General features: G+C 38.1%; 40 protein-coding genes and 3 pseudogenes. 24 read left to right on the top strand and 19 right to left on the bottom strand.

The genetic code is table 11. The features are described from left to right. The first annotated feature begins 37 nt into the window (after nucleotides 1–37). Together ACT4_RS00955 and nfsB are read left to right on the top strand one after the other, a co-directional pair. Entirely contained in the window at nucleotides 38–754 is a 717-nt protein-coding gene (locus ACT4_RS00955) for a UDP-2,3-diacylglucosamine diphosphatase (protein ID WP_007478853.1), read from the top strand. A gap of 157 nt (nucleotides 755–911) precedes the next feature. After that, nucleotides 912–1,565 carry an oxygen-insensitive NAD(P)H nitroreductase gene (gene nfsB, locus ACT4_RS00950; RefSeq protein ID WP_007478852.1) on the top strand — a complete coding sequence of 218 codons (654 nt, stop codon included), beginning with the start codon at nucleotides 912–914 and terminating at the stop codon, nucleotides 1,563–1,565. Between the two features lie 44 nt (nucleotides 1,566–1,609). Here nfsB and ACT4_RS00945 read toward each other — a convergent pair whose 3' ends face one another. The 5 genes from ACT4_RS00945 to tsaE all read right to left on the bottom strand — a co-directional run bounded on the left by ACT4_RS00945 (nucleotide 1,610) and on the right by tsaE (nucleotide 6,546). Continuing rightward, entirely contained in the window at nucleotides 1,610–2,467 is an 858-nt protein-coding gene (locus ACT4_RS00945; RefSeq protein WP_034604392.1) for a DMT family transporter, read from the bottom strand. 78 nt (nucleotides 2,468–2,545) lie between these two features. After that, nucleotides 2,546–3,058, bottom strand: coding sequence for an RNA chaperone Hfq (gene hfq, locus ACT4_RS00940; RefSeq protein WP_007478850.1), 513 nt, complete (start codon nucleotides 3,056–3,058; stop codon nucleotides 2,546–2,548). A 91-nt stretch (nucleotides 3,059–3,149) separates the two neighbouring features. After that, nucleotides 3,150–4,094: a tRNA (adenosine(37)-N6)-dimethylallyltransferase MiaA gene (gene miaA / locus ACT4_RS00935; RefSeq protein WP_007478849.1), complete on the bottom strand. Its 945-nt coding sequence runs from the start codon at nucleotides 4,092–4,094 to the stop codon at nucleotides 3,150–3,152. A 6-nt stretch (nucleotides 4,095–4,100) separates the two neighbouring features. Beyond that, nucleotides 4,101–6,080: a DNA mismatch repair endonuclease MutL gene (mutL, locus tag ACT4_RS00930; protein WP_007478848.1), complete on the bottom strand. Its 1,980-nt coding sequence runs from the start codon at nucleotides 6,078–6,080 to the stop codon at nucleotides 4,101–4,103. Continuing rightward, the gene (gene tsaE, locus ACT4_RS00925; protein ID WP_007478847.1) at nucleotides 6,070–6,546 is read right to left on the bottom strand and encodes a tRNA (adenosine(37)-N6)-threonylcarbamoyltransferase complex ATPase subunit type 1 TsaE; all 477 of its coding nucleotides are present in this window, start codon (nucleotides 6,544–6,546) and stop codon (nucleotides 6,070–6,072) included. The genes mutL and tsaE overlap by 11 nt, the downstream gene beginning before the upstream one ends. Before the next feature lie 117 nt (nucleotides 6,547–6,663). Between tsaE and ACT4_RS00920 the strand changes: the two genes are divergently transcribed. The 3 genes and pseudogenes from ACT4_RS00920 to ACT4_RS00910 all read left to right on the top strand — a co-directional run bounded on the left by ACT4_RS00920 (nucleotide 6,664) and on the right by ACT4_RS00910 (nucleotide 8,530). Beyond that, a complete protein-coding gene (locus ACT4_RS00920; protein WP_023014339.1) occupies nucleotides 6,664–7,620 on the top strand; it encodes a pseudouridine synthase in 957 nt (318 codons plus the stop codon). 61 nt (nucleotides 7,621–7,681) lie between these two features. Next, nucleotides 7,682–7,989, top strand: a pseudogene (locus ACT4_RS00915) (type II toxin-antitoxin system RelB/DinJ family antitoxin). A 97-nt stretch (nucleotides 7,990–8,086) separates the two neighbouring features. Then, a complete protein-coding gene (locus tag ACT4_RS00910) occupies nucleotides 8,087–8,530 on the top strand; it encodes a GNAT family N-acetyltransferase (RefSeq protein WP_004878665.1) in 444 nt (147 codons plus the stop codon). Here the strand turns inward: ACT4_RS00910 and ACT4_RS00905 are convergent. Continuing rightward, complete coding sequence (locus ACT4_RS00905; protein WP_007478844.1) at nucleotides 8,522–9,244, bottom strand: pseudouridine synthase; 723 nt, start codon at nucleotides 9,242–9,244, stop codon at nucleotides 8,522–8,524. The genes ACT4_RS00910 and ACT4_RS00905 overlap by 9 nt on opposite strands. Before the next feature lie 244 nt (nucleotides 9,245–9,488). Here ACT4_RS00905 and ACT4_RS00900 point away from each other — a divergent pair, with 244 nt between their 5' ends. Together ACT4_RS00900 and ACT4_RS00895 are read left to right on the top strand one after the other, a co-directional pair. After that, nucleotides 9,489–10,004: a glycine zipper 2TM domain-containing protein gene (locus ACT4_RS00900; RefSeq protein ID WP_007478843.1), complete on the top strand. Its 516-nt coding sequence runs from the start codon at nucleotides 9,489–9,491 to the stop codon at nucleotides 10,002–10,004. A gap of 125 nt (nucleotides 10,005–10,129) precedes the next feature. Next, the gene (locus ACT4_RS00895) at nucleotides 10,130–11,131 is read left to right on the top strand and encodes an LLM class flavin-dependent oxidoreductase (RefSeq protein ID WP_007478842.1); all 1,002 of its coding nucleotides are present in this window, start codon (nucleotides 10,130–10,132) and stop codon (nucleotides 11,129–11,131) included. A 69-nt stretch (nucleotides 11,132–11,200) separates the two neighbouring features. Here the strand turns inward: ACT4_RS00895 and ACT4_RS00890 are convergent, their stop codons facing one another. Together ACT4_RS00890 and ACT4_RS00885 are read right to left on the bottom strand one after the other, a co-directional pair. Then, complete coding sequence (locus ACT4_RS00890) at nucleotides 11,201–13,279, bottom strand: EAL domain-containing protein (RefSeq protein ID WP_007478841.1); 2,079 nt, start codon at nucleotides 13,277–13,279, stop codon at nucleotides 11,201–11,203. A gap of 331 nt (nucleotides 13,280–13,610) precedes the next feature. Beyond that, complete coding sequence (locus tag ACT4_RS00885; protein ID WP_004878655.1) at nucleotides 13,611–14,447, bottom strand: pyruvate, water dikinase regulatory protein; 837 nt, start codon at nucleotides 14,445–14,447, stop codon at nucleotides 13,611–13,613. A gap of 158 nt (nucleotides 14,448–14,605) precedes the next feature. On the opposite strand from ACT4_RS00885, the gene ppsA reads away from it, so the two are divergent. The 14 genes and pseudogenes from ppsA (at nucleotide 14,606) to alr (ending at nucleotide 29,894) form a co-directional block, all read left to right on the top strand. Further along, complete coding sequence (ppsA, locus tag ACT4_RS00880) at nucleotides 14,606–16,984, top strand: phosphoenolpyruvate synthase (RefSeq protein WP_007478840.1); 2,379 nt, start codon at nucleotides 14,606–14,608, stop codon at nucleotides 16,982–16,984. 66 nt (nucleotides 16,985–17,050) lie between these two features. After that, nucleotides 17,051–17,815 (top strand): RDD family protein, encoded by a 765-nt coding sequence (locus ACT4_RS00875; RefSeq protein WP_007478839.1) that lies wholly within the window; start codon nucleotides 17,051–17,053, stop codon nucleotides 17,813–17,815. Nucleotides 17,816–18,112: 297 nt separating this feature from the next. Further along, nucleotides 18,113–19,165: a ubiquinol oxidase subunit II gene (cyoA, locus tag ACT4_RS00870; protein ID WP_007478838.1), complete on the top strand. Its 1,053-nt coding sequence runs from the start codon at nucleotides 18,113–18,115 to the stop codon at nucleotides 19,163–19,165. Between the two features lie 3 nt (nucleotides 19,166–19,168). Next, on the top strand, nucleotides 19,169–21,160 hold the full coding sequence (gene cyoB / locus ACT4_RS00865) for a cytochrome o ubiquinol oxidase subunit I (RefSeq protein WP_004878648.1): 1,992 nt from the start codon (nucleotides 19,169–19,171) through the stop codon (nucleotides 21,158–21,160). A 4-nt stretch (nucleotides 21,161–21,164) separates the two neighbouring features. Next, complete coding sequence (cyoC, locus tag ACT4_RS00860; RefSeq protein WP_007478837.1) at nucleotides 21,165–21,785, top strand: cytochrome o ubiquinol oxidase subunit III; 621 nt, start codon at nucleotides 21,165–21,167, stop codon at nucleotides 21,783–21,785. Next, nucleotides 21,785–22,114: a cytochrome o ubiquinol oxidase subunit IV gene (locus ACT4_RS00855; RefSeq protein WP_004878644.1), complete on the top strand. Its 330-nt coding sequence runs from the start codon at nucleotides 21,785–21,787 to the stop codon at nucleotides 22,112–22,114. The genes cyoC and ACT4_RS00855 overlap by 1 nt, the downstream gene beginning before the upstream one ends. Before the next feature lie 10 nt (nucleotides 22,115–22,124). Further along, on the top strand, nucleotides 22,125–23,003 hold the full coding sequence (cyoE, locus tag ACT4_RS00850) for a heme o synthase (RefSeq protein ID WP_007478836.1): 879 nt from the start codon (nucleotides 22,125–22,127) through the stop codon (nucleotides 23,001–23,003). A gap of 86 nt (nucleotides 23,004–23,089) precedes the next feature. Continuing rightward, nucleotides 23,090–25,199: pseudogene (locus tag ACT4_RS00845) on the top strand (hypothetical protein). Between the two features lie 6 nt (nucleotides 25,200–25,205). Beyond that, complete coding sequence (locus ACT4_RS00840; protein ID WP_050934461.1) at nucleotides 25,206–25,943, top strand: DUF3142 domain-containing protein; 738 nt, start codon at nucleotides 25,206–25,208, stop codon at nucleotides 25,941–25,943. 129 nt (nucleotides 25,944–26,072) lie between these two features. Beyond that, nucleotides 26,073–26,456 carry a 30S ribosomal protein S6 gene (gene rpsF / locus ACT4_RS00835; RefSeq protein WP_004878637.1) on the top strand — a complete coding sequence of 128 codons (384 nt, stop codon included), beginning with the start codon at nucleotides 26,073–26,075 and terminating at the stop codon, nucleotides 26,454–26,456. Between the two features lie 11 nt (nucleotides 26,457–26,467). Beyond that, nucleotides 26,468–26,695, top strand: coding sequence for a 30S ribosomal protein S18 (gene rpsR, locus ACT4_RS00830; protein WP_000090661.1), 228 nt, complete (start codon nucleotides 26,468–26,470; stop codon nucleotides 26,693–26,695). Between the two features lie 9 nt (nucleotides 26,696–26,704). Further along, the gene (gene rplI / locus ACT4_RS00825) at nucleotides 26,705–27,151 is read left to right on the top strand and encodes a 50S ribosomal protein L9 (RefSeq protein ID WP_004878635.1); all 447 of its coding nucleotides are present in this window, start codon (nucleotides 26,705–26,707) and stop codon (nucleotides 27,149–27,151) included. Between the two features lie 170 nt (nucleotides 27,152–27,321). Continuing rightward, nucleotides 27,322–28,767, top strand: a complete 1,446-nt coding sequence (gene dnaB, locus ACT4_RS00820; protein ID WP_004878633.1) for a replicative DNA helicase — start codon at nucleotides 27,322–27,324, stop codon at nucleotides 28,765–28,767. 56 nt (nucleotides 28,768–28,823) lie between these two features. Then, nucleotides 28,824–29,894, top strand: coding sequence for an alanine racemase (alr, locus tag ACT4_RS00815; RefSeq protein WP_007478679.1), 1,071 nt, complete (start codon nucleotides 28,824–28,826; stop codon nucleotides 29,892–29,894). A 42-nt stretch (nucleotides 29,895–29,936) separates the two neighbouring features. Here the strand turns inward: alr and ACT4_RS00810 are convergent, their stop codons facing one another. From ACT4_RS00810 to ACT4_RS00795, 4 genes and pseudogenes are all read right to left on the bottom strand, one after another. After that, entirely contained in the window at nucleotides 29,937–30,671 is a 735-nt protein-coding gene (locus ACT4_RS00810) for a proteasome-type protease (RefSeq protein WP_004878630.1), read from the bottom strand. A gap of 16 nt (nucleotides 30,672–30,687) precedes the next feature. Beyond that, nucleotides 30,688–31,467: a transglutaminase family protein gene (locus ACT4_RS00805; RefSeq protein WP_007478677.1), complete on the bottom strand. Its 780-nt coding sequence runs from the start codon at nucleotides 31,465–31,467 to the stop codon at nucleotides 30,688–30,690. Further along, nucleotides 31,464–32,065, bottom strand: a pseudogene (locus ACT4_RS00800) (alpha-E domain-containing protein). Before ACT4_RS00800 ends, ACT4_RS00805 begins: the two are co-directional and overlap by 4 nt. Before the next feature lie 87 nt (nucleotides 32,066–32,152). Further along, the gene (locus ACT4_RS00795; RefSeq protein WP_004878625.1) at nucleotides 32,153–33,706 is read right to left on the bottom strand and encodes a circularly permuted type 2 ATP-grasp protein; all 1,554 of its coding nucleotides are present in this window, start codon (nucleotides 33,704–33,706) and stop codon (nucleotides 32,153–32,155) included. A 213-nt stretch (nucleotides 33,707–33,919) separates the two neighbouring features. Here ACT4_RS00795 and ACT4_RS17375 point away from each other — a divergent pair, with 213 nt between their 5' ends. Beyond that, entirely contained in the window at nucleotides 33,920–34,927 is a 1,008-nt protein-coding gene (locus tag ACT4_RS17375; RefSeq protein WP_007478670.1) for a YafY family protein, read from the top strand. Between the two features lie 364 nt (nucleotides 34,928–35,291). On the opposite strand, the gene ACT4_RS00785 is transcribed toward ACT4_RS17375, so the two are convergent. From ACT4_RS00785 to ACT4_RS00760, 6 genes are all read right to left on the bottom strand, one after another. Then, nucleotides 35,292–36,611, bottom strand: coding sequence for an adenylosuccinate synthase (locus tag ACT4_RS00785; RefSeq protein WP_007478668.1), 1,320 nt, complete (start codon nucleotides 36,609–36,611; stop codon nucleotides 35,292–35,294). 61 nt (nucleotides 36,612–36,672) lie between these two features. Further along, a complete protein-coding gene (locus tag ACT4_RS00780) occupies nucleotides 36,673–37,839 on the bottom strand; it encodes an ATP phosphoribosyltransferase regulatory subunit (RefSeq protein ID WP_007478666.1) in 1,167 nt (388 codons plus the stop codon). Nucleotides 37,840–38,044: 205 nt separating this feature from the next. Continuing rightward, nucleotides 38,045–39,139: a hypothetical protein gene (locus tag ACT4_RS00775; RefSeq protein ID WP_007478665.1), complete on the bottom strand. Its 1,095-nt coding sequence runs from the start codon at nucleotides 39,137–39,139 to the stop codon at nucleotides 38,045–38,047. 137 nt (nucleotides 39,140–39,276) lie between these two features. Further along, complete coding sequence (locus ACT4_RS00770) at nucleotides 39,277–39,804, bottom strand: GNAT family N-acetyltransferase (RefSeq protein ID WP_007478663.1); 528 nt, start codon at nucleotides 39,802–39,804, stop codon at nucleotides 39,277–39,279. A gap of 143 nt (nucleotides 39,805–39,947) precedes the next feature. Then, nucleotides 39,948–40,259 (bottom strand): hypothetical protein, encoded by a 312-nt coding sequence (locus ACT4_RS00765; protein WP_007478661.1) that lies wholly within the window; start codon nucleotides 40,257–40,259, stop codon nucleotides 39,948–39,950. Between the two features lie 29 nt (nucleotides 40,260–40,288). Then, nucleotides 40,289–41,314, bottom strand: a complete 1,026-nt coding sequence (locus ACT4_RS00760) for a type I glyceraldehyde-3-phosphate dehydrogenase (protein WP_007478659.1) — start codon at nucleotides 41,312–41,314, stop codon at nucleotides 40,289–40,291. A gap of 255 nt (nucleotides 41,315–41,569) precedes the next feature. Here ACT4_RS00760 and alaS point away from each other — a divergent pair, with 255 nt between their 5' ends. Both alaS and ACT4_RS00750 read left to right on the top strand, forming a co-directional pair. Then, complete coding sequence (alaS, locus tag ACT4_RS00755; protein WP_007478657.1) at nucleotides 41,570–44,218, top strand: alanine--tRNA ligase; 2,649 nt, start codon at nucleotides 41,570–41,572, stop codon at nucleotides 44,216–44,218. 272 nt (nucleotides 44,219–44,490) lie between these two features. Beyond that, a complete protein-coding gene (locus ACT4_RS00750) occupies nucleotides 44,491–45,693 on the top strand; it encodes a site-specific integrase (RefSeq protein ID WP_007478655.1) in 1,203 nt (400 codons plus the stop codon). 79 nt (nucleotides 45,694–45,772) lie between these two features. Here the strand turns inward: ACT4_RS00750 and ACT4_RS17370 are convergent. After that, nucleotides 45,773–45,952, bottom strand: a 180-nt coding sequence (locus ACT4_RS17370) for a hypothetical protein (RefSeq protein WP_034604381.1), incomplete at its 5' end; no start/stop codon positions are given.

Genomic DNA, 45,952 nt, shown 5'->3' with positions numbered 1-45,952 from the left:
AAGAAGGTAGGTAGTAGATTTAAAAAGGATAAAAAGTGTGACCTACCTGTTTATTTCAGATTTACACTTGTCACCTGATCACCCTCGACTCGTTCGAGGGTTTTTGGCTTTATTGCAACAATATCAAGATAAAAACACCCAGCTTTATATTTTAGGGGATTGGTTTAATGCATGGATTGGTGATGACTATACAGCTCCATGGTTAGATGACATTATTCAAGCATTACAAAGTTTCACCAATGACGGAAATCAAGTTTACTTCCAAGTTGGTAATCGTGATTTCGCTTTGGGGCAAAAATTCTTAAATAAATTTAATGGTATTCAATTACCAGACGTATATACACTCGACATTCACCATAAAAAATTTCGTCTTGAACATGGAGATGCACTTTGTACTGATGATGTGGCATATCAGCGTTTCCGTAAAGTGATTCGTAATCCAGTTTTGTTGGGTTTCATAAAGCGCACACCACTTAGTTTTCGACAAAAACTAGCCAATGGTTTTCGCAAAAAAAGTAGCCAAACCAAGCAGCTGAAAAGTTATGACATCATGGATGTGAATGCTCATGCAGTAGAGTGCGTGATCGATCAAGTTGATTATTTAATTCACGGTCATACTCACCGTCCAGAAATCCACCAAGTTGATAATAAGCAACGTATTGTCTTAGGAGATTGGCGTGCTGATTCAGCGTGGATTTTAGAAATCAATCCACTAGAAAATTATGATTTAGATTTTAAACAGTGGCACTATTAAGAAAATTTTATTCTGCAATTTAATACATCACTTTTATTCAAGTCAGCTAAAACTTTGCACATACGACTTAAATCTATATAGAAATCACATTTCACTACTTTCAGTGAAATATAGATCAAGTAAAATAAATTAAATTTTTAAATTGAGTTAATTTCTGATGGATACTTTAGCTACAGCAAAAACACGTTATGCGACAAAAGCTTATGACACAGAGAAAAAGATTCCAAAAGAACAATTTGAAAAGCTACTTGAAATTTTGCGCTTTAGCCCTTCTTCGGTAAATATTCAACCATGGCATTTTTTAGTTGCAGAATCTGATGAAGCCAAACAGCGCATTGCTTTAGGACTCACGGGTAAATATATTTACAATGCAGCCAAAGTCTTGAACTCATCACACACCATCATCTTTTGTACTCGTACAGATATTACACCAGAATATTTAGAACAATTATTACAACAAGATGATGTAAGTGGACGATTTAAAGATGAAACAGCTAAACAAGGTCAACAAGATACTCGTTCTGGCTATGTCGAATTCTATCGCAATGAACTCAAAAATCTTTCAGCATGGATGGAAAACCAAACCTATCTTGCACTTGGTCAATTGCTTTTTGCAGCAGGATTAGAAAGTATTGATGCGACACCAATGGAAGGTTTTGATCGCGATACAATCAATAAAGAATTTGGATTGACAGAAAAAGGTTTAAAAGCCTCAGTGATTGTTGCATTAGGCTATCGCAGTGATAGCGATTTTAATGCCAAACTACCTAAATCACGCTTAGCAGATGACGTAGTGTTTACTCGTTTATAATGAATCAGAACAAGGGAGTTATTCATTTTACTCCCTTATTTTTATTACATCATAGCTTTGGCTAAACATAATACTGCAATCACGCCACAAACTAATCCAATCCATGTATATGCTTTTATTCGCTCTTTGAACAATACAACTCCACTCAATACACCTAAAACAACAACGAGAATATTCATTCCAGCAAAGACAATCGCAGGTGTTTCTCTAAAAATCATATGTGCTTTAACATATAAAGCGATATTGGCAAAATTTAATATTCCTAAAAACAAACCTGTAAAAATGTTTTTAGGCTGCCAGTTCGCTTGTGTAATCGCAATATAAGCAATCGATAAAATGAAGGCAGCAATAAATGTTAAATTCAACGTGACTGCAAACTGCAAACCCAGACTACTACTATATTTAAGTAGTACATCTACTGCCGCATAACCCATCCATACACTGAATAGAAACAAAGCTGACTTTAAGCTTAATCCTTTATTGGCCTGTTCTGTTGCCTGCCCAACAATAATTGCCAATATTGCAAGCACACCAAGAACAACACCTATTAATTTTAATTGGCTAAATTGTTCACCAAAAATAAAATACGCTGCTAATAAGGAAAGAATAAACGCTAGACGTTGAGCAATTTCTGTTTTAAGAATACCCGCGAATTGTAATGATTTGGCTAAACATAGAAAAATACTTGGCAGCAATATTGCCAAAGTGAATATGAGCCACCACGGTGTATTTTGAATTGAAACATGTGTGAGATCTGTCTTAAACCAGTAAAAACATAAAATACTTGCGCTTAGATAATTCCAAGCAATCATTTGAAAGACATCAAACCCTTTGGTCTTTAGATATTTCAATAAAATTGAGACTAGAACGCTACAACATGCTGCCGCAATAATCATTTCCATAGTATTTATTCTTACTTTTTAAACATAAAAAAATGCCAGTCTATAATTAGACTGGCATTTTTAAAGATCATCAATCAATTAACGATTATTTTCGTCTTCTTGACCATCTTCAAATTTAGTTTCGCCGTCGAAGCCGCCTTGACCACCAAAGCCGCCTTGACCACCAAAGCCGCCTTGACCACCAAAGCCGCCTTGACCACCGAAGCCACCTTGACCACCGAAGCCACCTTGACCACCGAAGCCACCTTGACCACCAAAGCCGCCTTGACCGCCACCAAAGCCACCGCCTTGACCGCCACCGAAGCCGCCGCCTTGACCGCCACCGAAGCCACCTGTAGCACCACCTTGAGCAGGGAAGCCACCAGTACCTTGAGCACCAGCTGGACGTGGGTTACGTGCTGGAACGACTGTAGAAATCGCGTGTTTATAAACCATTTGACTTACAGTGTTTTTTAATAAAACAACATATTGATCGAAAGACTCAATATGCCCCTGCAATTTAATACCGTTCACAAGGAAAATAGAAACTGGAATACGTTCTTTACGGAGAGAATTTAAGAACGGATCTTGTAAAGTTTGACCTTTAGACATTTTTAACTCCAAAAAAATTTTAAATCAGCGCAAAAAAACTATCTTTATTTTTCAACTAAAAATTATAAAAAGACAGCCTGCGAATTTTGCTTTATCCAAAGAAGTTTCGCAAGTCTTCTTTCGCCTGCTTTATCGTCACGTAAGTTTTAAAATCGTGTATTTCTTGCAAAGAACGTAACCAAGTGTATTGACGTTTGGCCAGTTGCCGTGTTGCAAACAGCGCCTTGTTCTCCATTTCTACTTTATTTTTGAGACTTAAGTCACTTTTTAGTAAAAAATCTAATGCTTGACGATAACCAACAGACCGCATAGACGGTAAATTATCATTTAAATCGTATTTTACAATTAGGCCCTCCACTTCATTTAAAAAACCGATTTCCCACATTTTGCTCAATCTTTGCTCAATGCGTTTATGTAATTCTAACCGATCAGGCATCAAAGCGTAGTTATGAAAAGTGTAACGGTAAGGTTGATTTTTAGGTTGTTCAGCCTGTAACTTTGTTATTGGCTCACCTGTAATTCGATATACTTCAAGTGCGCGAATAATTCTTTGCTTATCAGAGACTTTAAATTTTTGACCAGCGATTGGATCTACTGCAACCAATTCATCATAGACAGCCTGCCACCCTTCCTGCTCTGCTTTTTCCGTAATTGCATCACGAACATTTTGGTCAGCATTTGGTAAATTATCAGCAAGCCCCTCTAACAGTGCTTTGAAATATAACATTGTCCCACCAACGAGAACGGGAGTTTTCCCACGCTCATGCATATCATCAATCAAAGGACAAACATCCTCGACAAATTGTGCTGCAGAATACACTTCCAACGGCGTAATAATATCAATCAAATGATGTGGATAAAGTGCTTGTTCTTCTTTGGTCGGTTTCGCCGTACCAATATCCATATCTTTATAAACTAAGGCTGAATCAACAGAAATCAGTTCAAAATTACCACGCTCATAGAGTTCACATGCCAATGCAGTTTTACCACTTGCGGTAGGCCCCATTAAATTGATGACGGGCAATTGATTTGACATGTACAACTACTCTCCTCGAGCAAATAATTTATCTAATTGATGCAGTGGAAATGCACGCCAAGTCGGACGTCCATGATTACATTGGCTAGCAAATTCAGTTTGTTCCATTTGACGCAATAAAGCATTCATTTCAGAAAGGCTTAACTGCCGATGAGCACGCACAGCGCCATGACATGCCATACCAGCGAGTAATTCATCACGTTTTTGCAATAAACCTCTTGCTTCATCATTTGGATCAAGATCATTGAGCAATTCTGGAATCAATTTCTCAAAATCTGCTTTATGTAAAATGGCAGGCACACCACGTACGATCACTTGATCATCCCCATACTGATCGACTTCCAAACCGAGTCGTTGTAATTGGGGTTGTAAATCTTCGATGCGAGTGGCTTGCATACGCGTAATTGAAACAATTTTTGGAATCAATAATTGCTGCGATGTCCAAAATTCAGGTTTATCCCATGCTGACTTCATTTGTTGTAATAAGATGCGTTCGTGTGCTGCATGCATATCAACAATAATCAAGCCTTCGGTATTTTGCGCAAGAATATAAATGCCATGAAGTTGTGCTATTGCAATACCTAATGGAAATTCATCCACACGTGATGGAACCGTTTGATTACTTTCAACTTCCCCGTGATCAAAGGTGGTAGGAGTTTCTCGACCACGCAATGGCGCCAAATATGTTTTAAGCGCATTATTTAATTGTGCAGAACCATTATAACGAGGTGCTTGTGATCCAGAATTATAATTTACGGCTTGAGGACGACTTTGATTAAATTCAGTCAATAAATCAGTTGAAACAGCTACATGTTGATTGGCTGATGACTCTGCTTCAACCGCAGCACGATGTAAATTAAATTGTTCTTGGTATTTGGGCTGAGGCTGATAATCAAAGTTTTCTGTTGTACTTTCATCTGTTTTCATTGCCTGTGCTAAATCTGCACTAGCTGTTTGAAATTGCGATAAAGTTGATTTGGCATAATGACGCACAAATTCATGCACTTCACGTTGATTTAGAAAGCGAATTTCATGCTTGGTTGGATGTACATTGACATCAATATTTTCAGGATCTACTTCTAAAAACAACAAATAAGAAGAATGCTGATGACCATGCAAAATACCTTCATATGCCATACGCAGCGCATGTGAAATGGTTTTGTCTTTAACAATACGACCATTTACATAAACATATTGCAAATCTGCTTGTGCACGCGCATCAGAAGGATGCCCCAACCATCCAGATAAGCGCATATTGATACTTTCAGCATCAACCCAGTAGGCATTTTGAATAAATTGTTGACCGAGTAACTGTTGAACACGTTGGTAACGTAACTCACCACTATCAGCCACAGGTAGGTTTAAACGGATATTATCGTTGTGCTCAAGCACAAAACGAATATCGAAATGTGTTAAAGCCAAACGGCGAACAATTTCTTCAATATGGTTAAATTCTGTTGTTGGCTTTTTTAGAAATTTACGACGTGCAGGAACATTAAAAAATAAATCCTGAACACGAATATGTGTGCCTTTTTGTGCAGCAACTGCTTGAACTTGCTGATGATCGAAAGCAGTGCCATTGACTTCTACTTGATAACCCACGCCTTGTTCATCTTGACTGCTGGTCAAAGTTAAACGAGACACTGCAGCGATGGATGCCAATGCTTCCCCACGAAAGCCCAAGCTGACAATCGCATGTAAGTCTTCAGAAGTTTGAATTTTACTAGTCGCATGTCGCATCACTGCCAAAGGTAAATCTTCTGGGTGAATGCCATTACCATTATCAATGATTTCAATTAAAGTCGAACCGCCCTGAGCCACACGAATGATCAACTCAGTCGCACTAGCATCAATTGAGTTTTCTAATAACTCTTTTACGACGGATGACGGGCGTTCGATCACCTCACCCGCAGCAATTTGGTTGGCTAATGCGGCATTAAGAGTATGGATACGGCGAGTTGAACGATCTGTTGAATCATGCGCCATGCAATTGTTCCTGCAACGTTTGAGACAGTGCTTGAGAATCTACAGTTAAAGTCACAAATCGAGTGAGCTCATCTTCTGACTTTTGAATGTCGATGACCACATCGGCTTTTGGAATTTCCTCACCACCTTTAGATGGCCATTCAAATAAAAATAATGCCTCAGGCGTTTCCAAATAATCACGAATTCCCATCAACTCTAACTCATAAGGATCATCCAAACGATATAAATCGAAATGAAAAATGTCGCGACCATTAATATTATAAGGTTCAACCAAGGTATAAGTTGGACTTTTTACTGAACCGTTATGACCTAAATTTTGCAGAAAATAGCGTGTAAATGTAGTTTTTCCAGCGCCCAAATCACCAATTAAGTAAATAATGCCAGCATGCACATGCTGAGAGAGTACTTGTGCAAAACGCTGAGTGTCTTGTTCATGATTTAAAGTAAATTTCACTGAATACGACATGGCAAATAGAACAAAATTGGGATGGTCGTTATAATAACATTGCACTGCCACAAAGCCTAATCATGTGCTTTTAAACTGGCTTTTTTTACATCGTTTATACTGAGTCGAATGTACTGTATGTCATCTATTCTAGAATTTACCCCACCACTTATTAATGGCGTCAGTGCAAGCAAAGTCTTTTTACCAAGAGAAGTTATCGCAAATACGATTTTTGATTACCTCTGCCAACATTTTCCACATATTCATGCAAGTGAATGGCAACAACGTTTCGATGATGGGCTTATTTATGCTGCTGATGGCTCACAACTACAATTAAATAGCACCTATACACCCAATACCCATATTTTTTATTATCGCTTTCTTGCGCATGAAATCCATGTACCTTTTCAACATGAAATATTATTTGAAAATGATGATCTGATCGTGGTCGATAAACCTCATTTTTTAACCATGAGTCCAACAGGACAATACGTTCAAGAAACGCTTTTGGTACGATTAAAAAAACAAACAGGCTATGTAGATTTAACCCCAATCCATCGCTTAGATAGAGAAACGGCTGGCATCGTATTATTTAGTAAAAGACCTGCCTCTCGTGGTGTTTATCAACAGTTATTTGCAGAACGAAAAGTACAAAAAACCTACCATGCAATTGCAGCTTATCGCTCTGAACTCACATTTCCACAAACAGTAAACTTGCATTTAGAAAAAGGACATCCTTTTTACACGATGCAAATTAATAATGAAAAGGAAAGTAATAGTGAAACTTATATTGAACTGTTAGAGCATGATCTACAACTCGCGAAATACCTTTTAAAACCGAAAACAGGGAAACAACATCAACTGCGTGTACACCTGAATTCACTTGGTATTCCTATACTTAATGACTCATTTTATCCAGTGATTCAACATAGAGATGATGATGATTTTACTACCCCACTTCAATTACTTGCAAAGGCAATTAATTTCATAGATCCCATCACAAACCAAGAAATGCAGTTCAGTTCTCACCACGAACTCACATTGCAAACACAACGTAATGACAAAAATTCTATATTTTCAGCTCAAAAATATTGAAATTACATTGCGATGGTTTAAAATACATGACGATAACTAAAAATATTTGGTCTTATTCTTCATGCGAAAAACAGAAGTTTATCAGGTTCGACTTGATTCTCAGGAAAAAAACAAGCTTTTGCTGTCTTTAAACAGCTAGGGATCTCCCCTGCCCAAGCCGTACGTCTTTTCTTCAAACAGGTGGTTCTGACGAAATCAATTCCTTTTGCAATTGAAAATCAAAATATAAATATGGAACAGTTGCTCAAATTGCGAAAATCTAAGAATGCCGCAAATGCTGAAAATCCATCTTCTATCGACGTTGAAGACGACCATGAAGATTTATTTGAAGAGTTGAATGCACTTTTAGGTGAAAGTGACAAAACTTAACAATGTTGCATTTATACACAAGTTTCTATTTTTTAAGCTGAATTTTTTCGCTATCCTGTCAGTCCAAATAAAATTATAAGTGTAAGGATGACTTAGGATGATTGTTAAAAGGGCAACTCAAGAAGATCTTCACCAACTTGCGACCTTATTTGATGAATACCGCCAATTCTACGGCGCATCTTCAAATATCAAACAATCTTATCAATTTTTAAAACATCGTTATGACAATAAAGACAGTGTTATTTTTATTCACGTAAAAGATGATGTCTTCACAGGTTTTGTACTTCTATATCTCGCATTCTCTTCAGTTGCATGTGAAACTTATTATGTCTTAGATGATGTATACGTCACTCCTTTTTACAGACAACAAGGTTCAGCAAAACAATTAATTGATACTGCTATTCTTTTTGCTCGCCATGAAAATGCGCTTCGAATTAGTTTAGAAACTCAGCGTAATAATCTTGAATCTCATCGACTTTATGAACAGATGGGCTTCATCCGCGATGATGAGTTCAACACCTTTCACTGCTTTTTAAAGTAAAGCATCTTCTTTAGAAATATTTTGGCTCAATAGCTTCTGTGATGGTGTTAAATACATCCATTCACCTTCCTCTAAGTCAGGGAGAATAAGTGAGCCAACTTGATTTCGATGTAGTTTTTCTACTTTATTTCCTACTGCTGCCAACATCCGCTTTACTTGATGATAAACACCTTGATGAATAGTCATAGACAACTGATATTCTGAAAATAGCTCAACATCAGTTGCTGCAAACACTCCTTTTTCATTACGTAACTCTACGCCCTGCTCTAATTGTTCTCTCTGCTCTGAGGAAACTGGATCTGCTGTAGTCACATGATAGACCTTAGGTACATGTTTACGCGGATGTGTTAAAGCTTGAAGATATTGACCATCATCCGTTAAAAGTAGCAACCCTGTCGTATCCTGATCCAAACGACCTACGCATTGAATACCACGATGAATCAAAATCTCGGGAAACAAGCTAAAAACACTCTTATGATGTGTTGCTTGATGCGAACACTCATAACCACTCGGTTTATTTAAAACAATATAAACGTGTTCTCTGAATTCATATTGCTCACCAAAGACCTGAAAACTGAGCTGTTCCGTATTAAAATTCTGTTTTGGATTCTCACAGACTTGCTCTTCAACCATTACAGAACCATTTTTGATCAGTTGCTGGCAGTATTTTCTCGAACCAAAACCTTGAGACTGTAAAATTTTTTCCAGCAACATATGAAGAACCTAAATCAAACTTAATTTATTGTACTCGATTCACTTTAGTTTCGTTGCCTGCTTTCTATTCATTCTTTTTTTATAATTTCTTCACAATTTCTTCACTTGTAATAGAACATATACAAAAGCATCGTCAAACTATCTCATTCCAGATATTGCACTCCATATTTTCACTAAAAAGTATTGTTACATTTGCATCAAGTTAAAAAAATGCTGTCCAGAACAATGGATAAGGAGTTTCACAATGAAATCGAATATTTGGTTATGTGGTGCAATTTTAGCAACTGCCTCAATGATGAATGTTGCCCATGCTGATAACTCTACACGCGTTGCAGCGACTTCAGCTTTAGGTAGTGTGGTTGGCACAGCAATTGGTCAGCAGCTTGGCGGTCAAACAGGCGCTATGCTTGGTTCTGCAATTGGTGGTGCTGGTGGTGCAGCCGCATCAAGTAATAAACGAGATCGTACTGAAGCAGCCATCGGTGGTGGTTTAGGTGGTGTAGGCGGATATACCGTTGGTCGTAACATGGGTGGCACAAATGGTGGTTATATTGGTGCTGCGATTGGTGCTGCTGGTGGAGCTGCATTAGGTCAAAAAGTTGGTCAAGATCGTGATGCTGATCGTCGTTATAATGATCGTTATGACCGTCGCTATGACAATCGTCGTTCTTACGATGATCGTCGCTACTATAATTCGAACTCTCGTCATAAATACCGTCATGACAATGGCTTGCACCGCGGTTGGTATAAAAACCGTTAATCTGTTTTTTCTCAAAGCACCTACGGGTGCTTTTTTTATTACTTCAAAATAAATATCGAAAAATAACGATATACAAAATTCCACACATATCGTATTATTACGATATAAAGTATTGAGTATTTATTATGAAATCACTGCAAGATTTAAAGTTCTCTATTTTAGAATTAGCTCCCGTTAGAGATGACAAAAGTATCGAGTTTTCTCTAAGACATGCACTTGAATTAGCGCAACATGCTGAAAAACTAGGTTATGAGCGCTTTTGGTTAGCAGAACATCATAATATGGATGGTATTGCCAGTTCTGCTACAGCAGTTTTATTAGGCTTTATCGCTGCACATACTCAAAATATTCGCTTAGGTTCGGGCGGCATTATGCTACCTAATCATGCTCCACTCGTTGTTGCAGAACAGTTTGGAACTTTAGCAACACTTTACCCCAATCGATTTGAACTTGGTTTGGGTCGCGCTCCTGGAACAGATCCGTTAACAATGAGAGCCTTACGTCGAGGGAGACAAGAAACAGAAGATCAATTCCCTCAAGACGTTATGGAGATTTTGCAGTATTTTAAAGCACCTCAAGCAAACCAAAGAATCATTGCTACACCTGGGCAAAATACTCACGTTCCAGTTTGGTTATTGGGTTCTAGTCTGTTTAGTGCACAACTTGCAGCTAAACTAGGATTACCTTACTCATTTGCATCACATTTCGCTCCTAGAATGCTAGGTCAAGCGATTCAACTATATCGCGATAATTTCCAAGCATCTGAATATCTAGATAAACCTTATGTTTCAATGGGTATCCCTTCTGTTGTAGCAGAAACTGATGAAGAAGCTCAATATCTAGCGACCAGTTCGTATCAACGTATTTTAAATTTAATTCGTGGTCATAGTTTAAAGTTAAAACCACCTATTGAATCGACTGAGGGTTTAGCAACAAGTGCTGAACAAATGGCGATTCAAAATTTCTATGCGATGGCCCAAATTGGCTCACAACAAACAGTCAAAACAGGTCTAGAAAAGATCGCTGCGCAATACGATGTAGATGAATTTATCTTTACTTGTGATATTTACGATACGGATAAGCGCTTAGAAAACTTTAGCTTACTAATGGATATTAAAAACACATAAACTCAAATCATGAATAAGGCTTATTGATCAATAATAAGCCTTATTCATAACAAAACTAACTGTCTTCATTTAAATAGCCTGCGTAAGCATTTGTTTTGCACGTTGCATATTAACGGCTTGACTAAACAAATACCCCTGTCCCATAGTACATCCAGAACTTTTTAATAATTCTAATTGTTCTGTATTTTCAATTCCTTCTGCCACAATATCTAAAGAAAGTTTTGGTCCTAAAGCTACGATTGCCTGCACAATCGCTAAAATAGCTTCATCTTGATTCATTCTCCGAATGAAATCACAATCAATTTTTAAGCAATCTACAGGATAATCTCTCAATCTTGTTAAAGAAGAATGCCCTGTTCCAAAATCATCCAGTGCGATACGTACACCATGTTGTTTTAATAGGTTTAACGCTTTAACAACATAGTCTGAACCACGATCATCCAATATATGCTCTGTAATTTCGATCTCAATTAAATGATGTGGAATCTTATATAAATTTAATCGATGCAATAAACGTTCAGCATAATTATCTTTTAGAAATTCTACTGGTGCTGCATTAATCGAAACAGGCACGATCTCAAGCCCTTGCTCCATCCAAATAGACATATCTTTAAAGACTTTATTTTGGATTGCATCACTGATTTTTGTAGCGAGTGCATAATCTTGAAATGCTTGTTCAACATTACTTGGGGAATGCACTTGATAATCTGAAGTTTGCCATCTAAGTAATGCTTCAAAACCAACGACTTTGCCATCACTCAAACGAACTTTAGGCTGATAAAATGGAATAATCAGATCATCTCGAATAATATGACGGGCTTCATTCAATTGAATTGCGATGTTTTGAGCTGCGATCTGCATATGTTGATTAAACATTCTAAAACCGCCGCGCCCTGTCGCTTTTAAATCATTTAAAGCTGTATCGGCACATTTCATCAAATTAACAGAGTCTTTAGAGTCTCGTGGGTAAATTGCACAACCAATACTCATGCTGCCATTAATTAGATTTCCCGCATAAGTAATAGGTGCATCCAACTGTTTACCAACCTCAAGCGCAATACGCTCAAGCTCGCTTTCTGAATCAATACCATTTACAACGACAGCAAACTCATCCCCACCTAAACGTGCGACAAAAGTATTCTCAGGGAGAATATTTTCAATACGTTTGGATAAAACTCGCAATAAATGATCACCAGCGGCATGCCCCAAAGTATCATTAACATGTTTAAAATAGTCCAAATCCAACAACATCAAGCCCATTAATTTTTTATTGGCTTTATGCTTATGTAATGAACGTTTAAGTTGTAATTTAAAGAAACGTCGATTGTATAAACCCGTTAACTCATCTAACTCGCTAGCTATACGCAAACGCATCTCAGTTTCTCTTTGTGCTGTTACATCACGCGACATACACAACACACATTCCGTTTGGCCTTGATCATTTAAAATCGGTGTGAGTAAATTATCCCAATATTGTATTTTTTGCCCGTTTTCACTCATTCCACGAAAACGCGCAGTTTTACCCTGCAATGCAATCTTAAGTGCACGAGTTGCTTTTGTTCGAATTTCTGATGGTAAAAGTTCGATCCATTTCATTCCAAAAGTATGATGACTTTCGGGAATATTCAACGCAGCGCAACCTGACTTATTGACATGTAATAAAGATCCATCCGCTTCTAAAAGTTTTATACAGTCAACACTGGTATCCAACATATTAGTTTGGGCATGAATATATTTTACGAGATTTTGCTGAAATTGTTTTGTCTCATGAATATCAACACTATTCACAAACCAATAACCTGCTTGATCTGAGCATTGTTCTACAAATTTTGCAGAAACTAAAAACCAGCGATACGCGCCAGTGTGATGTTTAAGTCGACATTCAACCTGAATTTGAGATTTTAATGGTAGGGCTTGAGACCACTCACTTTGGAAGACATCTAAATCATCGAGATGAATCAACTCCATCCATTCTTTTACAAGAGATTCAGATTCATGAAAACCAAGATATTCCTGACTAATCTTATTAAAGAAATATGCATCGCCTTGCTCTGTAAGTAACCAGACTAAGCTTGGAATACTATTGAAGACTTTTTGTTGAGTTTCATTCATTTGATGAATAAATTGTAAAGATGAAGCTAGATTCATATGTTGCTCATTCAACTCCGCAAGTTTAGGTTCCTGATGGAATGCCCCCACTGAAAAGACGACGAGCCAGAAATATTATTTATATACTGGCAATTTCACAACAAGATTTAAATCACCATTATTATATCAAAATGTGATCTATTTATCATTATTTATAGAATTATTACAAGCAATTAAAATCACTTAATTTTTCCAATTAAATTTCAAATAATTATAAAATTTTAATATCTCATTCGATGATGAATGCTAAGTTTTATAACGAATCATTTACGTATTCAACACAAACAAAAAACGCTAACCAAGTGATTAAAATTGATTAGCGTATTATTCATTAACCTATACGACGTTTTAAGCCAGTCATTTGCAGCACACGAGTTGAGATTTCCTCGATCGACATTTCAGTAACATTCAAGTATTTAATGCCTTCAGAAATATAAATTCCCTCAATTGCTCGCAATTCCATTTGACATTGACTAAAACTTGCATAACGGCTATTTGCCTTACGCTCATTGCGGATTGCAACTAAACGTTCTGCATCAATCATCAGACCAAAGAGTTTATGTTTATGCTCTTTCAAAACTTTAGGTAGACGGTTGTCATCTAAGTCTTCTTCCGTCAAAGGATAGTTTGCTACACGAATTCCGAATTGCAATGACAGATAAATAGAAGTTGGAGTTTTACCTGAACGAGACACACCAATTAAAATAATATCAGCTTTATCATAATGACGTGTTCTAGCACCATCATCGTTATCTAATGCAAAATGAACCGCATCAATACGCGCTTTATAATATTCTGAATCGGTTACCGCATGGGTTTGTCCAACCAAAGTTGTTGGCGGAATTCCAAGTTCTTGTTCAAGCTTACTAATTAATCCCTCGAAGACATCCAAATTTACGGCTTTAGCTGTATTAATAATTTCACGGACATGAGGATCAACCAAAGTATCAAAAACAAGTGGCAAAGAACCATCACGATTTTGACAAGTATTAATCTCCGCAACGACGTTCATTGCAGCTTCTTCAGTTGTAATATACGGCATGATATGAATATCAAAATCAACGTTCGGAAACTGTGCAAGTAGTGAATGTCCAAGGGTTTCTGCTGTAATTGCTGTCCCATCTGAAATAAAGAATACGCTCCGTTTAATTTGTTTACTTTCGGGCATCAAAATTCTCCTTAAACATTTGTCTTAGTGCTCTATAATCTTTATAGTAAACTCATCTAACATGACTGTCGCTTAGTAAAACACTAATTCTAAGCACTTTCGTATAATTTCATACCAATGATGGTCATTCATACTGCAAAAAAAGTGGAGTAAATACTTTGGAAGCGCGCGTAATCGGTCTGGAAAAATTAGGAAAACACGATGTCGAACTCGTAGGTGGGAAAAACTCATCTTTGGGTGAAATGATCAGCCATTTATCCAATGCTGGTGTATCGGTACCAGGCGGCTTTGCAACTACTGCTGCTGCCTATCGTGAGTTCTTGGATCAGAGCGGTTTAAACGCTCGCATTCAGGCTGAACTTGCACAACTTAACGTAGATGATGTTATTGCACTTGCTGAAACAGGTGCCAAAATCCGTAAATGGATTGTAGACACGCCGCTTACTAACGCATTAGAAAAAGAAATTCGCGAGGCTTTCGCAGCACTTTCAAACGGCAACCCAGACATTGCTGTTGCAGTACGCTCTTCAGCAACTGCTGAAGATTTACCTGATGCTTCTTTCGCAGGACAACAAGAAACTTTCTTGAATATTCGTGGTATTGATAACATTCTTATCGCGATCAAAGAAGTATTTGCATCTCTATATAATGACCGCGCAATTGCTTATCGCGTACACCAAGGTTTTGAACACAGTGTTGTTGCTCTTTCTGCTGGCGTACAACGTATGGTTCGTTCAGAAACTGGTGCTGCTGGTGTAATGTTTACACTTGATACAGAATCTGGTTTCCGTGATGTGGTATTTATTACTGCATCTTACGGTTTAGGTGAAATGGTCGTTCAAGGTGCGGTAAACCCTGACGAATTCTACTTATCTAAACCACTTTTAAATGCTGGTAAACACTCAGTTTTACGTCGCAACCTTGGTTCTAAACACCAGAAAATGATTTATGGTGAAGAAGGTGCTGCGGGTAAATCAGTTGTTGTGGTTGATGTTGAAAAACCAGAGCGTCAACAATTCGCATTAAATGATCATGAGCTGCATGAACTTGCAAAACAAGCATTGATCATTGAGCAACATTACGGCTCACCAATGGATATCGAATGGGCGAAAGATGGTGATGACGGTCAAATCTATATCGTTCAAGCACGTCCAGAAACAGTAAAAAGCCGTCAAAATGTCGGTACCATGGAACGCTACTTGTTAAAGCAACGCGGCACAGTTATCTGCGAAGGTCGTTCAATTGGTCAACGTATCGGTTCGGGCAAAGTTCGTGTCGTAACTTCGATTAAAGAAATGGATAAAGTACAAGACGGTGATGTTCTTGTATCAGACATGACTGACCCAGACTGGGAACCAGTAATGAAACGCGCAGCTGCAATTGTAACTAACCGCGGTGGTCGTACATGTCACGCAGCGATTATCGCGCGTGAACTTGGTGTACCTGCAATCGTTGGTTGTGGTAACGCAACAGAAGTATTGACTGATGGTCAAGAAGTGACTGTTTCTTGTGCTGAAGGTGATACAGGCTTTATCTATGAAGGCGCGTTAGACTTCGAAGTTCAACGTAACTCTATTCACTCAATGCCTCAACTACCGTTCAAAATCATGATGAACGTTGGTAACCCTGACCGCGCATTTGACTTTGCTCAAATTCCAAATGAAGGGATTGGCCTTGCGCGTCTTGAATTCATTATTAATCGTATGATTGGCGTGCATCCAAAAGCATTGTTGAATATCGAAAGTCTTCCTCGTGAAACTCGTGCTGCTGTAATGACACGTACTGCTGGATATTCTTCACCAATCGAATTCTATGTAGAAAAATTGGTTGAAGGTATTTCAACTCTAGCTGCAGCTTTTGCTGAAAAACCAGTCATTGTTCGTATGTCTGATTTCAAATCAAATGAATATGCGAACTTAATCGGCGGTAAGCTTTACGAACCAGAAGAGGAAAACCCAATGTTGGGCTTCCGTGGTGCGAGTCGTTATGTTTCTGATAACTTCCGTGATTGTTTTGAACTTGAATGCCGTGCGTTGAAAAAAGTACGTGATGAAATGGGCTTAACCAATGTCCAAATCATGATTCCATTCGTTCGTACTGTTTCAGAAGCAAAACGTGTTATCGAATTGCTTGCTCAAAATGGTTTAAAACGTGGTGAAAACGGATTAAAAGTTATTATGATGTGTGAATTACCAACCAATGCTTTATTGGCTGAACAATTCCTTGAACATTTTGATGGCTTCTCAATCGGTTCAAATGACTTAACACAATTAACACTTGGTCTAGACCGTGACTCTGGTATCGTTTCTCACTTATTCGATGAGCGTGATGCAGCAGTAAAAGCTCTTCTTTCGATGGCAATTCATGCTTGCCGTAAAGCTGGAAAATATGTGGGCATCTGTGGTCAAGGTCCATCTGATCACCCTGACCTTGCAAAATGGCTCATGGAACAAGGTATTGAATCTGTGTCACTTAACCCTGATTCAGTGCTTGATACTTGGTTCTTCCTTGCAGAAGAGCAAATCAAGAAAGCCTAGTCTTTTTTAAAAAAAGACCCTTTCGTGGGGTCTTTTTTCATCTTTAGTCTTTGAGATTTTTAAATTATGCAAATTTACTTGGCTCGTAACAATCAACAAGCTGGACCTTATAGTTTAGAACAAGTGAACCAAATGCTTTCTAGCCAACAAGTCTTACTCACTGACTTAGTTTGGCATGAAGGTATGACCGAATGGAAAACACTTGGCGAATTAACTCAAGGAAAACTTGTATACGAACCTGTAGGTTATTCACCTTTCAGTACCCAAATTAAAAATGAAACTGAGAATACTGCTTTTAATATTAAAGTTGAGCAGAAAGCACCTGTGCCTGAGTTAGCTTCTTTTGCTTCTAGAGCCTTAGCTAAAGTTTTGGATCTCATGCTTTGGTTACCTATGCTTGCAATTCCATCTTTCTTTTTTAATGAAAGTCAGTACAAAGAATTATTCGACATTCAAAAACAATTGCAAGCGACCGAAGTTGCATCAACTAAAGCAGTTGAACTACAGCAACAAGTCATGCACTTGATTCCAAATGAAGCATGGATGAGTATGTTTGCTTATTTGATTATCATGCTTATGATTCAAGCTTTCTTTATTGCGAAATCCGGTCAAAGTATTGGCAAAAAACTAGCAAAAATTAAGATTGTTGATATTGAGACTTCTACTCCTGTTTCTGTGATTCGTGCTTTCTGGCTGAGAAGCGTTTTATTCATTATTTTAAATATGTTGTTTATGCCTTTTATCACGATTATCGATTATGCATTGGGCTTTAGTAAAAATCGTCAAACATTGCACGATAAATTGGCAAAAACCAAAGTGATTAAGCAGTAATCACAAATTCATAAAAAAAGAGGATTTATTCCTCTTTTTTTATATATTAAATTGATATCTATAGAAAAAAATAAGAGTTACATGACAATCCCTACAATATAAATCGGGTTTTAAAACAAGTATTTCAAGGTGCTTTATGAGTAGCTTACTTTTTCAATATGAGGCATAATGCCCAACAACGTAGCGGTGTCGCATGATTGCTAAGCATTTCACAAAAAATTCTTATCAATCATGCGACACTTTAATCGCTATCCCATAATTTAATTAGGGAATGGGACTCTTCACCGAGGTTGTAAAATGAGACAAACGATTTTAGCTGTATTGTCTTTATCAACGATGGCTGCACTCTTAACTGGGTGTGGCGGTGATATGGTACTTCTAAACAATAAAGGTCCAGTTGGTCAAGGTCAAAGTAACCTGATGATGACTGCGATCTATTTAATGCTATTGGTGGTAATTCCATCAATCGTAATGGCATTATGGTTTGGTTGGAAATATCGCGCATCGAATAAAGATGCAGACTATAAACCTACTTGGGCACACTCTACGACAATTGAGATCGTTGTTTGGGGTGTTCCTGTCATTATTATTGGTATTTTAGCTTGGTTAACTTGGTGGGGTTCCCACAAGTACGACCCTTACCGTCCGTTAGAATCAGATAAAGCACCATTGACTATTCAAGCTGTCGCTGAACAGTTTAAATGGATTTTTATCTATCCTGAGCAAAACATTGCAACGGTAAACGAAGTACGCTTCCCAGAACAAACACCAGTAAGCTTTAAGATCACTTCTAACTTTACGATGAACTCGTTCTTCATTCCACAGTTAGGCGGTCAGATCTATGCAATGGCGGGTATGCAAACTCACCTTCACCTATTAGCTGATGAACCAGGTGTATTCCGCGGTTTCTCTGCAAACTATTCAGGTTACGGTTTCTCTCAAATGCGCTTTAAAGCTCATAGTGTGACTGAACCAGAATTTGCACAATGGGTTGAAGCAGTTAAGGCTGGTAATGGCACAAGTATCAATCCTGAAGCAATTCAGAAAGGAATACTTGACCAAGCTGAATTAGCGACACTTAAAGACGGTGATCGTTCTAAACACCAGATTGAGATTTTAGTAAATCGTGCTAAAGCTGCTGGTGATGAAGAAGCTCTTGCTAAAGCCGAAGCTATGAAACCGTTCCCGAACAAGCCACACCCAGTGACTTATTACTCTTCAGTTGAACCAAAATTGTTTGAAACAATTATCAACCACTATATGAGTAATTATCACGGTGCTGATCACTCTGCTGGCCATGCAATGGCAGAAACTCATGCTGCAGCTGAACATGCTGCTCAAGGGGAATAAGACATGGATATGATTTTTGGCAAACTAGGTTGGGACTCTATCCCAACAGAGCCGATTGTACTCGTTACCATGGTCATGATGGCTCTTGGTGGAATTGCAGTGCTAGGCGGTATCACCTATTTTAAAAAATGGGGATATTTGTGGAATGAGTGGTTTACATCTGTAGACCATAAAAAGATCGGTATCATGTATATCATCGTTTCTGTTGTCATGCTTTTGCGTGGTTTCGCAGATGCGATCATGATGCGTCTACAACTTTTCCTCGCGAAAGGCGGCGGCGAAGGTTATCTACATCCTGACCACTACGACCAGATCTTCACCGCGCACGGTGTCATCATGATCTTCTTCGTGGCTATGGGTCTCGTTGTCGGTATGATGAACATTTCTGTTCCATTACAGATTGGTGCTCGTGACGTAGCATTCCCATTATTAAACTCTTTAAGCTTCTGGTTATTCGCAGGCGCTGCTGGCTTAATGATGGTTTCACTTGTATTAGGTGAATTCGCTGCAACAGGTTGGATGGCTTACCCTCCTCTCTCTGGTATTCAGTATTCTCCTGGTGTTGGTGTTGACTACTATATCTGGGCACTACAGGTTTCTGGTCTAGGTACGCTTTTATCTGGTGTTAACTTCTTTGTTACCATCATCAAAATGCGTGCACCTGGCATGAAATTAATGGATATGCCTATTTTCACGTGGACTTCACTTTGTACGGCTGTATTAATCATTGCATCATTCCCTGTATTAACAGGTACACTTGCAATGCTTACTTTAGACCGTTACTTCGGCTTCCATTTCTTCACAAATGAGCTTGGCGGTAGCCCAATGCTTTACGTGAACTTGATCTGGACATGGGGTCACCCAGAAGTATATATCTTAGTATTACCAGCATTTGGTCTTTACTCAGAAATCGTTGCAACCTTCTCTCGTAAAGCGTTGTTCGGTTATAAGTCTATGGTGTATGCAACTATCGCGATTACTGTACTTGCGTTCGTTGTATGGCTTCACCACTTCTTTACTATGGGTGCTGGTGCGAACGTGAACGCGTTCTTCGGTATCATGACCATGGTTATTGCGATTCCTACAGGTGTGAAAATCTTCTCTTGGTTATTCACTATGTATAAGGGTCGTATCACGTATACAACACCTATGCTTTGGACACTTGGCTTCCTTGTGACTTTTGGTATCGGTGGTTTAACTGGTGTACTTATGGCTGTTCCACCTGCGGACTTCCTTGTACACAACTCATTATTCTTGATCGCTCACTTCCATAACGTAATTATCGGTGGTGTGGTGTTCGGTATGTTTGCCGGCATCATCTTCTACTGGCCGAAAATGTTTGGTTGGAAGCTCAACGAAGCATGGGGTAAAGCTGCATTCTGGTTCTGGTTCATCGGTTTCTATTTTGCATTCATGCCACTTTATATCCTTGGTTTCATGGGTATGACTCGTCGTTTGAATACATATGACAACCCTGAGTGGGACCCATACTTAGCAATTGCGTTGTTTGGTGCTGTTCTTATCGCTATTGGTATTGCATGTTTCTTAATGCAAATCATCGTTGGTTTCTTACAACGTAAGGACAATATGGACCATACTGGCGATCCATGGGATAGCCGTACCCTTGAATGGGCGACTTCGTCTCCTGCTCCATTCTATAACTTTGCGCATGTACCAGATGCTAGCGGTGTTGACCGTTTCTGGACTGACAAAGAAAATGGTGTAGCATACGCGCGTAACACTAAATATGAAGATATCCACATGCCGACTGATCGTGCTGCGGGCTTCGTCATTGCAATGTTCATTACTGTTCTTGGTTTTGCATTAATTTGGCATATTTGGTGGCTTGTCGTTGTTTCATTCGTTGCTGCTGTAGTTAGCTTGATCGTAAGCTCATTCACTAAGAATGTTGATTACTACGTTCCTGCTGCTGAAGTTGAGCGCATTGAGAATGAACGCTACGCGTTACTTGAAAAACACTTGAAGAAGGACTAAGGAAATGGCTGAAGTACTTCATCACGACAACCGCGGCCATGATGGTCATCATGAACATGATGATACTGACTTAACGGTCTTTGGTTTCTGGACATACTTGATGAGTGACTTGATTCTTTTCGGATCACTCTTCATCGCATTTGCTGTATTAAGCAGTCATATTCCACCGGGCACACCAAGTCCAAAAGAATTATTTGGCGAGTCATTAGGTTTTGTACTTACTGAAACTTTTGCCTTATTGATTTCTTCGGTTACTTTTGGTTTTGCTGTACTTGCATCTTATAAAAAGAATGTAAACCTAGTAATCACTTGGTTATTCATTACATTCCTTTTCGGTGCATCGTTCATTGGTATGGAAGTATATGAGTTCCATCACCTTGTACACGCAGGTCATGGTCCAACTCACAGTGCATTCTTATCATCGTTCTTTACTTTGGTTGGTACACACGGTATCCACGTAACTTCTGGTTTAGTGTGGATGTTGGTATTGATGTATCAAATCAAAAAGAATGGTTTGACATTACCGAATACACGTCGTCTTGCTTGCTTAAGCTTGTTCTGGCACTTCCTTGACATCGTTTGGATCTGTGTATTCAGCGTCGTTTACTTACTGGGAGTTGTCTAATGAGTAGTCATGACCATAATGCTGCAGGTGCATCACACGGTAACTTCAAGCAATACACTGTTGGATTTATCCTATCTGTTATCCTCACCATCATCCCTTTCGGGATGGTGATGGCTGGCGGTTTCAGTCGTGGCATTTTAGTTACAGTAATTGCAATCACTGCTGTTGCTCAGGTTCTTGTACAACTTGTGTACTTCTTACACATGAATACATCGTCTGAACAACGCTGGAATCTTATTGCATTTATCTACACAATCTTATGTATCGCTGTACTCTTAGTCGGCTCTGTGTGGATTATGAATTACTTACACTACAACATGATGATCTAAACTGATTGTCATGTGGAAAAAGTATTTATTCCTGACTAAACCAGGAATTCTCTTCGGTAATTTTATTACCACCTTGGGCGGCTACTTCTTAGCCGCCCAAGGCTCTATAGACTGCCTCTTATTATTACTTACACTGATTGGAACAACTTTTGTAGTTGCCTCTGGTTGTGTCGTAAATAATGTAATTGATCAAGATATCGATCAAAAAATGCAACGCACCATGAACCGTGCACTTGTTAAAAAAACGATTTCCCCTACTGTTGCGATGTTTTATGCATTGGTCTTAGGTGTGATTGGATTTAGCATTCTTTGGTTCTATGTGAATGCTTATGCTTTTTTATTCGCTGTGATTGGTTTTGTAGTCTATGTCGGTTTTTATAGTTTGTGGACAAAACGTACTACAATCCATCAAACCGTCATTGGTAGTATTTCTGGAGCGAGTCCTCCTGTTATTGGTTATACGGCTGTAACGCATCAGTTCGATATGGCGGCCTTGTTGATTTTTGTTGCATATGCTTTATGGCAAATGCCACATTCTTGGGCGATCGCGATTTATCGTTTTGATGACTACAAAAATGCAGGTGTACCAATTTTACCCGTAGCACGTTCTATTCTTAGAACAAAAATTGAATCACTAATTTATGTGGTTTTATTTACACTTGCTATGAATGCACTATATTTTTATGGATATACCAATATTATTTTCTTGGTGATCTGTAACTTATTATGCGCATATTGGTTCTATATTGGTGTTTTAGGATTTAAAGCTGAAAATGATCAGCTTTGGGCAAAGCGCTTTTTCTTATTTTCAGTAATTTTAATTACTGTGATCAGTTTGAGTTTTAGCTTTACTTTCAAAAGTCCTGCACCTATGTTCCCTCTTTTCTAAAAAAGATAGAGGATATCTCTATCTTTTTATTCTCTGCTTCTATTGTTATCATTTTGCTGAATAATTAATTAATATTTATCACCATAATGAATCTACATAAAAATCTAATCTCAAAAGCTATCATTTATTCGTGCTTTTCATTCATTGCTTATCATAGCCATATTGCATATGCAGGTGCGGATATCACTTGTGAACCTGATTTCGCTATGAATAGCAATGAATATCAATCTTGCAGCAATTTACCCATTCTCTACCCAGCCAATGATAATCAAACCAATATGTTGTTATTGCTCAGCGATTCAGGCTTAGCAACGATTGCACCATTATCTGCTGATCCAAATTTATGGGATGCTTTTTATGGCTCAGTTCCATTTGAAGCCTCTTCTTTCCCTTATGTTGTCAGTAATAAAATTCCAAATCAAAGAAAACAACTTGATAGTGACGATACGTTTTTTGATGAACGCTGTGCAACATTGAGTTCAGGTAAACAAGTTTTTAATTCCCAAGTAAAAAACAAAATTAATTCCTGAAAATGAAAAACAAATTCTGATTCAAGCGAGAGAAAAGATAGATCAATGTGGTGACAAAATTGAGCTAATTGCGGTAGACCCAAATTGGTCTGTAACCACTAGGCAATATGCATCCTATCTCAATGCCAGCATTTTATTTTATAAAGCAAATTATGTAGCAGCTACTAAAATATATACCGTTCTTACAACTGTTGAAGATGCTTGGCTAAAAGAAACTTCGCAATATATGCTCATTCGTACATCGCTTACTGCCGCTTATGCAACTGGCATGAATCAATACGGCGACGTTAATTTAGACAAAATTAACGCCCCTCTCATAAAAGCCTTTTTAGATCACATTAGCACCTATTTAAAGACCTATCCAAATGGGCAATATGTCGCGAGTGCTCGTGGTTTTATGCGTCGTGGTTTTTGGCTTGCTGGACGACAAGATTTACTGATTAATGAAATTGTATGGCAAATCCAAAATCCAAAATCAAAGTTTTACAATCTAACGGTCAATCAACTCCCTGCTGAAGTTAACCGCCGTATTTTTGAAAGTAGGAATTTCGATCCCAAACAGCTCAAAGATCCATTCTTTTTGGCAACGTATGATCTCATGTATATGAGGAAATCATCCTCTGATCAATATCGTCCAATTTCATGGACACAATTGAATGCTCAAAAGCCTTACTTCAAAGATCAGCAGGAATTGTTTCAATATTTACAGGCGATGCATCTATTCTTTATTCAAAATAAAGCCAAAGAAGCGCTTAGTTATCTTCCACAAGAAAGTTATACCGCTAAAAACTATTTGCAACTCAGTCAGATTTTTTTGAGAGGTCAAATTTTAGAAAAAACTGGGCAAAAGAATACTGCTGAGGCGTACTGGGGACAATTACTTGCACATGCAAAAGATAACTATCAAAAATCGCTGTTTGAAACCGCTCTCTCAAATCATCTGAATGCAAAACAAGACTATTCTGCATTTATTGGTAAAACTGCAAAAATTAGCCAAGCAAACCTTCAAAGAAACTTTATTACTCTAGTTGCTGACGCAAAAAGCTTACAAGCGATTATCCAGTCAGATAAAAGTACGATTGATCAAAAACAAGCAGCAACTTTTACCCTATTAAGTAAAAGTTTAATCCACCAAGACTATGCATTATTCAAACAAACTTATGCTTACATGCCAAAAAATGCAGATCAATACCAAGGTTATAACAGCTCAAACGAACAATTAAAAAACAAGCCTGAATTTGCACAATTTATATGGAATGGAACAACAATTACGCCTCAACTCAAATGTAATCGTCTTGAAACGCTAATTACACAACTCATTTCCTCACCCAAAGATCCATTATTAAATGTATGTTTAGGTGAATATATTCGGAGTGAACAAGGATATTCATTACAGCAACTTACTTACGCCGAAAAGCAACATTCAAGTTTTTCTGGACAGATTTTTGCTCGTGGGCAAGTGTATAAAGACATTATCAAGTCTTCATCAAAAGGTGACTTGCAAGCTTATGCCCTTTATCGTGCTGTACAGTGTTATGCGCCAAGCGGAATAAATGATTGTAATGATGATGAAGTGAGTTCAATAACACGAAAAAATTGGTTTGATCGGATTAAAAAAGAGTATCCAAATACGTCGTGGGCAAAATCACTGAAGTATTATTGGTAAATCAATATGTTGAAGTTAATAAAGCTTGTTGCGTGCTTCTTTCTCATGTTTAGCATAAATGCATGCCAACCCACACAGTCAGCGACTTCAACAATTGATGCAAATAATTTTGACAGTTTCTGGATTTGGGGTGACATTAAAACCGCCCCTTATCTAATCAATGCAAAAGAGCTCTATATCTTACAAGGCGAGATTCGCTACGTTAAACAAAAGCAAAGTTCTGTGCTTATTCCACAAGGTATTTCTGTTTTAAAACTCCCCCATCAAAAAATCTGGTTAGTATTTAGAACTCATCATTTAAATTGGGCTGAACAGGATTACCAAAATATTTTTAATCGTCTCGCTCAGTGGAAAAATCAAGGAAACAATGTCATTGGTATTCAAATTGATTTTGATAGTAAAACCAAGAACCTTAGGGATTACGCCTTTTTTCTACAAAAACTGAGACATAAACTTCCACAAAACTATCAATTGAGTATTACTGGCTTGCTTGATTGGGCTAATTTTAAAGATCAAACGACCTTAGCTATTTTTAGACAAAATATTAATGAGTTAATTATTCAAACCTATCAAGGCACAACCACGATTCCGAATTATTCACAATACTTAAAGCGAATTTCGACCTTAAAGCTGCCCTATAAAATTGGTTTTGTACAAGGTGGTCGCTATCAAAAAGATGTGAAATACACCAACGATCCCAATTTTAAAGGCTATGTGATCTTTTTGCTTCGATCAAAAACATGAATTAACTTGCGATTTTAGTGAAAGGTGTCTAAAATCGCAGCTTCGCAATTTGCGACATAACTTTTTAGTTATGACTCCTTGCTTCTAATTTTTATATTTAGGGGCTGCTTAAACCGTAAGGAGCTGACAATGCGTCACTACGAAATCGTACTATTGGTACATCCAGACCAAAGCGATCAAGTTGTAGGTATGGTTGAACGCTATATCTCTCAGATCAAAGAAGCTGAAGGTCAAATTCACCGTTTAGAAGATTGGGGCCGTCGCCAATTGGCTTACCCAATTAACAAAATTCACAAAGCACACTACATTCTTATGAATGTTGAATGTGGTCAAACGACTCTTGATGAATTAGAAGAATTATTCCGTTATAACGACGCAATCATTCGTAACATCATCATCCGTCGTGAAAACGCAATTACTGAAGAATCTTTACTTGCTAAGAGTGCTGAAGAAAAACGTGCGCGTAAAGCTCAACGTGAAGAAGCACAACAAGCAGTTCAAGAAGCTGAATAAGGAGAACATCAATGGCACGTTTTTACCGTCGTCGCAAGTTCTGCCGCTTTACAGCTGAGAATGTTGCGTACATCGACTACAAAGATATCGACACTTTGAAACAGTACATCACTGAAAATGGCAAGATTGTTCCTAGCCGTATTACAGGTACTAAAGCTCGTTATCAACGTCAATTAGCGTTAGCAATTAAACAAGCTCGCTATTTGTCTTTGATTCCTTACACTGACAATCATAAGTGAGGTTGAGCCGTGGATATTATCTTATTACAACGCATTAAGAACCTTGGTAAATTAGGCGACAAAGTATCAGTTAAAGCTGGTTACGGTCGTAACTTCTTGATCCCTCAAGGTAAAGCTGTAGCTGCAACTGAAGCAAACACTGCTGCATTTGAAGCTCGTCGTGCTGAACTTGAAAAACAAGAAGCTGAAGTATTAGCTGCTGCGAATGCACGTGCTGAACAATTGAACGAAGTTAACATCGTGATCACTGCTAAAGCTGGTGACGAAGGTAAACTATTCGGTTCTATCGGTACTCGTGACATCGCTGATGCTTTAACTAATGCTGGTCTTGTTGTTGACCGTGCAGAAGTTCGTTTACCAAACGGTGCGCTTCGCCACACTGGTGAATTCAACATCGCAATCCAATTGCATCATGATGTTGTTGCTGAAGTTCTCGTTACTATCGTATCTGAGTAATTTCTGCAAAGAAAAGAGCATGTTTTACATGCTCTTTTTTTATGCCTAAAATTTAGGCTGTACTTTTTCACCAATTAAACAATTTTATTCCAATTAAACCCTCCTGTTTGAATCCATTTGGATTAAGATAGTCATTCATTTACGGTTTCATTTTTTTATTAGGTCTAGTTATGTCACAGGCAAATGCCAATTTTGCAAAAAATACTCCCAACACAGAGAGTAAAGTGAATGACTCAGGTCAACTCAAAGAATTCAGAACTCCCCCCCATAACCTTGCAATTGAACAAGCAGTTTTAGCAGCACTAATGACTGTTGCAGAATCATTTGAGCAAGTGGGTGATTTACTCAAAGAAAATGATTTTTACGCGACGCGCCACAAATATATTTATCGCGCAATTGAAAAGCTTGCTCAAGAAAACTCACCTTATGATGCTGTACTCGTTAATGACTGGTTGCTCAAGCAAAACCTATTAGATGCAATTGGTGGTGAAGAATATTTAATGCAACTCATGGCAGACTCCCCTTCAAGTTTTTATAACTTGGAAACCTATGCCAATAAAATTAAAGAATTCTCAACCCTACGCAGCATGATTAAAGTCAGTAGTGATATTTTACAAAATGCTTATGATACGAAAGGTCGACCTGTCAGTGAAATTTTAGATTTAGCTGAAACCAATATTTTTTCGTTAGCAGAACAGCACAATAACAATAAAAAGGATGCTGGCCCTAAATCAATTAGCTCAGTTACTGCTGATGTCATTAGCAAACTGGATGAACTATCCAAAATGGATGGTAATATCACAGGACTTTCAACAGGCTTCCTTGAGCTAGACAATAAAACCTATGGTATGCAGGCAGGTGACTTAATTATTGTCGCTGCACGTCCTTCTATGGGTAAAACAACCTTTGCAATGAACTTAGTTGAAAGTGTTTTATTTAACTGTAATCTGCCCGCGCTGGTTTATTCAATGGAAATGCCAGCCGACTCCATTGCGATGCGTTTAATTTCTTCTTACGGCAAAGTTCACCAAGGACATTTACGTTCAGGGAAACTTGATGGTGATGAGTGGTCAAAAGTTACAGGTACGATTCTTCAACTTCAAGAAAAGCATTTGTACATTGATGATTCCTCAGCACTACCACCGACAGAAGTACGTTCTCGTGCGCGTCGTATTGCAAAAATGCATGACGGTAAAATTGGCTGCATCATGGTCGACTATTTACAGTTGATGAAAGTTCCAGGTATGGGCGACAACCGTGTCGGCGAGATTTCTGAAATTTCACGAAGCCTTAAAGCCTTGGCCAAAGAAATGAATTGTCCTGTGATTGCACTTTCACAGCTTAACCGTAGTCTAGAGAACCGACCAAACAAACGTCCTGTTATGTCAGATTTACGTGAATCAGGAGCGATCGAGCAGGATGCCGATTTGATCATGTTCATCTACCGTGATGAAGTCTATAACAAAGAATCAAAAGAAGCTGGTACAGCAGAAATCATTATCGGTAAACAACGTAACGGTCCGATTGGTACTGTTCGTCTTGCCTTTGAAGGTCAATATACGCGTTTTAGTAATCTCTCGCCTGAGTTCTATGCTCAATATGATGACGAGGAATAATTTTTAATTTTTAGCTCTTATATATCTTCCCAAGCCGTCCCAAAGGAGTACTCAGGGTGCGCCAAGCAACAGTTTATATTGATAGTCAGGCACTTCAATATAATTTAAACCGTGTCAAACAACTTGCACCACATTCAAAGATTGTAAGTATGGTAAAAGCCAATGCTTACGGACATGGAGTCAAAAACTGCTTAGCCGCCTTAAATACCACAGATGCCTTTGGTGTCGCCTGCTTAGAGGAAGCTTTAGAAATCAGGCGATTGGGATATCAACAATCCATTACCTTAATTGAAGGCATATTCTCTGAAGATGAAATGACGCAAGTGATTGAGCATAAACTGGAATGTATCGTTCATCATCGTCAACAAGTTGAATGGCTATTCGCCCACAAACAAGCTTATAACGCTTTAGGCTTAAAGGTTTGGGTCAAACTCAATAGTGGTATGAATCGCCTAGGCTTCAAAATAAATGAAATTATTGATGTTATTCAATGCTTAAAAGCTGAAGGATTCACCTGTGTATTGACCATGCATTTCGCCAATGCTGATGCAGATCACCCACTCAATCAGCAGCAAATTGAACAGTTTTTATCTGTAAAACAGGCTTGTGGACCCATCCTTGCTTCATGCTGTAATTCTGCTGCAATCTATAAATATCCAGAGCTACATTTTGATTATGTCCGCCCAGGTATCATGCTTTATGGTGCGAGCCCATTTGCAGATAAAACTGTGCACGACCTAGACTTAAAGCCAGTGATGACTTTTAGTGCAGAAATTATTGCACTGAATCATATCCAAAAAGGCGAATATGTGGGCTATGGTTCTACTTATACTGCTACACAAAATGCTGATATTGCCATAGTTTCAATTGGCTATGGGGATGGCTATCCACGAGCATTTATTCACCCTAACTTTGTTGCGATTCATCAGCAACTTGTTCCTATTGTAGGGCGAGTAAGCATGGATATGATTGCAATTGATATTAGTCAGGTTAAAGCTGAAATAGGCACTCAAGTCGAACTTTGGGGAAATACTCGCTTAGTGGATGATGTTGCGACTGCAAACGGTACTATTGGTTATGAGCTACTATGCAGACTGAGTAACCGACCAGTGCGAAAATTGAAATAGGAATATTAAAAAAAATCCAAGCAATTGCTTGGATTTTTAGTTTTACAAACCATAATCCGAAGTTGGCTTTGGCAATTCCTGCAAACCACGTCTTAATGTCTCAGACCATTGCTTGCTAATTTGACTAAAATAAGGATCTTCCTCATTGATTCTCTTCCCTTCTGGAATCAAGAAACTATCCTTATGATAAACCAAGACATCTAAAGGCAGCCCAACAGAAACATTTGATCGTAGAGTCGAATCAAAAGAAATCAAGGTACAGCGTAATGCATCATCTAGAGGCATTGTAAAATGTAAAGCACGATCTAAAATAGGTTTGCCATATTTACTTTCACCGATCTGAAAATATGGTGTATCCGTTGTCGCACAAATAAAATTCCCTTGAGGATAGACATTATAAAGCTCCATGTCCTCTCCTTTAATTTGGCCACCTACCAAAATACTGCAAGAATAATTCATTTGCTCTTGCGTATCTGTCGTGATGTCTTCTAAAACTTTACGTAATGTTTTACCGACAAGTTCTGCAACTTCAAACATTGTTTTTACGGTATATAAATTAGGCTCTTGATCTAAGGCCAAAGCATTTTGTAAATGCCCAATAACGGCCTGTGTTGTTGCTAGATTACCCGCTGTTTGTAGCGCGATAAATCGTTCACCTTCAACGCCAAAGGTATGTAATTTACGAAAAACAGATATATGATCGACCCCTGCATTCGTCCGAGTATCACTAATCAATACCAAACCTTGCTCTAATCTCAATGCACAACAATAGGTCATCTTTCTCTCTTTACACTCAACAAGCTAAAACCTGAACCACAGACATCATACTTTCTACTCCGCCTTGCTCACGCACACCACGTACTGGTGCGACATCGAGATAATCTCGACCAACCGCAACATAGATATGATTTTGAGGCGTAAATATCTGGTTACTAATATCGAAACAATACCATTCATTTTCAATAAAAGCTTCCGCCCATGCATGACTGGCGAGGTGTGGTTGGTCCTGGTCATATAAATAACCAGAAACATAACGAGCTGGTATCTGTAAGGCGCGACACATAGTGATAAACACATGTGCATGGTCTTGGCAGACCCCCTGACCTGCATAAAATGCATCAATCGCCGCGGTAGTCACTGAAGTACTCTCAGGCTGATATGGCATTTGTTGCAATATTTTTTCAGATAAAAGTATCAAGTGCTGACGATCTTTAATTTTGACTATCGATTGCGCAAAATCAAACATCATTAAATCACAATGTGTCATCGCAGTACGCTGTAGAAACAACATAGGCGAAACATCAATTTCAAAAAAACCAAGTTCGGTGTCAAAAAGCTCAACTATTCCCTGCGCCATAATCGTCAGGTAGCGGTAATCATGTCGTTGAGTTGCCGTAATCCATAAATTATTAAAAGCATCTCTTTTACAGGCATATTCTCCAGGAACACTAATATGCCAGTTTTCAATCGTCTGATGCCTCGAACTCTGAGGCATCATCTTAATCGACTGCACACTATTTCGTGCAATCTGAGTATAACGATAATGCGTTTGATGATTCACCATCAGCTTCATGCGTATACCTCAAATTGATTCTCTAGCTGATATGTAAAGGCATAGAACTGGTTTACATAAGGTTGATTTTTTAGAATCTCCCAACTGCTTTGCAGATCTTGCCATCCTAAGTCATATAACTGAACGACAACTGGATCAACCGTTTCTAATACATTGTGAATATTATGCTGGAACCGAAAGTAAGTATCTATTTGCTCTATGCTTTGTCCTAAATAAAAAATAAAAATATATCTGGCTGTTCAGCTTTTAGAATTTCACAGCAATCATCAATTACTGCACGAATATTTTCAGCCTCACACTTCACATTTTTGATTAAATGATTCAACTCTGCATATGCTTTTGCTGTTAAAAGACCTCTAAGTTCTTGAATATTATCTCTAGCGATCTCAAGCTGGCTGATTAAAGAATATGGTTGCTGCGGATCAAGCATAAACTGATTCAAATTTTCAGCATCATCAATATGTAAACATAATGCTTGAGCAAATGTCTCGGCTTGCTGGTCATTTGTAAAAGGCAAATGTTGAGCCACATAACCTATGCGAAATAAATAACGTCCTAACCAATAAATATGTTGTGCGCTTGAGCTGAGTAAATGCATAAATGTCCTCCCTTATCGTTAATAAAAGACCTAAACACTCACTCATGTTTAAATAAGTGTTTAAGCTAAAGTTCCATGTGGTAGATTCTAAGATCGTAGTGTTTCAACAACCCATGTATCTTTAATTCCGCCACCTTGAGAGGAATTTACAACTAGAGAGCCTGCTTGCATTGCAACACGGGTCAATCCACCCGGCACGATTTCAGTACGATAAGGAGAGCTCAATACAAAAGGACGTAAATCAATATGTCTTTCAGCAACACCTTCCGTCGTTAAAGTCGGTGCGACAGAAAGCGCTAATGTCGGCTGAGCAATATAAAGACATGGCGACTCAATAATTTTCTGTCTAAATGCTTCTATTTGCTCTTGGTCTGCTTGAGGGCCAATCAACATACCGTAACCACCAGACCCTTGAGCTTCTTTAACAACTAATTTTTCTAAGTTATTTAATACATAATCCAAATGCTCAGCATCACGACATTGATAAGTTGGCACATTATTTAGAATTGGACTTTCTCCCAAATAATATTGAATCATTTGATCAACATAAGGATAAATCGACTTATCATCTGCCACACCCGTTCCCGGCGCATTTGCAATCACTACATTATTTTGCAGATAAGCAGACATCAGCCCTGCAACCCCAAGCGTGCTATCTGGTCTAAAAGTTAAAGGGTCTAAGAAATCATCATCTAAACGTCTATAAATCACATCCACTTGCTGACGGCCACGAACTGTTTTCACAAAAACATGATCATTTTCAACAAATAAATCTCGACTTGTCACTAGTGGAACATCCATTTCACGGGCCAGAAATGCATGTTCATAATAAGCACTATTAAAACGTCCCGGTGTTAAGACAACAATCAACGGATTATCGACATGTGCATTCTCTGCTAAAACTTCTCTTAGTAAAGTTGGATATTGCTCAATCCCCTGTAAATTATTACTAGAACATAAATCAGGCATGAGTGTTTGGCTGATTTTGCGGCTTTCGATCATATAAGACACCCCAGATGGTGTTCTTAAATTATCTTCCAGCACAAAAAAATCGCCCTGACCGTCTCGAATAATATCAATGCCACTAATTTGCGAATAAATCTTACCTTTTAGATTATGCTTCAACATATGTGGCTGAAATGCTTCATGCGACATGATTTGAGCTGCTGGAATCAAACCATCTTTTAAAATGTTTTGTTGATGGTAAATATCATCTAAAAATAGATTCAATGCTTTGACACGTTGTGCACAGCCTGTTGAAATTTTTTCCCATTGTTTCTTTTCAATGACTCTTGGAATTAAATCATAAGGAATCGTTCTTTCAGTACCCTCATGATCACCATAAACGTTGAATGTAATACCTTGATAGAGAAAATGTTGTTTAGCTTGTGCACCAAGTAATTTAAGATCCTCCAAACTACGCAGACTTAACCATTGTTCAATCTTTTTAGAAGCTTCACCGTTAATACTTTTATCGTCTAACATTTCGTTGAAAAATTGCGATTTGAGTTGCTCAAATAAATTTGGTGTGACATTGAGCTGTTGAATAAATGTAGACGAATGTACTGATACTGCTGCAGCCGTTTGATCTGGCGCATAATAATCTGTGCTGACATGTAGGTTGTGTTCTTGTTCTGACATAGAAACCTCGTCTCATCATTTATTTATATAACTAGCAAAGCAATTTCGATGCCACTTATATCTGATGGATATTTTTTATACAGCCTAAACATACTCCTGCAAAGCTGCCGACGTTTCAGTCGTAAATACGTAATCTCGATATGATGCGCTTGCCAAATGCCAATAGTTTTTTTATTGTGTGTGCTTTAGAGCATTGAATTATTTATTACGCATATGTCATCTGCACAAGAAAAAGAAACATCCAATAGTCTTTATCGCCAATGGCAAATCTTATCTCGTCTCTCGACAGGGAAATGGATGGGAACACGTGAACTTCAAGAAATATTAGAACGAGAAGGGATCGATATTAGTTTACGCACCATTCAACGTGATCTAAATCAAATTGCACAACGCTTTCCAATTGAAAGCAACAAAACAGTTCCTCAAGGTTGGCGCTGGCGCTCAGATGCACCAATTCAAAGCTTGCCACATATGACTAGCTCTCAAGCTGTTACGTTTATGATGGTTGAGGAACACCTAAGACATTTGCTACCACCAAGTTTACTCGAAGAAATGATGCCTTGGTTCGACCTCGCAAAACGCAGTTTATCGACTCAAAATAACGTTCGACAATGGATCAATCGCGTTCGTATTGTGCCTGCCAATCAACCACTCATTCCACCAATGGTCGATAAACTAGCTCAACAAGCGATCTATGAAGGTCTTTTGCAAGATAAACAAATTGAGTGTATTTATAGCGCACGAACAAACCAAGGCGAAGATAAAACGTATATTTTGAATCCACTCGCTTTGGTTCAAAGAGGTGCTGTTATTTATCTTATTTGCACGAGAAATGATAAAACTGATGTCCAAACTTTTGCGCTGCACCGTTTTAAAGCAGCGACCGTTTTAGAAAGCCGTGCCTTACATCCTGTAAATTTTGACATTGATCATTATATTGACTCTGGTGCATTAGGTTTCCGTGTTGATTACAGTAAACCGACTGAACAAATTCTGCTTAAACTCACAATGACTGAGAATACTGCCAAAAGCTTTTATGAAAGTCAGTTAAGTAAAGACCAGATCATCACGCCATTAGAAGAAAATATTGTTGAAGTCTCAGCAAATGTTCCTTTTACATCTCAGCTCGTTTGGTGGCTAAGAAGTTTTGGCAAAAAGCTATTAAATATCGAACCAATTGCTGTTTATAATGCCGTCAAAGAAATTGAAGACTCTAAATAAAAAAGAGAACCATCTAGGTTCTCTAAAATTTTTATATAATTTATCCTAAATAATCAGTATTTTTTCTTAGATTAATTTGAATTAAGCCAATTTCCCCCACTGTTTAAAATTGGCTTGAACTCTATGATCACGATGAGTTTAATTAAAAACAGCATGCAAGTTCATAACCATTGTAACGAATCCGCTTTTTGGTCATTGTTAAAACCCTCTTTATTTAAATGAAGAACCAATATAACAATGATTTTTTAGCCAGAGAAATAACAAAGATTGCAGTTAAAATCTATTTTTCTGCTAGATATACTGAATATATAAATCTATAAAATAAAAAAGCTCCCCAAAGGGAGCTTTAAATCATACCATTAGCTTAAGCTGAAAATGGATGACGTAAAACGATTGTTTCTGCACGGTCTGGACCAGTTGAAACGATATCAATTGGGCAACCAATTAAAGTTTCGATACGACGTACATAAGCCAATGCATTTGCTGGCAGTTGCTCAATTTGAGTTAAACCAACTGTAGATTCACTCCAGCCCGGCATTGTTTCATAGATCGGCTTCAAGCTTTCGAATGAAATCGCATCAGAAGAACCTGCACAACCTGAATCCACATCTTCATAACCGATACAGATTTTAACTTCTTCTAAACCATCTAATACATCAAGTTTAGTTAAGCAAATACCAGATAGTGAGTTCACCTCTACAGAACGACGTAGAATTTCAGCATCGAACCAACCGCAACGACGTTGACGGCCAGTAGAAGCACCAAATTCATGACCTACAGTACCTAAATGACGACCAATTGCATCACCTGTATCTGTCGAAGCATCATAGTGCAATTCTGTAGGGAAAGGACCAGCACCTACACGAGTTGTATATGCTTTTGTAATACCCAATACATAATCTAAATGTAATGGCCCCATACCCGAACCAGAGCTTACGCCACCAGCAGTGGTATTTGAACTCGTAACAAATGGATATGTACCATGATCGATATCAAGTAAAGAACCTTGTGCACCCTCGAACATGATTGCCTTACCTTCTTTGCGGTAATCATGTAACACTTTAGTGACATCAATCACTAATGGTGCAAGCACTTCACGCCAAGCGTTACAAAGTGCAAGTACATCTTCAAACTTAACTTCTTCAACGCCATAGAATTGAGAAAGTTGGAAGTTATGAAGCTCAAGCATTTCCTTGAGTTTTTCTTCAAGTAATTCACCACCACGAATCAAGTCAGCAACACGCACAGCGCGGCGAGCGACTTTATCTTCGTAAGCAGGACCAATACCACGACCAGTTGTACCAATCTTCGCATTACCGCGTTTCTTTTCACGTGCTTGGTCAAGTGCGATATGGTTTGGCAAAATTAAAGGACAGTTTGGAGAAATACGTAAACGTTCTTTAACAGGTACGCCTTCTTCTTCCAAAATTGCCATTTCTTTAATTAAAGCTTCAGGTGATAACACCACACCATTACCAATTAAGCACAATACGTTTTCACGTAAAATACCTGATGGAATGAGGTGTAATACAGTTTTCTTACCACCTACGACAAGCGTATGCCCTGCATTGTGACCACCTTGATAACGTACAACCGCAGCCGCTTGATCTGTGAGCAGGTCGACGATTTTACCTTTACCTTCGTCGCCCCATTGGGTACCAAGTACCACAACATTTTTGCCCATAATAGCCTCATTACATCATGCTGTTAAAATTGGAAACTAAGCTGTAGAGCCAGCTTAGCAATTAAATTTTTTCAATGACCCATTGCCCATTTTGAGACACCATTTGATGTGTCGCATATGGCACTGAGCTTAAATCATCATTACCTAACAACTGCACGACACGTAAACCGTTCAGACGTGCATCTGCAATTGCTTTTAATAAATCTTGTTCACTTCCTTTAGGTGCAACAATCGTTTCAATTTCTACAAATTGAGTTGCGCCTAAAGCGTATAAATCACAACTAAAACCAGTTGCTGGTCGTGCTCGTCCAAAGTGCTCACCAATACCATCATAACGGCCGCCTTGTGCAAGTGGCGCAGCACGATTTGGCGCATAAATGGCATACATCAAACCAGTATGATAGTGATAACTACGTAACTCGATAACGTCGATTCCAATATTTAAATTAGACCAACGTGACTGAATTTGAGTAAAAGTAGATTTCAATGCATCAAATGCATTTTTAAAATCAATATCATTTAAAATATCTTGGCTTAGATGCGTTTGTAATGCATCTAGATCACTCGCATAACGACCTAAAGCATAAAAATCAGCACCCATTGCAAGATCTTTAGTAAACTCTTCAAGTTCAGGTAATGCTTTACGCTGATATAAATCAGAGAGCTGATTTTCTGTATTTTTATTTAAACCAGCACGCTTTACTAAACTACGGAATAAACCAACATGACCTAAATCTAAATGAGCGCCATCTAAAGTATGCGTATGCTCAATCAAAGCCAACATCACATCAATCATTTCAACATCAGCTTCAATGCTGTCATGACCATATAACTCTGCACCAAGCTGTAAAGGCGCACGCGTTGCATTAAAATTCTGTGGTTTAGTATGAAGCACAGTACCTGCATAGCAATAGCGAGCCACACCTTCAATTGGTCGTACATGCGCATCTATACGCGCAACTTGTGGCGTCATATCTGCACGCACACCAAGCAAACGACCAGAAAGCTGATCAATGACTTTAAAAGTCACTAAGTCTAAATCTTGATTAGATTCTGATAATGACGACAACGATTCAATGTATTCAATAAATGGTGTGTATACCAATTGATAACCTCGAACTGCAAGGAAATCTAAAGCTGCGCGACGCAAAGTTTCAACGACTTGCGCTTGTTCTGGCAATACATCTGCTACCCCATCTGGTAGCAACCATGTCTCTGAAATGGTCATGTTTCAAACCTAAAATCTGTTCAATGTGGAGGCATCCACATAAAAAGCAACCACATAAAAAAATCGGGTGAATGCCCGATTCAGCGTAGTGTAGCACGAAGATTTATGCGATGCACCTGAGAATTTGAATAATTCGGTATCGTATTGCCTCCAGCACATCAGCACATATTTATGAATTTAATAAATAGATTCAATTAATTAAAAATCACTCATGACTAGCGTCGACTATCGTTCGTGATCCAAAGAACTGTCCAACATCTGAACTATCACCTTGTTTCCAATTGATCAGATTTAATTTTTTGAGTGTTTTAATCGCCTGTAAGTTAAACGCAAAGCAGCCTTTTTCTAAGTTTGCAATTCGCATCTTTTGACCCAATATAATCATTTGACTAATTTGATCATCCCTATCATATTTTTCAAATGAATTTAGCTGATCGCGAGCATAGCTTAAGCTCTGCTCTACCGACCACGGCTGCGATGGCGTATAAATAGCATAAGCAGATTGATCAGTAGCATCACCTATTGTTCCAACTGTTTCTTCTACATCTAAATTATTTAATAAGAATATCCAATCATATCCATGCCAATTTCCCCAAGCCAGTTGATAATCAGATTGATTTGAAATCGGAGGATATTTCAAGCCTTCATATTGGTTAACAATCCGCTCACGTACTTCTGCGAAGGAAGGACTATCGAATGAATCGACTTGAGTAATATGATTCTGGTTCCATTGCGTTTCCTTTAAACGATAGCAAATGCTATTTTTAGGAAAAACAGTATCTTTATAATTTTGATAAAATTTAATTAAATTTTGATTTAATCCATTTGTTTCATTGGAACTTAAATTAATATTTTCACGATATCCTGGCAATACGCGATCAAAAACATTTTGCCCATCTAATTGCACCAACTCAAAACTCAAATCCTGTTGCAACTCAGATGTACGCTCATATCGCCATTGAGTAGGTGTAAGTCTTTTGAAGACATTGCTCTGCGGTGTTCCAATTTCTAAAATTTTAGATTCAGTTAAAATTCTTCTGTCTAAAGGTTGGTTATGTGATTTATTAAAATTAATTTGATTGTCTTGAATCAGATATGTTGTTATCTCAAAAAAATCTGTGCTCAAACCAGATGAGACATTAAATGGTTGATAATATACTTTGTACAGTGCATTTTGTTCAGATGATTCATCATCAGATTTTTTATCATTACTCTGATTCGAGCCACCACCGCAAGCTGTTAAAATAAATGTTGAAAATATAATAAGAGTTCCTGTTATTTTTTTTGATCCAAGCTTCATAGGTCAACAATCATTTTCAATTTATTTAGAAGCTAAAATAATATCAAAAACAGTAAAAAGCTAACAAGAAAAAATCCTAGAGTTTATTTTTAATTTTCATAAATATCGAAACAGTTAGTTTAATAAAATTCTAATAATTAATCTAAGTCTATACCTTTAATAAAACACTCCATTTTTTGACTTTTTGTATCAGTTGTATCAGAACGAAGAGAGATTCCATCTAACTTAGATAAAAATTGAAAACCATGTTTAAGATAAAGATTTTTCGCATGCAGTTTATGATCGGAGACGCTTAGTACAATTCGATGATGTCCCTTAGAAATCGCTAACTTCTTAACTTCAACAATCAAATGATCTGCTATACTACTGTCACGAAATAAAGGGTTAACCCACATAGCAATCAGATTAAACTCTAACTCAGAATTAAGAGTTCCACCAACTATACCCACTGCCCGAGCATTGTGAATCGCGAGAATATATTGATTGTTAGTCCTTTGTGCTGCCCGATTACGCCATTCTTTCTCATGATATTTCTCAGTAGTTGCATAAGTTGCAGTAAATGCATCAGGACTATCAAATAATGACTGCAAACGAATGGCTTTAAGTATCTCCCAATCATCTTCACAAGTAAGACGGAATTCAAAGTTACTTAAATTATATTTCATTCACATCCTCAAAATTATTATGAATTTTAATAGTTTGAAGTTAAATAAAAATAGTAAGATCATTCCCATGTCTGAAAATAGGCTTATATCATTAAACTAAATGCAATCAATTTGAAAGTTTAAACATATAACAACTTAATTTACTATTTCCCTTTACCACCTTTAACTACGATCTCTAAAACATTTACTAGTTCGGCATTTTGTTTTTCTAGTGCGGCAATATTCGCCACTGTTCTATCCAACACCTCTTGTTGAACATGCATTTTCTTTGCCAAATCTTGCATAATTTCTAAGCTTTTTTTAAGGTGTAGCTCTAAATGAAGCACTTTCTCCTCAAGCTGGAGAACCTCAACATCTTGAGTTTTCACTTCTACATTTTTAAATTGAAACCAAAATAAAAAAACAACTGCCAACATTAATAAGATAATGAAACCCCACATCATCATTAATCCCATTTCCCCTCTCCAATTCTTATTCTCTACGATTATTTATTAAATGATTCACATAAATCTAACAAGCGATTCGCATAGCCCCATTCATTATCATACCATGCAAAAACTTTCGCCTGATGGCCTACAACGATTGTTTGTGTTAAATCTACAATCAAAGAATATGGTGAATGATTAAAATCACTTGATACAAGATCCTCATCTGTCACTTGCATAATTTGAGCATAATCAAATTGTGCCGCTTTGACCAACACCTCATTTATTTTATGTACGGTAATTGGTGATTGAGAAATAAAGGTGAGATCAATTGCCGCCACATTTATGGTCGGTACACGTATCGAATATCCATCAATACGATCTTCCATTTTTGGCATAACACGTTTCAATGCACCTAAAGCACTTGATGTCGTTGGAATGATATTTTGTCCAGATGCTCTTGCTCGACGTAAATCTCGATGTGCATGGTCTAAAACAGATTGATCCGCTGTTACCGCATGAATTTCAGTCATCAGTGCTGTTTCAATACCAAAAGCATCATCAATGATTTTAACCAGTGGTACCAATGCTTGCGTTGTACATGAAACACTTGAAATAATTTGATCCGAGGGTTTTACGTCTGCGTGATTTACACCATAAACAATCGCAGCATCAACGGTATCAAAAGGTGCAGCCCCGATAATGACTCTTTTTGCTCCTGCCTCAACATGACGCGTTGCATCAGCTCTGGAGCGGAAAAGACCTGTACACTCAAGCACCACGTCAATATTTAATTTTTCCCATGGTAGACATTCAGGACATTCGTTATTAAACACTTGTAATCTGAGTTGACGTTGATTTGACTGAATGTTCAAAAAAATGTGCTCGCCATCAATTTGAATATCAACTTGTCCAGCAAAACGACCATGCGTCGTATCATATTTAAAAAGATGCACTAAAGTCTGTACATCAGCAATGTCATTAATGGCAACGATTTCAAATTGAAACTTCTTTGAGTTTTCAAACCATGCACGTAACACATTCCGACCAATTCGACCAAATCCATTGATAGCGATACGTTGCATGTAGCATCCTTATTCATCAAAACATCATCTTTTCTATGCTATATGGTAAAACATGAGAAGCATTGTTGAATATAGATTTTTAGCTTAAACACAGTTTTATATGATATTGCTTGTAAAATCGTTGGTTGGGCACACATTTTCCGTTATAATTTAGCACTTTTAAAATCTATGCCATGCAATAGGTTCGATTGTAGAACTTAAAACAACTTTCCTCATTGCATATAGCCAAATTCAAAATTATGGAGTGTCTTGGTTGTGAGTACTCGTTTTATGACATCAGCTGAAATTCGTGAAGCTTTTTTGCGTTATTTTGAATCGCAAGGCCACACACGTGTCGCGTCGAGTTCTCTCGTTCCCGCCAACGACCCAACGTTGCTGTTTACAAATGCTGGGATGAACCAGTTTAAAGATTGTTTCTTAGGCTTAGAAAAGCGCGACTATATACGCGCAGTATCATCACAAAAATGTGTACGTGCAGGTGGTAAACATAACGACCTTGATAATGTCGGTTATACTGCTCGTCACCATACATTCTTTGAGATGTTAGGTAACTTCTCTTTTGGTGATTATTTCAAACAAAATGCACTTAAATTCGCTTGGGAGTTTTTAACCAGCGAACAATGGTTAGGCTTACCAAAAGATCGTCTTTATGTCACGGTTTATCATACTGATGATGAAGCCTTTGACATATGGAATAAAGAGATCGGCGTAGATGCCGAGCGTATTATCCGTATCGGTGATAACAAAGGTGGTCAATACGCTTCAGATAACTTCTGGGCAATGGGTGATACAGGTCCTTGCGGCCCTTGTTCTGAAATTTTCTATGATCATGGCGACCATATCTGGGGTGGATTACCAGGTACACCAGAAGAAGATGGCGATCGCTTCATCGAAATCTGGAACAACGTTTTCATGCAGTTCAACCGCACTGCGGATGGTGTTATGCACCCTCTTCCAGCACCTTCTGTCGATACAGGTATGGGCTTGGAGCGTATTTCAGCTGTGCTTCAGCATGTCAATTCGAACTACGAAATTGACTTATTCCAACATTTGTTAAAAGCAGCTGCTGACATCATTGGCATTCAAGAAGAAGGCCAACCTTCTTTACGTGTTCTTGCTGACCATGCCCGCTCTTGCTGCTTCTTGATCGCAGATGGCGTGAATCCTTCAAATGAAGGTCGTGGTTATGTGTTACGTCGTATTATCCGTCGCGCAGTACGTCATGGTAATAAACTAGGTGCAACAGGTACATTCTTCTACAAGATGCTACAACCACTCATCGAGGTCATGGGTGAAGCTTATCCAGAATTAGTTACACGCAAAGATGTTATTGAAGCAACTCTAATCCGTGAAGAAGAACAGTTTGCCAAGACACTTGAGCAAGGCTTAAAACTTTTAGAGGGTGAACTCGCTCAACTAAAAGGCAATGTGATTGCAGGTGAAACTGTATTCAAACTTTATGACACTTATGGCTTCCCAACTGACTTAACTGCTGATATCGCACGTGAACGTGATCTAACGATTGATGAAGCTGGTTTCGAAGTAGAAATGGCTGCTCAACGCCAACGTGCTCGTGATGCTGGTAAATTCGCAGTTGACTATAACAGCATTGTTAAAGTCGAAGGCGAAACACAATTTGATGGTTATGATGCAACTCAGGGTCAAGGTCAAATTGTTGCGATCTATAAAGATGGCATTCAGGTTGATGAAGTTAACGAAGGTGATGAAGCACTTATCGTATTGAACCAAACCCCTTTCTATGCAGAAAGTGGTGGTCAGATTGGTGACACAGGTATCTTCAAGAACGATACGGGTATCTTTGAAGTTCAAGATACAAAAAAATCTGGTGGAGCATTTGTACACCAAGGTATCGTTACTGTTGGTAGTCTAAAAACTTCACAAAATGTAGAAGCGACTGTTAAAGCAGATCTACGTGATGCAACCGCTCGCAATCACTCTGCGACTCACCTTTTACATGCTGCATTACGTCAGATTTTAGGTGATCACGTTCAACAAAAAGGTTCTTTGGTCGCAAGCGATATTTTACGTTTTGACTTTGCCAATGATCAACCTGTTACGTTTGAACAAATTCAACAGATCGAACGTTTAGTCAATGCTGAAGTGATCTCAAATACTCCAGTCACTACCGAACTTCTCGATATCGAATCTGCAAAAGCGAAAGGCGCAATGATGCTTTTCGGGGAAAAATATGGCGAAGAAGTTCGCGTATTATCTATGGGTTCTGTGATTGAAGAGAAAAACTTCTCGATCGAACTATGTGGTGGTATTCACGTAAAACGTACAGGTGATATTGGTTTATTCAAGATCACCTCTGAAGGCGGTGTTGCCGCAGGTGTTCGTCGTATCGAGGCGGTAACAGGTTCAAAAGCACTCGAAGCTGTTCAAAAAGCCGATCGTGATATTCAGACAATCAATGGTTTACTTAAAGCTCAAAAAGAGCAAACCGTTGAGAAGGTTGAAGCAATTGTTGATACGGCGTCTAGCTTGCAAAAACAGATTGAACAACTTAATCAGAAGTTAGCAAGTTTCCAAGCAGCTGAATTACTCGGCCAAGTAAAAACAATTGCTGGTCGTCAAACACTTATCACGACTGTTCAAGGTCTGGATGCAAAGTCACTACGCAATCTACATGACAGCGTAAAATCAAAATTGGAAGATGCAGTCATTATTTTAGCTGGCGTTGAAGGCGATAAAGTGAGTTTAATCGCGTCCGTCGCTAAACAATATGCTGCAACTCTAAAAGCAGGTGACATCATCAAACACTTAGCTCAAGAGCTTGGTGGTAAAGGTGGTGGTAAACCTGACTTAGCACAAGGTGGCGCGCCACTAAACGAGAAGTTTGATCAAGTGATCGCAGCATTACCTGCATGGCTTGAGCAATAAGAACTTCACTTTTGTGTAACTGGCCCTGATGCCTCTCAGGGTCATGGCTTATATGGAACAACTATGGCATTAATCGTTCAAAAGAATTAATACCATTAAGCCACTCTAAGACAGACCAAGACAAAAACTACAATAAAAGCCTTATTTTTCAATATTTCTCCCACTTTTAATATAGACACACTAAGACATAATAGGACAGAATAAGTCTGATCAATTATGTACATATTCGTACCTTTCGTTTGCTTAACAAAAATTATGTACACAGGTGGACTATGGCTTTAACTGAAATGTGGCTGAAAGCTAATAACGGCAAGGCTCGTGAAAAAGTTGAAGAAATAGCAGACCGTGACTCTATGAGTGTTCGAATCTCACCTAAGGGCAAAATTGTCTTTCAACTTCGTTACAGATTCGCAGGGAAAGCCGACAGACTTGATCTAGGTACTTACCCTCACCTTCTATTAAAAGATGCCAGAATCAAAGCTGGTGAGATGCGTGCGCTCTTAGATAAGGGGCTTAACCCAAAACTTGAGCAACGTGTACAACAGCAAAAATATATTGATGCCAGTACCTTTGAAGAAGTGTTTAACGATTGGTATGAGAGTCACTGTGCTAAGAAGAAAAAATCTGCCCAACAGATTAAAAATACTTTTGAGCAGCATGTCATACCTGAAATTGGTGATTTACCAATCGAGCGGATCACTCTTCAGCAGTGGTTAACCTTACTTGAAGAATTGGCAGAAGATGTTCCTTCTATCTCTGATCGTGTACTTACTAATGCAAAACAGGTTTTAAAGTGGGCTAAAAAAAGACAGTTACTTGAAGTTAATGTTTTGTCTGATATCTATGCGAAAGAAGATCTAGGCATTGAACGAAATAGAGGTACTAGATTTCTATCTGATGAAGAAATCAAAATGGTTTGGATGGCAATTGAAGAATCTAATATTTTGCCCAAAAACAAAATTTTCTTAAAACTATGCTTAATGTATGGCTGTAGAAATGGCGAACTCAGAGCAGCTAAGAAGTCTGATTTCGATTTAAACAGAAAAGTATGGATTGTTCCTGTAGTGAACAATAAGACTGGTAAGAAAACTGGTCGTGAAATCATTCGCCCAATTTTGCCTGAAATGGAAGCATTAATTGTAGAAGCTTTTGACTACAACAATTCTGTGTATTTCCTAACAAATGATAATGAAGACACACCCATGAGTCATGGATCTTCTAACTCATTATCTGGTTATATTATGGAGCGTCTCAGAAGGCATCATGATTACCATATGAAGCATTGGTCTCTGCACGATCTAAGAAGAACAGCACGTACTAACTTCAGTGCATTTACATCGCGAGACGTTGCACAACTTATGATTGGCCATGTAATGCCTGGTGAACAAGGTACTTATGATTATTATGAGTACTTACCGCCACAGACTGAAGCATATACAAAGTGGATTGATAAGTTAAAATCACTAAGTGAATAGCTCACAAATCGAGAAAATTATAGTTATGAGAAAGCCCATCTGGGCTTTCTTTATTGCTAAGCACTATGATGAATATTCATTACTTTATTTGATTTAATACACCTTGAACTTCATTTTTAGTTAAAGAGCGCATATTCTCATCCATACAATCTTTAAATAGTGTAATTTTTTCAATGCTAGTTTCAGGCAAAGCCTTATTCATAAAACATTGGTCCGATTTACAATCATTATTGTTAATTAAAGTTTTATAGTTTAAAAA

The sequence above is a fragment of the Acinetobacter sp. NBRC 100985 genome (assembly GCF_000241225.1).
Lineage (GTDB): Bacteria > Pseudomonadota > Gammaproteobacteria > Pseudomonadales > Moraxellaceae > Acinetobacter > Acinetobacter venetianus.
The sequence above is the reverse complement of the archived record's forward strand: the minus strand, read 5'-3'. Positions and strand labels throughout refer to the sequence as shown.

What these genes read in the sequence shown, in the direction of transcription:
- nfsB (WP_007478852.1), top strand. Translation starts at nt 912, where the DNA reads ATGGATACTTTAGCTACAGCAAAAACACGTTATGCGACAAAAGCTTAT.
- ACT4_RS00945 (WP_034604392.1), bottom strand. Translation starts at nt 2,467, where the DNA reads ATGGAAATGATTATTGCGGCAGCATGTTGTAGCGTTCTAGTCTCAATT.
- hfq (WP_007478850.1), bottom strand. Translation starts at nt 3,058, where the DNA reads ATGTCTAAAGGTCAAACTTTACAAGATCCGTTCTTAAATTCTCTCCGT.
- miaA (WP_007478849.1), bottom strand. Translation starts at nt 4,094, where the DNA reads ATGTCAAATCAATTGCCCGTCATCAATTTAATGGGGCCTACCGCAAGT.
- mutL (WP_007478848.1), bottom strand. Translation starts at nt 6,080, where the DNA reads ATGGCGCATGATTCAACAGATCGTTCAACTCGCCGTATCCATACTCTT.
- tsaE (WP_007478847.1), bottom strand. Translation starts at nt 6,546, where the DNA reads ATGTCGTATTCAGTGAAATTTACTTTAAATCATGAACAAGACACTCAG.
- ACT4_RS00920 (WP_023014339.1), top strand. Translation starts at nt 6,664, where the DNA reads ATGTCATCTATTCTAGAATTTACCCCACCACTTATTAATGGCGTCAGT.
- ACT4_RS00910 (WP_004878665.1), top strand. Translation starts at nt 8,087, where the DNA reads ATGATTGTTAAAAGGGCAACTCAAGAAGATCTTCACCAACTTGCGACC.
- ACT4_RS00905 (WP_007478844.1), bottom strand. Translation starts at nt 9,244, where the DNA reads ATGTTGCTGGAAAAAATTTTACAGTCTCAAGGTTTTGGTTCGAGAAAA.
- ACT4_RS00900 (WP_007478843.1), top strand. Translation starts at nt 9,489, where the DNA reads ATGAAATCGAATATTTGGTTATGTGGTGCAATTTTAGCAACTGCCTCA.
- ACT4_RS00895 (WP_007478842.1), top strand. Translation starts at nt 10,130, where the DNA reads ATGAAATCACTGCAAGATTTAAAGTTCTCTATTTTAGAATTAGCTCCC.
- ACT4_RS00890 (WP_007478841.1), bottom strand. Translation starts at nt 13,279, where the DNA reads ATGAATCTAGCTTCATCTTTACAATTTATTCATCAAATGAATGAAACT.
- ACT4_RS00885 (WP_004878655.1), bottom strand. Translation starts at nt 14,447, where the DNA reads ATGCCCGAAAGTAAACAAATTAAACGGAGCGTATTCTTTATTTCAGAT.
- ACT4_RS00875 (WP_007478839.1), top strand. Translation starts at nt 17,051, where the DNA reads ATGCAAATTTACTTGGCTCGTAACAATCAACAAGCTGGACCTTATAGT.
- cyoA (WP_007478838.1), top strand. Translation starts at nt 18,113, where the DNA reads ATGAGACAAACGATTTTAGCTGTATTGTCTTTATCAACGATGGCTGCA.
- cyoB (WP_004878648.1), top strand. Translation starts at nt 19,169, where the DNA reads ATGGATATGATTTTTGGCAAACTAGGTTGGGACTCTATCCCAACAGAG.
- cyoC (WP_007478837.1), top strand. Translation starts at nt 21,165, where the DNA reads ATGGCTGAAGTACTTCATCACGACAACCGCGGCCATGATGGTCATCAT.
- ACT4_RS00855 (WP_004878644.1), top strand. Translation starts at nt 21,785, where the DNA reads ATGAGTAGTCATGACCATAATGCTGCAGGTGCATCACACGGTAACTTC.
- cyoE (WP_007478836.1), top strand. Translation starts at nt 22,125, where the DNA reads ATGTGGAAAAAGTATTTATTCCTGACTAAACCAGGAATTCTCTTCGGT.
- ACT4_RS00840 (WP_050934461.1), top strand. Translation starts at nt 25,206, where the DNA reads ATGTTGAAGTTAATAAAGCTTGTTGCGTGCTTCTTTCTCATGTTTAGC.
- rpsF (WP_004878637.1), top strand. Translation starts at nt 26,073, where the DNA reads ATGCGTCACTACGAAATCGTACTATTGGTACATCCAGACCAAAGCGAT.
- rpsR (WP_000090661.1), top strand. Translation starts at nt 26,468, where the DNA reads ATGGCACGTTTTTACCGTCGTCGCAAGTTCTGCCGCTTTACAGCTGAG.
- dnaB (WP_004878633.1), top strand. Translation starts at nt 27,322, where the DNA reads ATGTCACAGGCAAATGCCAATTTTGCAAAAAATACTCCCAACACAGAG.
- ACT4_RS00810 (WP_004878630.1), bottom strand. Translation starts at nt 30,671, where the DNA reads ATGACCTATTGTTGTGCATTGAGATTAGAGCAAGGTTTGGTATTGATT.
- ACT4_RS00805 (WP_007478677.1), bottom strand. Translation starts at nt 31,467, where the DNA reads ATGAAGCTGATGGTGAATCATCAAACGCATTATCGTTATACTCAGATT.
- ACT4_RS00795 (WP_004878625.1), bottom strand. Translation starts at nt 33,706, where the DNA reads ATGTCAGAACAAGAACACAACCTACATGTCAGCACAGATTATTATGCG.
- ACT4_RS17375 (WP_007478670.1), top strand. Translation starts at nt 33,920, where the DNA reads ATGTCATCTGCACAAGAAAAAGAAACATCCAATAGTCTTTATCGCCAA.
- ACT4_RS00785 (WP_007478668.1), bottom strand. Translation starts at nt 36,611, where the DNA reads ATGGGCAAAAATGTTGTGGTACTTGGTACCCAATGGGGCGACGAAGGT.
- ACT4_RS00780 (WP_007478666.1), bottom strand. Translation starts at nt 37,839, where the DNA reads ATGACCATTTCAGAGACATGGTTGCTACCAGATGGGGTAGCAGATGTA.
- ACT4_RS00775 (WP_007478665.1), bottom strand. Translation starts at nt 39,139, where the DNA reads ATGAAGCTTGGATCAAAAAAAATAACAGGAACTCTTATTATATTTTCA.
- ACT4_RS00770 (WP_007478663.1), bottom strand. Translation starts at nt 39,804, where the DNA reads ATGAAATATAATTTAAGTAACTTTGAATTCCGTCTTACTTGTGAAGAT.
- ACT4_RS00765 (WP_007478661.1), bottom strand. Translation starts at nt 40,259, where the DNA reads ATGGGATTAATGATGATGTGGGGTTTCATTATCTTATTAATGTTGGCA.
- ACT4_RS00760 (WP_007478659.1), bottom strand. Translation starts at nt 41,314, where the DNA reads ATGCAACGTATCGCTATCAATGGATTTGGTCGAATTGGTCGGAATGTG.
- ACT4_RS00750 (WP_007478655.1), top strand. Translation starts at nt 44,491, where the DNA reads ATGGCTTTAACTGAAATGTGGCTGAAAGCTAATAACGGCAAGGCTCGT.